Below are 57,298 nucleotides of genomic sequence, written 5' to 3' on the forward strand. Positions count from 1 at the left end.
GACTGACTTGGAGATACAGGCAATGAATTTCGTTTGGATGCATTTTGGTTATTTTCTTTCAAGAGTTCGTTTCGAGGGAAAAATGATTTCTGCTGGTCATGACGATTTTTTGGATGAGAGTACCAGATTAATTGCTAGGGGATTAAGAGCCTAGCAATTCTTTTTCCTCATAAATGCAAGTAAGTACATGCATACATAAATGAATTTAGAGAGGTGACAGTGATTATGAAAGGGTATCTAAAAGAAAAAGCAACATGGGTAGGGATTGCAACAGCATTAGCATTTTTGTTGATTTTCCTATGTGTCTGGCTGACAGCCTATCACGATGTTGAAGATAGAATAGGGAATTTAAGGATAGGGATTGTTGTGCAGGATGAGCAGTTCGAAACAGGCCACGTAGAGAAGTTAAAAGAAGCGATACCATTCCGGGTTGAGCAACTGACAGAAGTAGATGAAGCAAAAAAGGAATTAGAGGGTCATAACCTTGACATGGTCATGATCATACCAAGACATTTTGTCCAGGACAGTATGGCTGAGGGTGCGGAAGTAAGATATATCATCAATCAAGCTGCACCATCTATGACCAAACAAGCGATGGAAAGTGCAGCCAATAATATAACGGATAAGATGGATGAACAATTGCTTTCACAAAGGAATGCTGGCTCCAATCCAGAAGAGATAGAAACATTGAGTACGAAAGGTGAATCAATACATGCAGTACAACCCGTCATTGAGAAGATGCATGAAACGAAAGCTTTTGCTGCGTCAATGATTCCCCTGCTCATAATTTTGGCATCCTATGTCGGCTCGATGCTTTTAAGCTTGAACTTATATAGTTCTGCGTCAAAACTAAGAGAACATTATCCGGCGTGGCGGATTTTCTTGTCTCGCTTTATTCTGCAAGCATTACTATCGATTGTTTTAGCACTCGTAACTATATACTCGATAAGTGGTTTCGGCTTCGTAATCCATGGTAGTTTGTTTCTTGCGATAATTTTTCAAGGGCTTGTTTACTTTACATTCATGAATATTTCAATGATGTTTCTAGTGCTATTCGGACCAGCTGGGATGATTTTTAACATTCTTGTATTATCCGTACAGCTTGTGACAGCTGGTATAATTGTTCCTCGCGAGTTATTGTCCGATTTTTATAAGGAGTTAGGTAGTTATCTACCAGCAACATATGGAACAGAAGGATATTTTTCAATTATTTATGGAGGACTTGGTCTTCAGCGAGAAATCAATATGTTATTGCTTATTCTATCTGTGACACTGTTGATTATGATTTTAAAGCTAGGCGTAGAAATAATCAGGAAACCTAAGAAGGCTTGAATCAATAACCGCTTTCCCCCCTCCTGGTGAAGGCGGCAGTATCGTCAACATTTCCTCTGTGAGCGGCTTTCGTCCGCAGCCGAATAACATGGCGTTGTTGGTATGACGAAAGTTGCTACGCTTGAAAATGGTCCGATGAATATCCGGGCGAACACAGTTGCTCCCGGGGCAATCGATACACCGATGCTCAGAGGTTCCCTGGAAGAAACAGGGCAGACAGAAGAGGAATTTGCACCGATGCTGAGCCTTTTAGGCAGATTCTGTCAGCCGGAAGAGATTGCTCAGGCAAGTCTATGGTTAGCTTCCGATCAATCTTCTTATGTAACTGGCACGACAATTCATGCTGATGCAGGATATACAAGCAGATAACAAGACGAGCATCCATTTTTCACGTGGATGCTTTTTTATTTCGTAACCTTTCTTCTTCCTATAGCTTTAAAGTAGTAAGATAATAGAATAGGTGAACAGAGGGGACGACTTATATGGGGGAACTGCTGAGAAGGCGGCGTTTTGGATTACTAGGTCAGATTGTCTTATTGGTGACAATAGTGCTTGTGATCAGTCTATTATTTGTAAGCGCTCTATTCATGAGGAAGGTGGATGAGATAGTCGAAGAGGATGCTGGAAACACTGCAATGGCTGTCGCTAAACTTGCTGCTAAGGATGAAACGATTCTTGAGCACCTGGAGGAGAGGGATAATGACGATGCCATCCAGCAGGAATCTTTGAAAATCCAGCAAAATAGCGGTGCAGACTATGTTGTCATCGCTGATACGAATGGAATACGTATTTCTCATTCAGACCCAGAGAGAATTGGCAAACCGACAAAGACGAGCAATGAGCCTGTATTAGAAGAAGGAAAGGAAGTCATATACGAAGGTTATGGTATTTCCGGCTATGCGGTAAAAGCGAAATCACCGATAAGAAATGAATCTGGTGATATCATTGGTGTAGCATCAGTCGGATTTCTGAAACAAAACCTAAATGATCAGATACTTTCGTATTTAAAGGAGGTAATTATCTGGTTTCTGCTCATCTTCATTGTTGGTCTAGTTGGTGCTTATCTTGTGGCCAAACGTGTGAAAAAACTGATTTATGGATTAGAGCCTGAGGAGATTTCTTTCTTATTCAAAGAGAAGGAGACGACGCTGGCATCGATCAAAGATGCTACTATCGCCATTGATCGCAAAGGCCATATTACTTCTATCAATCGTAGGGCTCATGAGATATTTAAGCGAAAATCGGTGCTGGAAGATGCAATCGATCAGACGAATCTGCAATCTCTTTATCAAGGAGTTTTGGCAGACGGTCAAGGAAGGTATAACAAGTATACTTTCGTTGCTGGCGATATTTATATAGTGGATGCTTCTCCGATAAAAGAGGCTGAGGAAACATTAGGTGTAGTGTTTACATTGCGTCCCGAAACTGAAGTGATTGATGTTTCAGAGACAATCGCAAAAATGAAGCAGCAAGCTGATCAGATGCGTGCTTCCAATCATGAATTCATGAATAAGCTAAATACATTGTACGGTTTAATTCGCCTGCGGGAATATGACAAGGCACTTGTACTCATCTCAAAGGAGGTAGAGGAACAGCAGAGTGTCGTCAATTTGCTGATGACAAGCATAAAGGAACCGATGATTGCAGCCTGCTTATTAGGAAAATTCAACCGTGCCAAAGAGCTTAAAGTGTCATTAACAATTGATGAAAGCAGCAGCATGAACATTGATCTGCGACCGGAAGCAACGGAGAAAATCGTGACTATCATCGGAAACTTACTAGAGAATGCCATGGAGGCCGCATCCAAGCACCAGGGTACCGAAGGAAAGGTTTTTGTGTCTTTTACAGATTTGGGACAAGAAGTGATAGTTGATATTGAGGACAATGGCAAGCAGCTTTCCGAAAAGGAAAAACAGGCAGTATTGGTCGATGGATTTTCAACCAAAAAGGAAGCTGGCGATGGGCATGGAATTGGCCTGACTATTGTACAGGTAGCACTGGAGAAACTGAATGGAGCTTTGTATTATGGAGACAGTGAAGCAGGAGGAACACTCGCAACGATTGTTCTCCCGAAAGGAAGCGTGGAAAATGGATCGGATGAACGTTCTGATAGTAGAAGATAATGTGGAAGCATCAATGATATTTCAGAATTACTTGAATGAGATGGAAGGATATCGACTGATTGGTGTGGCTGAAAATGGCGAGCAGGCGAAAAGTCTGCTTCAGGCACTGAAGCCGGACTTGGTGCTGCTCGATGTCTATCTTCCTGATATGAGTGGTATTGATATCCTTTGGTTCATCCGCCAGAATTTCCGCAGAACAGATGTCATTTTGCTGACAGCAGCGAATGATACGGAGACAGTAGGTGAGGCCATGCGTGGAGGTGTGTACAGTTATTTGATCAAACCGGTAGATGGTGATCGCTTCCAACGTGTGCTCCAGGAATATAGCATACATAAAAGAGAACTTGAATCTGGCAATAAAATCGGTCAGCAGCAAGTTGACGCATTTTTTCATCCCAACATACATACAGCTGAAGCAGTAGAACAGGAGATTTACCCAAAAGGAGTCGACCGTCACACCTTGGAGACGGTACGACAAGTAATGAAGGAGCAGCAGAACAGCGAAAAGGCAGAGGAAGTAGCAGTGAAAGTAGGAGTAAGTCATTCTACTGTCCGCCGTTACTTGGAATATATGGTGTCGAGAAAAGAAGCAGAGATCGAAGTCACCTATGGAACAATCGGAAGGCCTGTTCGGAAGTATAAATACAGAGATGAAAGTTCGATCTAATATACGTGAAAAAAATGAAAAAAATGCACTTAATGTAAGTAAACTGTGCATTTTGTGAACGTAATGTTACACTTCTTTCAAATGAAAGCGCTAACAGTGGCGCTGTTTGAAGGAGGACTTTCTTTTGTTATCTTTATTGGGCTTCTCCATGGTTGCTGTATTTATGTATTTAATTATGTCCAAAAAACTATCGCCGCTTGTGGCGTTGACGCTTATTCCAATTCTCTTTGGTATAATTGGCGGCTTCACTTCTTCTCTCGGTCCGATGATGCTGGAGGGTGTAGAAGGAATTGCGGCCACGGCTATCATGATTCTTTTTGCTATCCTTTATTTCGGGGTCATGATTGATGCGGGGCTGTTTGATCCCCTGATCAATTTCATTCTGAAGGTGGTAAAAGGAGATCCGCTCAAAATTGTTGTTGGTACGTCAATTCTTTCTATGATGGTAGCACTTGATGGAGATGGCACAACAACGTATATGATCACAGTTTCAGCGTTATTGCCGCTTTATAAACGGCTAGGTATGAATCGCTTGATTTTAGCAACTGTAGCTATGCTTTCCATGGGTGTCATGAACATTACACCTTGGGGAGGAGCTTCGGCCATGGCGATGGCGGCATTGAATCTGGAAGCATCAGAGCTTTTCATTCCGATCATTCCGGTTATGGGAGTGGGTTTGGTTTATGCAATCACAGTAGCATTCATCCTTGGTAAGAGAGAAAGAAAACGTCTAGGTGTTGTGCAGCTGGATAATCAAACGCAAAGAGAAATCAGTGCCGCAGAAGAGATACCAGCTTACCGCCGACCGAAGCTTGTTTGGGTGAACCTCTTGCTTACGATAGCATTGCTCGTCTGCCTTATCCTTGACTTCATCTCGTTGACCATTTTATTCATGGTTGCTTTCGCTGTAGCACTTATGATCAACTATCCGCGTATGGCGGATCAGCAGGAGCGAATGGCAGCGCACGCTAAAAATGGTTTAGCTGTGACAACCATCGTTATCGCCGCAGGTATTTTCACTGGTATCATGTCCGGCACCGAAATGATCGATGCGATGGCGAATACACTTGTATCCATCATCCCGGAATTCATGTCTCCTTACCTCGCTGTCATTGTGGCCATCATCAGTGCACCGTTTACTTTCTTTATGTCCAATAATGCATTTTATTTGGGCGTGCTACCGATTCTCGCCGAAGCCGCTCAGGCTTATGGTGTCAGCAAAGTGGAAATCGGGCGGGCAGCATTGCTGGGACAGCCGGTGCACGTACTGAGTCCGCTAGTAGCCGCAGCCCACCTTTTGATCGGTATGGTAGGTATCCAATTCGGGGAATTGCAGCGTTATGCCATGCTTTGGGCATTCGGCTCGACAATTGTAATGACGGTTGCTGCGCTGTTATTTGGAGTTATCAGTATCGGATAATATGTTGAGCATGATAGTTGAATAAAATTAAATTCATCTGGTAGTCTTGAATCAGAGACGAAAGAGGAGGGACTATATATGAGCAAAAAAATCGCAGTTTTAGTTACAGATGAATTTGAAGATATCGAATATACAAGTCCGGTAAAAGCATACGAAGAAGCTGGCCACAGTGTTGTGACAGTCGAGTTCGAAGCTGGTAAAGAAGTTAACGGCAAGCACGGGGAGAAAGTGAAAATCGACAAAGCGATTTCCGATGTGGATGCAAGTGAATTCGATGCATTATTGATTCCTGGAGGATTTTCTCCTGACTTGCTTCGTGGAGATGACCGTCCTGGTGAATTCGCGAAAGCTTTCGTGGAAAATGAAAAACCTGTATTCGCCATCTGCCACGGCCCGCAAGTACTGATTGATACTGACTTGCTGAAAGGCAAGGATATCACGGGCTATCGCAGTGTCCGCAAAGACTTGATCAATGCTGGTGCAAACTACAAAGATGAAGAAGTAGTCGTCAGCCACAACATCGTAACAAGCAGAACTCCTGATGATTTGGAAGCATTCAACCGCGAATCATTGAATCTGTTGAAATAAGGGAAAAGCGCTGGATCAAAGGATCCAGCGCTTTTCTTTATTTTTCACCTACGACAGAGAAACGTTCATTCGTATGGGCTGGTTTTTCGATTTCGTCCAGCACAGCTATCGCATAGTCGGCGTAGCTGATGTAGCTTTCACCTTGCTTATTGAGGATCATGACATCGCCGCCTTTCTGATAGCTGCCAGTCCGTTTTCCATCCGCGTCGAAGACACCTGCAGGACTGATGAATGTCCATTGAATGCCTTCACTGCTTTCAAGTTCCTTCAGATTCTCTCCCATATTGGTAGCTGTCGGTAAAAAGGCATCCGGGAAGTCAGGAGTTTCGAATACGCGCGTTGTCTTCTGTTCATCTACGAAGAGACTTCCAGCTCCGCCGACAACGACAAGGCGAGTGGAGGGCGCATCTTTCAATGCTTGAATCAAAATGCGCCCAGCTTCGATATGCTGTTCTTCCTCACCGGCTGGAGCGTTAAAAGCATTGACGATTGCGTCAAAGTCTTGGATATCCTCGGCATTGATGTCAAAGATGTCCTTTTGAATCACTTGGACATTGTCTTGTTCTACTTTCGCAGGGTTACGGACAATGGCTGTCACCTCGTGGCCGCGATTTTCCGCTTCCTTTGCAATGAGACGGCCTGCTTTACCTGTTGCAGCAATAATCCCGATTTTCATAGTCATTCTCCTTTATATCTGTAACTGTTTTATTTACATGTAATATAATAAGTTACAGGTGGGGTTCTGTCAACACATTCCTTTTACCTGATGGTTTTTGCGTTATACTATAGATAGGAATTCATTAGAAAGTGAGCTGGAAGTTATGTCGATAAGCAGCCGTTTTGCGGTTGGTATTCATATACTGACACTTTTGGAAGTGAACAAGGACGAGGTGAATTCGTCTGAATTCATCGCCGCCAGTGTCAATACAAACCCCGTAGTAATCAGAAAAATCATGGGGATGCTGAAGAAAGCAGGACTGGTAAAAGTCAGACCTGGGGTGGCAGGAGCGGAACTGGCAGACAAGCTGGACGAAATTACACTGCTTGATGTTTATAAAGCCGTGGATGCAGTTCCGGAAAATGAATTATTCAGTGTCCATGGCAGTCCAAATCCACAATGTTCCGTTGGACGGAATATTCAATCAGCGGTACTTCCGATTTTCGCAGGAGCACAGTCGGCCATGGAAAAAGCATTGGCACATGTAACAATCCAAGATATTGTACGAAGCATCACAGAACAAGAAAATAAGAATTAACAAAAAGCGCACTGCCTTGGCAGTGCGCTTGGTTGTATTATTCAGCTTTTGAAAGATCAGCTGCAGGACCGAAGAATTCAAAGTGAATTTGTTCCTTGCTGAAGCCAGCGTGGTATAGCGTGGTAATGACGAATTCCATGAACCCGGCAGGACCACAGACATATACATCGCTAGTAGAGTTCACATTCTCCTTCAGGACAGTTTCATCAATGCGGTTACCTTCATAATAAGTTTGGTATGTTAATTTAGGCATTCTTTCCTGGAAGCTATGGATCTGCTCAGTGAAGGCAGCATAAGCAGGAGTGCGTGCTGCTTGAAGGAAGACGACTTCCCGATTTGGATCCTTCTCTGCCAATGTTTCGAGCATACTCATGATTGGTGTGATACCTACACCGCCGGCAATGAATGTGATGGCATTATCGGGATCTCCCTCGAGCGTGAAATCACCAGCCGGAGCACTTACCTCTAGTTTGTCTCCTTCTTTTACTTGTTCATGTAAGTATACAGAGACTTTTCCATCCGGATCATTATCATTTTCTTTTTTGACCGAAATGCGGAACATATCTGGTGACGGTGTTTTGGATAGGCTGTACTGACGGATCATCATATATTTTTCGCCAGGGATGGATACCCTGACAGAAATATACTGACCTGGTTGGAAATCAGGTACATGCTCCCCATCAGCGGGCTTCAAGTAGAAGGAAGTGATGACATCACTTTCTGGTACTTTATTTGCGACAGTGAAGTCTTTGAAGAATGCCCAGCCGCCTTCTTTCTTCTCATTTTCTTCATACATATTCGCTTCCACACCGATGAAAGCGTCCGCGATGACGCCATATGCTTCTTCCCATGCTTTTAAAATCTCGGGTGTTGCAGCATCTCCCAGAACCATCTTGATTGCCTTGAGCAAGTATTCGCCTACGACTGGATAATGCTCCGGTTTTACACCGAGGCTGACATGTTTGTGCGCAATCTGTACGACAGTCGGCAGGATGGCTTCCAGCTTATCGATATGTACTGCGGCTGCATAGACAGCATTGGCAAGCGCAGTCTGCTGTTTGCCTCTTGCTTGGTTGGCATGGTTGAAAATATTCAACAGCTCAGGATGGGCTTTGAACAATTCCTCATAAAAGACAGTAGTGATTTGAGTCCCGTGTTCTTCTAAAACTGGTACAGTGCTTTTAATAACGTTAATGGTTTCTTGTGATAGCATTATGGATTCCTTCTTTCTTTGATCTCTCTCTATCATAGAACTAACGATGGATAAAAGATATATTTTAAATACCACTTTAACAAAAGTGTCACATTCTCTATTTGCCCAATCATTTCGTGAGTTATGCTATAATCCTTTGGAAGAGGAGGATACAAAACAAATGCGATTGACGATGTATACCGATTTTTCCCTGCGAATCCTTCTTTATCTGGGGACAAAAGAAAAAGACAAATTGTCGACGATCCAGGAAATCGCGACAGCTTATCATATATCCAAAAATCATCTGATGAAAGTAGCGCATGAACTGCGCCAGGCTGGCTATATAGAAGCTGTCAGGGGCAGATCAGGCGGCATCAGACTGGCACTCGATCCGGAGGACATCAATATCGGGGCCGTCGTTCGGCGGATGGAGGATGATTTTCATCTGGTAGAGTGCTTCAACCGGGAAAATAATACTTGTCCGATTGCGTCCGTCTGTGGATTAAAAGGAATCCTAGGAAAAGCGCTGCATGCGTATTTGCAGGTGTTGGATGCGTATACCCTGCAGGATCTATTGGGGAATCAGGCAGATTTAAGGATGCTGCTTCGGTAAATAGGAAAGCTGCCAAGTTTTTGGCAGCTTTTTTGATTAGTTTTTGTTCTCTTTATGGATCTTTATGGCTTCTTTAAGATAAAGCTGATCTTTCTCGGAAAAAGGAGTGATGATCGGAGGTGCAGTTTGTGGCAGTGGAATGGTCGTTCTATCTCCAGCAGTCCGATCCATCAAAGCCAATAGCTGATTGACAAGTTGCTGTACTTCTGGCGCCCTTGGAGAGATATTCATCCGAATCACTTTTTTCAGATTGGATAAGAGGATGCTCCATTCTTTTTCCAACGTTTCATCGCTATCTGCTCCTGCCTGAATCTGCTCTCCTTGCTGCCATTCCTTGATGGATTCTTTGGCAGTTATGTAATGAAGCATGGAACAAAAAATATCTATATCAACTTCATGATCTGCTTCCGTAATGCGTAGCATATGGTCGACATCGGCTATCATATCCTCGATGGTCTGTTTTTTGGCAGTCAGCATTTTACGTTGGAATTGTAACGATCGATGAACTTCATGTCCCATCAAGTGGCCGGATGTCAGAATGTCTTTGATTTCTTTTAAAGAGAGCCCAATGCCCTTCATGGATTGAATGGCATATAGTCGATTCAAATCTGCATCAGAATATAAGCGATGACCGCCTTCTGTATGGGTTGTTGGCTTTAAGAGATCGATTTGATCATAATAGCGAAGCGTGCGGATACTGACTTGTCCTTTGGTTACCATTTCGCCGATAGTATATGTTGCTCCATCTGTCATCAAAAACTGCCCTCCTTGAAAAATGAGATGCCGTGCTGAACTAACAAGCCGGTACCAATACCCCAAATACCGATGCTCACAAGCTGCCAAAAGTAAATGCTTCGTATACTTGCTCCTAGAAGTACAGCAGCAGCCGCGCTGATATGATTTGCCCCTAATATAGGTCCCATCAAAGCTAAGGCGGGTACCCCGTAACGCGTGCCGAGAACTTTTGCCTTATTCATCCTAATGGATGAATAGTTGTCCTTTTTAGTGCTTTTCATCCATTTTACAGCAAGAACCACCGATAGGAAATTAGCGGTGAGACCGATCAGGCAGCAGACTGGAAACGGCAGACCTAGCATGATCCCTAAAGGGACTGTTATATGGGCTTCCACGAAAGGCACAGCACTTAGTAGAATCAACGATAAATAAAGAAAGAACAGCGGGAGTGATGATAAGTAATCGAGTACATCAGATAACATATGTCGTATCTCCTTTGACTTTGAAAAATCGAATCACAGGATAGGAGAAAGGTCTATCTATCAGTGTACAATACGCAGCCCATATGATGAGTATGGTCTCCAATCCGATTAACAGCATGGATGCCACACCAGCGGGCGGGTAGTGTATGGAAGTAATTCGGAGTAATAGAAAGACTGGGAAAAAAGTGAAATGTAAATTCAACCCTTCCTTTGCGTGCTGACTGAAATAGCTGCTTCGTTTTCGGACAAGGAGCAACACAATAAGTGGCAGGAAGAAAGTCAGGATCAAGGATAACAGATGCATCATACTTGCAGGGATTTTTTGTTTCAATGGCATATCAGGTCCTCCTAATGGTTGTTGATAAATACACCATAAGGGGTGACGCGACTGGAGGTTCAAGTAGTATTTTTATATTAATTTCAAATAAGAACAGCCTCTCCTGTCGAAAGAGAGGCTGTTCTTATTTGAAACGATAATATAGATACCCATCCGTAAAGTAATTTGAATCCGAGTTTTCTTGAGCGTGCGCTGGACTTTGGCTGCAATCATCCGGCGGTCCAATGATGATAGTCTGATTGTTAAGCGGGCGCAGTGCATCCTGCAGCTTTGCTTTATCCAGGCAATATGTTTTGGCCAGCACTTCTGCCGGTGTCTTTGCAAAAATATCCGACCCGAAAATATATTCTGGATACGGTGCATCGAAAATGGCTAGCAGATGAGTTTGATCCTCCCTAGCCGTTTCCCAATGCCACCATCCTTGGGGGACATTTGCAACTTGACCACGTGTGATGTGGATGTGCTCAACTTGATTCGTAAACGGATTGATCAAGGAAACACTTGCAGAGCCGCTGATGCAATAGACAAGTTCCGCTGCATTCTGGTGATAATGCGGTTCGACTGTCTTGTCCTTACTCAAATAGATATCAAGAAGCGACACATCACCAAGTGTATTCAATACATCCCGGCCGAGCCGGTTGATATAATTTTGGCTATTTCGCGTGAATAAACGGTTTTTATTCAAATCGCTAAAATACTGGACATCTCCTTTTGTATAGTCCATGTACGCATTGTCTCTCCCCATACATTCCCCTCTTTTCGGTTAAAATGACTCGAAGATAGCTTATGCTGAAATTGGAATTTTTGATTTTACAGAAAAAGGTTCCTTTCTTATATAAAAGGATGTACGCTGATGGAGGCTGTGTGCGGACACACAGAAAACATATTCTTACTGTACAGTATTACGTACAAATAGCTGTATGACATAAAGGAGATCGACATGAGGAGACGAGGCATCACCTTAAAGCTGTTCACTGTAACAGCTTTGATTTTTGTAGCATTTTACGCCATGATCATGACTTTTCAGCTCGTGTTCTTTGATAGCTTTTACCAGCATTATAAGACGAAAGAAGCTACCAAACAATTGGCTTCATTGGCCCATGCATATGAAACCAATCCCTGGAACGCAGAACAGCTGACAAAGCAGACACTTTCTTATATGAGGGAATCAAAAAGTCCCCTGACGATTGTCGATGCAGAAGGATATCAGCTGGTGCAAGATCCGTTTCACATCATGCTGGAAACTGAAGATGGACAGGTGCTTGAGGTGGCGCTTTCCTTATTCGTGACTGATTATGGTGACGACTTGAAGACGCTTAACATAAAAAAAGGAGATACATTGATGATTGGCGGGGAGAACGATTTGTCGGTTTCTTCGGTCGTATATCCGTCTGTCATCACCAAGGGAGAGCAAAGTGTAGGCGAACACCTGGAAGAGAATGAAGTGACATTCGAAGGTAAGGTGAAAAGCGTTTCGCTGCCCCAGGCAGGTATGTCGAATAGAGGCTTGGGCCTCCTTTATGATGCGCTGCTTGAGTGGTTCCCGCTAGATGAAGGCCTGCTTAAAAAGCTCCAAAATGGTGAGAGCCTGCAGCTGGACTGGATGGAGTCATGGAGTGGAAAGCATAATCTGGTCCTGATTGAGCCAGTAAAAAAAGATGGAGAAATGCAGTACATGTTCTCGGTGACATCCTTACAGGAAACCAAAGATACAAATGAAGCGCTGCGCGTTTTTTATCTATACATGGGCATCGCCGGCTTTGTCCTCATTCTGTTGCTTTCCTTGATTTATTCCCGTCTTGTGAGCAGTCCGTTGATCAAGCTGAATGAGATGGCGAAAAAAATGGTACATCTGGATTTCTCATCGGTGAAGCCGATCAAGCAAAACGATGAACTTGGGAGCCTCTCCAATAACATGCTCATCATGGCCCAGAATTTGGATCACGCATTGGAGGATTTGAAGCAAGCCAATGACAAGCTGAAGCAGGATATGGAAAAACGCAAGCAAATGGAGAAAGCGCAGAGGGAGTTTTTTGAAAATGCCTCCCATGAGCTTAAGACTCCGCTCAGCATCATCAAAAGTTTTGCCGAAGGGCTGCAAGATGGCATCAGTCCTGATAAACAGGATCACTATATGGAGGTCATCATCGAGGAATCTGACAAGATGGAAGTCCTGATCGGGGATATGCTTGATTTGGCAAAGCTTGAAAATGGTGCTATCAAACTGAGAAAAACATCGTTCCTGCTTAGCGAAATGGCAGAAGATTTATCGGATAAACTGTTTTGCATGGCAAAAGAGAAGCATGTTTCGATTGAAGTGATGCCACGGAACGAACTGCCGATTGTGGCAGATTATGAATGGATGGAGCGAGTGATTCGGAATCTGCTAGTCAATGCTGTCCGTCACAGCGACCCAGAATCTGTGATCACCATCCGTATCGAATCGGATTTGGAAGAGGAATGCAGTGTATTCATGGTCGAGAACAAAGGACAGCAGATATCAGAGGAGCAGCTTGTGAATATCTGGACTCGTTTTTATCGAACCGAGTCTTCCCGAAGCAGGATGACCGGCGGTACAGGTCTGGGATTGGCAATCGTACAGCAAATTCTGGAATTGCACGGATTCAGCTATGGTGTGGAAAATATGCCAGAAGGTGTACGTTTCTTTGCTCGCTTTGATAAATGATGGGGAAAATTACTTATTAGGACACATGAAGGACATATGAAATTGTTAATTTATGCATATAAGGTGGAAGGAAGGGTTCGTGATGGGGAAAAAAGTGCTGCTTGTCGAGGATGAATTACGTATCCGGGAAGTAGTGGCGGATTATTTCAAAAAGGATGGCTGGGAAGTGTACGAAACGGATAATGGCAGCAGTGCCATTACCTGGTTTGATGCCGTTTACCCTGATTTGGTCATTCTGGATATCATGATGCCGCAGATGGATGGATTTGCCGTCACCAAGCAAGTCCGCAACAGATCCGGCGTCCCGATCATCCTGTTGACCGCCAAATCCAGTGACGATGATAAAATTCATGGATTTGAGCTTGGGGCAGACGATTATGTAACCAAACCATTCAGTCCGAAAGTACTGGTTGCACGTGCCAACTCTTTGATGAAACGGGCTACAGAACAGTACTTGCCTAATGGTCATATGATCCGTTTCGGTCAAGCTGTAGTCAATACAAAATCACGTAACCTGGAACTAGATAATCAGCAAGTCGAGTTGACGCCGAAGGAATATGATCTTTTGCTGCTGCTGCTCCAGCATAAAAATAACGTTCTTTCACGTGAAACAATTTTGAATCATGTGTGGGGAATGGACTTTGAAGGCGATAATCGAGTCGTGGATACGCATATTAAGAAGCTGCGTGCCAAACTTGGCTGTGAATCGAATCGTATCCGGACCGTCATCGGTACCGGGTATAAATTTGAATAGAAAGCAGAGGGAAATATGAATAAGATTAAGCAACTGTATACACATGCAGGTGTTCGTTTTGTTGCGCAAACTTGTTTCTATTTGGCAATCCTGATCACCTTGTTTATGTTGTATGGCTTCCATACAGCCAATACAGGTAATTACATATATAACGATTTTTAATTGGAGAAGATAATACGATGAAACTATTGACAACCATTGCCCAGCATGCGGCAGTGACCCCGGAGAAGATTGCATTTCGCAATGGGGATGAAAGAATCAGCTATGGAATGCTCTGGGACAGATCCAGCAGATTGGCAGGCCTTATTCGTAATAGCTGTCAGTTGAAACGTCAAACGCCGATTGTTGTTTACGGCCATATGGGGACGGATATGCCGGTATCTTTCCTTGCCTGTGTGAAAGCTGGCTATCCATATATACCGGTCGATACATCCATTCCGATGGAACGGGTGCGTCTTATCGTGGAAAAATCAGGAGCCGGCTTGGTCATTGATACGACGAATACGGTACTTGAATTAGACAATGTTGCAGTCTTACATACAACTGCTTTACAGCTTGATCAGGAAGAAGCGATAGGACAAGATTTGTGGGTTGGGGAAGAAGATGTGTTCTACATCATTTATACATCCGGAAGTACTGGGAATCCGAAAGGCGTACAAGTAACGGCGGAAAATCTGCAATCCTTTACCGATTGGATGACTGGGGACTTTTCATTAGGACAGGGCAAAGTGTTCTTGAATCAGGCGCCTTTTTCATTCGATTTGTCCGTAATGGATTTTTATCCGGCATTACAAAGCGGCGGCACTGTCCATGCTTTGGATAAGGAAGTGATCAATAAGCCGAAGCTGCTTTTTGAGAACCTGGTCCATTCTGACATACAGGTTTGGACCTCGACGCCATCTTTTGTTCAGATGTGCTTTCCGAATCCAGATTTCAATGCGGCAATGCTTCCAGAGCTTGAAACTTTTCTTTTCTGTGGTGAAGTGCTGCCACTGGCGGTGGCCAGGGAGTTGAAGGAGCGATTCCCGAAAGCAACCATTTTCAATACATATGGACCAACAGAAGCAACAGTTGCAGTTACCAGCATGGAAGTTACGGAGGAATTGCTGATAAAGGATGAGGCATTGCCGGTTGGATACCCAAAGCCGGATATGCGTATCTTTGTTGTGGACGAAACGGGTAGCCCGCTGCCAGATGGCGAAAAAGGGGAGCTTATCATTGCAGGACCTAGTGTGACAAAAGGGTATTTAGGAGAGGTGCTTTTAACAGAAAAGGCATATGGCATCATGGAGGGCATGCAGGCTTACCGGACTGGCGATGCCGGTGTGCTAAAAGATGGTTTGGTGTACTGCCAAGGAAGATTGGATTATCAAATCAAACTTCATGGTTACCGGATGGAGCTGGAGGATATTGAATTCCATCTCCATCAATCCGAGTATATCGAGTCTGCCATCATCATTCCCTTTGCACCGAATGAGGAAATCGAATATTTGATTGCAGCGGTCGTTCCTAAGGAACATGACTTTGAAAAAGAGTATCAGCTGACGGCAGCTATTCGTAAGGATCTCGCTTTGCGTCTGCCAGCCTATATGATTCCGCGTAAGTTCACCTATCATGAAGCGATACCGATGACGATGAATGGCAAAGCGGATCGGAAGAAAATGAAAGAAGAGGTATTCGCATGACCCCGTATAGTTCGTTCCTTTTCTTCATTATCCTGGGCATCTTGCTGCTGCCAACGATGATTCTTGGTACGATGGGCAAACCTTTGCGTTATTATAATGTGTTTGTCTCCATTGTCGTATTGGCGATGATCTTTTCTGGCGGAGGTGAAGGGTTTTATTCACTCGTCATCTTTACCATCCTGCAGCTTGTGCTCATCAAAGGTTACATAAGCTATCGGCAAACGAAAAATAGCAGTCTTGTTTTCTATTTGATGAGTTTGTTATCGATTTTGCCTTTGATCTTATCGAAGATCCTGCCGTTTTTGGCAGTGGATAACTGGGCAAGCTTCCTTGGAATCTCTTATCTGACATTCCGTGCTGTCCAGATCATCATCGAAACAAGGGATGGTTTGATCAAACAGCAGCTGTCGATTTATCAGCTGGTCAATTTCATGTTGTTCTACCCGACGATTTCATCCGGCCCGATTGATCGGTTCCGCCGCTTTCAAAAGGATGAAGAGAAAAGATGGACACCAGATGAATATAAGGAACTGCTTTATAAAGGAATCAATAAGATATTTCTAGGTTTCCTGTACAAGTTCATCATTGGCTACGCTATCAATTCTTATTTCATCATGAACCTCGATTATATCGCGGATGGTCGGGTCAGCTATCATTTGCTGTATATGTACAGCTACAGTTTGTATCTATTCTTCGACTTTGCCGGATATACATTGTTTGCCGTCGGGGTGAGCTATATCATGGGCATAAGATCGCCAGAAAACTTCAACAAGCCGTTTATCAGCAGGAATATTAAAGATTTCTGGAATCGCTGGCATATGTCGCTGTCATTCTGGTTCCGTGATTATGTATTCATGCGTTTCGTCTTCCTGATGAAGAAGAAAAAGTGGATACAGAATAAAATGCTTGTTTCGAATCTGGGATATATCCTGCTATTCCTATTAATGGGAGTATGGCATGGATTAGCAATCCAATATATTGTCTACGGTGCGTATCATGCATTGATGATGACAGCCTTCAATTTCTTTGAGAATTGGAACAAAAAACATAAACGCTGGCCGACAGGAAAATTCATGACGGTTGTATCGATTGTCATCACTTTCCATGTCGTCTGTTTCGGATTCTATCTGTTTTCCGGAAGACCATTTCAATAAAAGGGGATTATATTAATGGATTTCAAAGAGAAAGTACTACAAGTTATTGCGGAAGTTTGTGAAGATGATGTCGTGAAGGAGGAGCATGATCTCGATATTTTCGAGGCTGGCTTGCTGGATTCTTTTGCGACGGTCGAACTGCTTGTTCAATTTGAAGAGCAGCTTGGCATCAATGTACCGATTACGGAATTCGACCGGGATACATGGAACACACCAAATGCGATTACCGATCGATTGAATGAGCTGAAATAATGAAGAAGAAGTTTCTATTCGGACCGATCATCCTTGCATTGGTCCTGTTCGCCGGCTTTGTCTTCGTACCGGCTTCCTGGCTGGCAAAACTAGTGCCAGCCGATCGTTTGGAGCAATCGGCCATCAGTCTTGAGCCAAGTATGTTCCAAGGTACCTATTTACAGGGAGAAATGCTGGATGATCCGGATTATGTACCGATTTACGGATCTTCGGAGCTGTCCCGCTGGGATCCTTTCCATCCATCTAATTATTTTGAAGTGAACGGCGCGGATTATACACCATATTTGATCGGAAAAGGCGGTACCACATCGATCATTCATGATTTGAATTTCGCAACACAAGCCGATAAGCTGAAGGGAAAACAGATGGTCATCATTGTATCACCGCAATGGTTCGTCAAGCGAGGCACAGATGAACAGCATTTTGCACCGAATTATTCTGCTTTGCAGGCATATCAGCTGCCATTCAATGAAGAGATAGATGAACAGGTAAAACGAAAATTGATGCAGAGGCTGATGACATACGATGCGGTGAAGAATGACATAATGCTTTATCAGCTGTATGATGCTTACTTGGATGATAAGAAGATGAAGTTTAACATGTTAACCGCGCCAGCTAAAGCTTATATATCAATGCTTGAAAAGAAGGATTTGTATTTCACACTTGTCAATGACAAGCCAACGAATCGCCATCAGTCCGATAAAGTGAAGGACAAGACATGGGAGGATCTGCAAGCACAAGCAGATGCCTATGGCGAAAAGCGGACAAAGAACTCGAAATTCCATATTGCCACGAATGTTTATAAACATAAAAAGAATTACATCAAAGAGATGGAAGGAAAGAACAAAGGACATTCCTATGCGGAATCTCCTGAATACGACGACTTCCAGTTGATGCTGGATATCCTGAAAAAAGCCGATGCTAAGCCATTGTTTGTCATCATTCCTGTAAATGGGGAGTACTACGATTATACTGGCTTTGCGAAACAAGGAAGAGAAGACTATTATAATCGAATCAAAAAACAAATCGATGATAACGGCTTTACCTATGCTGATTATTCCGACCATGAATATGATCCGTATTTCATGCGTGACACCATTCATATCGGCTGGAAGGGCTGGGTCCATCTGGATGAGGATATGGAAAAATTCCTTCAATAAATTTAGACGATTCACCACGACGGTGAATCGTCTTTTTTTGTTTTCGAACTAGAATCCTCTTTATCTGGTTAGACTATGGGAAAAGAGTCTTAGGAGAGATGAGGATTGAAGAAAACGATATACATCTTAAGCTTAATATTCATTTGTTTCATGCTGGTCTCCTTTGTGATAGAACTGAGAAATGGAGATACGAATTCTTGGACCAAAGGTGGCGGCAGGGTAATCATGAGTGCATTGCCGCTAGGTCTGCTATTCTTCCAGCGGACACCATTCCGCATCCCGCATATTCTCGGCTATTATGGTTTGCTTGTCTGCACGTTCATACTGGGAGCCATATTCCACTTTTATGATAAATACAAATGGTGGGACGTGACGCTGCATGTAGTCGGGAGCATGTATATCGCTTGGCTAGCGTTGGCCATTTATCGCTATAAGGTGCTAAGACCAGCGGATATCTATATTTCTCGCTGGATCATATTCCTATTTGTATGCGGTATGGCAACGATCGGCAGTGCAATCTGGGAAAGTATCGAATTCATTGGTGATATGACGGTGACAAGCGTCATGCAGCGGAGTGGTAATACCGACACGATGACGGATTTGATCGCGGGTTTGCTTGGGGGAGTTATTTTGGGTATCTATGCATTGTTCCGGAATAAGCCGCTTGAGGGGAAAAAGATGCGAGGCTAAGAGAGAGCTGCAAAAAAATGCAGCTTTCTTTTTTTATGGAATGATGTATCAGACAGACTGCAATATGTTCTTGTTTATCTGGCGAAGGGGCTAGTGTGGATGACGGCTCTTATAAAACGATGAATAATTATTTGTTTTGGTGTATTATTAATGCTGTCATAAGATCAACAATCAGCAGGGGATGGATCCAACAATGCCTACATACAAAATCATTCAAGACAAACAAGATTTCGAAAAAGCGAAAGCAATGCGTGTGGCAATTTTCGTGGAAGAGCAAGGTGTGCCTTTGGAAGATGAATTCGATCAGTTCGATGTGCTGGGTGGTGCTTGTCAGCATATTCTCGTTTATCATGAAGGGGAAGCTGTCGGCACAGGCAGGCTGCGGTTCATCGGGAATTTCGGAAAGATGGAGCGGATATGTATAACTAAGGGATACCGCAAGTTTGGGCTGGGCAGGGTCATTATTGCAAGTCTGGAGGAAGTCGCACGCCAAGCTGGTAAGACAGCTTTCAAATTGCATGCGCAAGTGCAAGCGAGCGGATTTTACAGGAAACTGGGATATACAGAAGCTTCCGAAATCTTTGATGAGGATGGTATTCCTCATATCATCATGGAAAAGAAGGAAAGTGTGACAGTAGGAATATAGTGGTTTAAAATCGCCAGGTTTCAAAGCCGGGCGATTTTTTAAATTTCTTGTTGAAACGCTTACATTCATCTGTCGCTTTGTTAGAATGAACATATAATGATTGCGCTGCATCAGGGGCGCCAAACGAACCTGGAAAGGGGCAGTTGGGATGAGGACTACAGATGCACAGGAATTGATGCAATTGACAAAAAATTATGGGGCAAATAATTATCATCCGCTTCCGATCGTCATAGCGAAAGCTGAGGGAGTGTGGGTAGAGGATACCGAAGGAAAGCGGTACATGGATATGCTCAGTGCTTATTCGGCTGTGAATCAAGGACATCGGCATCCGAAAATCATCAATGCGCTTATCGAACAGGCCCAGAAAGTTACGCTCACCTCCCGTGCTTTTCATAACGATCAGCTAGGCTTATGGTATGAAAAAGTCGCTGCTTTAACCGGCAAGGAGATGATTCTTCCGATGAATACCGGTGCTGAAGCGGTGGAGACGGCTTTTAAAGCAGCCAGGCGCTGGGGATACGACGTGAAAGGGATTATTGATGACCAAGCAGAGATCATTGTATGCAGCGGAAACTTCCATGGCAGGACAATGACTGCTGTCTCGCTTTCGTCGGAAGCGGAATATCGCCGCGGATTCGGTCCGATGCTGCCAGGTATCAAGATTATTCCTTATGGTGATTTGGAGGCTCTGAAAACCGCAATTACACCGAGTACGGCTGCCTTTCTATTGGAACCGATCCAAGGGGAAGCTGGTATCATCATCCCGCCAGAAGGATATCTGAAAGCAGCTGCTGAATTATGTAAGCAAGAGAATGTCCTATTCATTGCGGATGAAATACAAGTCGGATTAGGGCGTACGGGTAAGCCATTCGCTTGTGACTGGGAAGGTGTAACGCCGGATCTTTATATTTTAGGCAAGGCATTAGGCGGCGGAGTTTTCCCGATTTCTTGTGTTGCAGGCGATAGGGAAATATTGAGCGTTTTCAATCCTGGTTCACATGGCTCCACATTCGGTGGGAATCCATTGGCGTGTGCTGTCTCGATTGCAGCGCTGGAAGTGTTGGAGGAAGAGGATCTAGCGGGAAGGTCCCTTCGTCTTGGAACACATTTATTGAAAGAATTGCAAAAGCTGACCTCCCCTACAATCAAGGAAATCAGGGGAAAGGGGCTGTTTGTCGGCATTGAATTGAACAAAGCTGCAAGGCCATATTGTGAAAAGCTCAAGGAATTGGGCGTGCTTTGCAAAGAAACACACGACACTGTCATCCGGATCGCTCCGCCTTTGATCATCACAGAAGAAGAACTGGAATGGGCATTCGACAAGCTGAAGCAAGTATTACAGTGAAATGAAAAGGAGAGAAAACGAGATGAAGCTAGGTACAAGTGGATTGGAAACAGCTCCTATTGCCCTCGGCTGCATGAGGATGAACGATTTGAACAAGCAGGAAGCTGTCAAAGTCATCGATACAAGCGTTGAAGCTGGCATCAACTTCTTTGATCATGCGGATATATATGGAGCGGGAACATCCGAGGAAGTTTTCGCTGAAGCGTTAAAAGAGAGTACGATGAGGCGGGAAGATATCATTCTTCAATCCAAATGCGGCATTCGCCATGGTTTTTTCGATTTTTCAAAGAAACATATCGTGTCCAGTGTCGAGGGGATACTAAAAAGACTGCAGACTGATTATCTGGATATCCTGCTTTTGCATCGGCCGGATGCGCTGATGGAGCCGGAGGAAGTAGCAGAAGCATTTCGCGAGCTGAAAGAAAGCGGAAAGGTAAGAAACTTCGGCGTCAGCAACCATCACCCTAATCAAATCGAGCTCTTGAAGCAATATGTAAAAGAAGATTTGATCATCAACCAGCTGCAATTCAGTCTGATGCATACGCCACTGATTGATGCTGGATTGAATGTGAATATGCAGAACAGGGAGTCCATTGTACGAGACAGCGGTTTGCTGCCGTATAGTCAGCTGCACAATATGACGGTCCAGGCATGGTCACCTTTCCAATTCGGTATGATGGAAGGAGTATTTATCGATCATCCTGATTTCCCAGAAGTCAATGCGGCTTTGCAGGAATTGGCCGAACGTTATAATGTGAGCAAATCCGCACTTGCGATTGCCTGGATCCTGCGCCATCCTGCCAATATCCAAGCTATCGTCGGTTCCATGAATCCTGAACGGATCCAGTCTATCTGTAAGGCACAAGATATTAAATTGACCAGGGAAGAGTGGTATAGATTATACCGGGCAGCTGGCAACAATATACCTTGATTTCATAAATTTTAGGAAGCGAATTTGTCAAACAGACAATTCGCTTTTTCTATGGAAACAACGAGTAAGATGCGGTTGACATATGACACTGTGTCACATATAATCTATTTATCATGAATGTGACACAGTGTCATATGTTTAGGCAGGAGTGAAGTTATGCCAAAGCAAACCTTTCTTTCTTTGTCCGAGGATAAAAGGAATACATTGATTCAAGCCGCCAAGAAAGAGTTTTCGAGGGTTCCGCTGCATGAGGCGTCCATCGCCAACATCATTAAGGACGCCAGCATTCCAAGGGGCAGCTTTTATCAGTATTTCGAGGACAAAGAGGATTTATACTATTATCTGCTGAATCAGCTCGCGCAGGAGAATAATAAGAAGCTGATAGCCATTCTTCAAGAGAAGGAAGGGAACTTATTTGAATCCTTGGTGGAGCAGTTCCGACATATGATTTCCCTGCGTCATCATGAGGAGCATAAAGATTTCTTCAGATATGCTTTTCTGAATATGAACCATAGGAAAGAAAATACTATGGCTAATAACATATATAAGGAGAGCCTGAAAAACGAGCGTTCCCAAACACTTAAATTGATTGATACTTCTTATCTGAATATCGAAGATAAGCAGGAACTGTCGCATGTTATCAGGATTGTCGGAGCAATCACATTTCATAATCTTGTCCAGGTATTCGTTCACGATCTCACGGATGAAGAAGCCATCTCCAATTATGAAACACAGATTAATTTGGTGAAAAAAGGACTGCAGAAAGAAGGGGTCGACTGATGTACAAATCTGTAATCAAAAAAAGTGATGATTTCATGAAGAAGCTGGTAGAAGCATTGCAAAAGCAAGGAATCAACGCAACTCTGTGTAAACGGCCGCTTCTACAGCATTAAAATTGAATAAAGGGAGATAGAAATTTGAACACGGAAGCAACACAACCTAGAAAAACGCCATATTTGATGTTGGCTATTTTATTTGTCGGAGCATTTGTCTCCTTTTTGAATAACTCGTTGCTGAATGTCGCCTTGCCATCTATCATGGTTGACTTGAAAATCGATGATTATTCAACTGTTCAATGGCTTGCAACAGGCTATATGCTTGTCAGCGGGGTACTGATTCCAGCCTCCGCCTTTTTAGTTACACGGTTTTCAAACCGCATGCTGTTCATCACAGCGATGATCATCTTTACCCTAGGTACTGCTTTGGCAGCTTTTGCTCCGAATTTTGGTCTATTGCTGACTGGTCGCATGGTCCAAGCGGCAGGTTCATCTGTGATGGGACCTTTGCTGATGAACATCATGCTCGTTAGTTTCCCGCGTGAAAAACGTGGTACAGCCATGGGAATCTTCGGGTTGGTAATGATTACGGCACCAGCTATCGGTCCTACATTATCCGGTTACATTGTAGAGTACTATGATTGGCGTTTATTGTTTGAAATGATCCTTCCATTGGCAGTGATCAGTGTGTTGCTGGCTGTCTGGAAGCTTAAGAATGTCATGCAGCAAAATACGGAAGCAACACTTGATTATCTATCCGTTGTACTATCGTCCATCGGATTCGGTGGATTGCTTTATGGATTCAGTTCTGCGAGTTCCGATGGTTGGACAGATTCAATCGTATTGACTACCCTGATTGCCGGAACGATTGCTTTGATTATCTTTGTCGTCCGTCAGTTACGCATGGAGAAACCACTATTGGACTTGCGTGTGTATAAGTATCCAATGTTCGCGCTCGCTTCCATCATCTCCATCGTAAACGCTGTGGCGATGTTCTCAGGTATGATTCTGACACCAGCTTATGTTCAGAATGTACGCGGGATTTCCCCGTTGGATTCCGGCTTGATGATGCTACCAGGTGCCATCATCATGGGTGTCATGTCACCTATCACTGGGCGGCTTTTTGATAAGTTCGGTCCGCGCGTTCTGGCGGCAGTTGGTTTGACGATCACAGCAGTTTCAACTTACATGCTCGCTCATCTGCAGCTGGATTCCAGTTATGCATATATCATTTTCATCTATACATTACGGATGTTCGGTATGTCCATGGTCATGATGCCGATCATGACAAACGGTCTGAACCAATTGCCTACTGTTTTGAACCCGCATGGTACGGCGGTGAATAATACGGCTCAGCAAGTATCTGGTTCCATTGGTACAGCCGTTCTCGTTACAATCATGAACTCTTCCACTAAAAATGAAGCGGAAAGCTTGATGGCAGGAGTGGATCCAACGACATTGACAGAGGCAGCAACTGCGCTGATGACGCAGAAGGCGCTGCTGACCGGGATCCAAACCTCCTTCTATGTAGCTTTGGGAATCAATATTGTAGCGTTGATACTCGCATTGTTTGTGAAACGAGTGGACACAAGCAGTGATGCAGTTAGTAAAATTGAAAAGCAGGATATTGGTCAGGTAAATCCTGAGCCTGCAAAATAAGAGGATGGATCCGGTCTGACCGGGTCCATTCTTTTTTGTGGATATAATCTATTCGATTCCGTGAAAAACCATTAGAAAAGTGCAGCAGCAGATCATCAGTGTCCAGTTGCCAGTGGAAGATGGTGCAAAACCGGTACTGTTGTTGAAAACCACCCTTCTTCATTCTTCTTATGAAAATTTTACCAAAAATTATGTTGATTGCATTTTAGGTGTAGTGTACTATTTCATTAGTACAATTTTTGGAACCTATTGTTATTTGGTTTCGTAAAAGAAGAAGAGAAAGGGGAGAAAACAGATGCAAGCACAAGTAAAAGGACCTCAACATAAATTGCCGAAAGAATCATTGCGTGTTCAAGTGATAGGTGATGTTATTTTTGATGTGGTGGTGCTTTTGATTTTTGCTGTTTTATTTGGCCTGGATTTGTATTTTGACTGGCCATCTTGGATCGGGTTCGTTCTCTTGGTCTTGCTTATCATTTCCATTCCATTTGGGTTCATTGGTTATTTCGCAACTGTTATCAACCATCGTAACTGGCGCTATGACATGGATGAGGAATATGTTCAGCTGAAGCAGGGAGCATGGTTCCAGAAGGATCAACTGATTCCTGTGACGAAGATCCAATCGGTAGAAACGAAACAGGGGCCGCTATTGAGAAAATATAAACTCCGCGAAGTCGAGATTGAGACAATGGCAGGCGATTACAGCATCCCGGGTTTGCCTGAGAAAGATGCTTATGCATTAAGGAATGAAATCGCGGCATATGCCAAGGCAAAGGAAGAGGATGACTGATGGAGACAAGACGTTATCATCCGGCTATTATGCTGTTTGGCATTGCAAAAGCAATCAGGAATTGGATTGTGCCGCTCATAATCGTCACTATCTTCAACAATGCTGATAATTGGTGGGGAACATATGCTAAATACATCGTTCTGGCTATCATGCTGTTATCCATTGTGAGTGATATTCTAACGTGGTTTACAGAAAAATACGCAGCTGATGAGCATGCATTTCATTTATACAGGGGCATTTTCTCAAAAACAAGCCGCACTGTTCCTTTCGAGAAAATTCAAAATATAACGAAACATACGAATCTCCTGCATCGGCTACTTGGACTGACTGCAATAAAATTTGAGACGGGATCAAAGGAAAAAGCTGTGGAATTTAAGGTGCTCACGAAAGAGGAGGCCTCCCGGCTGGAACAGCTGACCATAACAGACAGTCCGGAACAAGCTGACATAGGGCAGCGTGCTACGAGCGAGGAAGATGATTTGATACGGGATGATACTGTATCAGAACAGACTGTCTCTATTGCGCAGGAACGAACTGTTCATTTCAAGCCGACAAAGAAGGAATTGATCAAGGCGTCATTTACTTCCTTGAGCTTTTTGCTCGTTCCGCCACTTTTGGTGTCTTTTGTACTGAAATTTGATATTTTCTTTGATTGGAGCGATGTGCGTCAGTATTTGCCATTATTGAAAATCTGGTGGATTTCGACGCTTGGTCTAATCGGAATCATTGTAGTGTCCCTTTTGTTCGGGATGTGGCGTGTATTGCTAAAGTACAGCAACTATGAGCTGGCTTCAGATGAAGCGAATATTTACATCCAGACAGGGTTGGTGAGCGAATCGTTCTTTTCGATTCGTAAGGACCGTGTGCAAGGTATTGAGATTAGCCAGCCGATTTTGCACCGTCTGCTCGGGTTGGCAAAGGTGAAGCTGATCAGTACAGGTTCACTGGATATTAGCGAGGATACAGAAGAGATCAATTCACTTTATCCATATTTTACACTGAAACAGGCACAGCAACTGATTGCTGCAATACTACCCGAGTATGAAGTGGAGTTCTCCATGCATAAATTGCAGCAGAAAGTATTGTTTTACCGTCTGCTTCAGCCGAGTTTCATCTGGCTGGCGGTGACCATCACTATGTACTTTTGGCGCCCGGAAGTGTTTGGTTATCAGATATCGTGGTGGATGGTGTCCATCATTGCATTGATCCTGATCGAAGGCTATCGCTATTTGAATTTTAAACATTCCGGATACTTGGTCAGCGAGAGATTTTTACAGATGAAGACAGGAGCTTTTACAACAACACTTTTTGTGACAAAAAGAAATAAGATGATTGAGATTTCCAAGACGCAAAATCCGCTACAGCGATGGCTAGGGTTGGCAACAATCGAATCCATCAACCGGGCAAAACCGGTGCTGCATAATGAAATGAAAGATGTCCCGGCCAGGGAAGCAGAGCGTTTTTATATATGGTTTCACCAGCGGGCAAACGATGTCCGAAGGCAATAGAGAAAAGACAGCTCACATAGAGCTGTCTTTTTCTTTCAATACCCTTCGCGGGGAATTTCCCTTCCTTCATCGTTCTTCAAGGACCCATCCTTTTCCACATTATCTATCTTTCCATCTACAGTACCCTCTGTATACGTATCCGTTACTTGCTCATGAGTAATCGAGATTCCCTTATCGACTGGATTTGATGACTTATAATCTTGTGCATCATACATCTTTTCAGCTACTTCATTTGCAGCTTTTTGCTTTGATTTATCCAACTTGTATTCCTCCTTCCAGTTATGCATTAGTTTCCCGAAATCGAAGAAAAATATGTTTGGCCTTTTGAATGGTTATCATTCTTGTTTATATCATGCAAAGTCCCTGTCTGATAGCAGGTATGTTTATTTTCGGATTTTTATGGGAAACCTTGAAGTAAGCGAACGTATAGTGCAGAAATTTGACAAAATAAAACCCTTTACTGTGTAAACGCTTTCATTATAGAATGTATATAAGAAAAAGGAAAGCTGTTCTGCATCCTCATGAAAGAAGGAGTGGACAAGGAATGAAGAAAAATGAAAACAATTTTTTCGTAGGGTTACTATATGGTACAGGTTTAAGTATACCGCTTTGGGTGACATTCTTTGCAGTTGTGAAAGGGATTTCCGAGGCAATAGCTTAACAATAAAGAAGCGTCGGCTATGGCCGGCGCTTTTTTTCGTATATACTAGTAGAAAAAGGACGTTTTAACATGCAGGACTTCGAATCTGTCTTTAAATTGATGGAGTGTTCATTCCCTCCAGAGGAGCATCGTGGATTCACGGAGCAAAAAGAACTTTTGAATAGGGAAGATTATCATATCCATACGTATGAAAAAGACGGTAGACTGGCAGCGTTTTGTGCAATCTATTCACTGCCGGAATTTTCATTCATCGAACATATTGCGGTTGACGAAGCCTTTCAGGGGCGAGGCATGGGCAGTAAAATCATGCGAGAAATCATGACCATTTCAGATAAGCCGATCATACTTGAGGTGGAGCCTCCAGCCGGATCCGAGGTTGCTGCACGTCGCGTGAGCTTTTATGAGAGGCTTGGTTTTCACCTGCACGACTATCCATATGAACAGCCGCCCCTGAGACCGGGAGCGGCACCCCTTGCTTTACAGCTTATGAGCTACCCGCGAGCCTATGATGCCAACGTGTTCGATAGGGTCAAACAGACGATTCTACAGCATGTTTATGGTAAACGCCATGTATCCCGTTAACGATAATCATGCTTGTCTCTCCGATAAGCGCGGAAAGCGGTTCGCAGGGCTGCATAGCTTCCGATGGCTGCATAGCCATAAAAATACCCCATGAAGATTGCTGCAATAAGATTGTGGGGATGGCTGAAAAAAATGGACAGGATCAATCCGCTCAGTAATGCAATCGTAGGTGTATACTTGCCGGGCAGCGGCAGGAGATGCTTCACGATTTGGGTAAAAATAAGAACGATGGGCACACCAAGCACGGCATCCCAGAAGTTCGTCATGATCATAGGAAATTCCAACGTCCTTACCTCCTTTGTATAACGTATGCTGGGCTGTCCAAACTTATTAAGGTTGGAGGGCATTTTCCTTATAAGCAGAAATACCGTTTAGGAAGCGGATAGGCTGGGGAAACAGATTATTAAGAAAACTAGCAATATAGCAGATGTGAATCTTTACGATTGACGTGCATATATAGGATGGTGTATAGTGTACGTACACTAGATATTGTGTTACGGAGGCCGGTAATATGCAAAGATACTTATTCGAATACAAAATCCTGCCAACTGGTGAAACAAGTGAATTCAGCTATGTTGCTGCTTCTGAGGAAGAAGCACGCCAGTCCATCCAGGAACGTGTGGCAGATTTGGAATTCGTGGAACCAGAAGAAGTCGAAATCGGCAGCTTGCTTCGTACATTGGATGCGAGCAAACGCTATTACGAATGTGAAGGCTGTACCTGATAAAAAGCGACCCGGGGCTTATGCTCCTGGGTCGCTTTTTTTCTATAACTTGAATACAGCAATCGATTCATTCAGCTGACGGCTTATATGTGTCAGTTCTTCTGCAGATGTTGCGATATTGGCAACCGCTTGAATTTGATCGGCGATCGAGGCTGCAATCTCTTCGACACTAGCTGCTGTTTCTTCTGACACACTGGATGCGTTCTGAATGCTATCTGTAATATCATTCGTCTGTGCAGTGACCTGCTTTATTTCCTCGATTAATCTGCTGCCAGCGTTTTTCGTAGCTTCGGCAGCTGCTTCGATAGCTGCGAACTCAGCGGCTGTGGCAACGACGGAGTGGTTCAGCTGTTCTGCCTGCCGTTTATTTGATTCAATACGAACGACATTCTCTGCAGCTTCTTTTGTGATGGAGCTGATCATCTGCTGAATTTCCTTGGTGGCAGCATTGGACTGATCAGCTAGCTTCCGAACCTCGCTCGCAACAACGGCAAAGCCTTTGCCGTGTTCTCCAGCTCGTGCTGCCTCAATGCTCGCATTGAGAGCAAGCAAGTTCGTCTCTTCGGTAATATTCTCGATGACATCCGTAATATGGACGATTTGCTGCAAGTTCTTATCCAGTTCCTTCATTCCAACTGATATAGCATCTACCGATTCCATCGCGGCATTATTAGCCGAGGTCAAGTCATGCATCATATCGCTGCCTTTTGTTGTGGCATCACTTGTTTGAAGTGCGGCTTGAGCGATTGCATCACTTTGTACGGTCATTGTCCTGATGGAATCGTTGAATTTACTCAAATGATATGTCGTCGTTTCCAAATCGGACGCTTGAGAGCCTGCACCTGTGGCAATGTCATCCACCGCCACACCGACCTGCTCACTGCTTGCGGATGTTTCTTCACTTACCGCAGAAAGCTCGGATGCCGCATCGGAAACTTTATCGCTGGATTGGATGATGCTTTCAACCAAATGCCGTAACTCTTCAGACATCTTTGTGAAAGCTTTGCTCAGGATACCTATCTCATCTTTTGTTTCTTTTAAATCTTGTTCTCTAAAATCACCGCTAGCAAGCTGCGCTGCAGCATCTGTCACTGCTTTTAACTGTTGCAGCTTCGGACGGATCAAGAAATAGAAGAGAATAAGGGTAAGTAATGTAATACCTGCTGTTATACCGATTATAATCCATTTTACTTTTATCAAATCACCATAGAACAAATCAGTGTACACAGTAATGCCGACAGTCCAATTCCAGGGCTGGAAGTAGTTCACATAAGCCATCTTCTCCCTGACTTCGCCCGTTTTTTCATCGGTATCATCGTAGCTCATAAAGCTCTCATTATCATCCATTGATTGTGCTAATACTATCAAGTTTTCCCGATTTTTCTTTACGCTGTCCTCTCCTGGCGGGGAACCAATCTCCTCGGATGGGTGGAGCACCATATTCGCTTGGTCGTCATAAGCGATGATATAGCCGGCGCCATTTTTATAATTGAAATTTGATTCCGATAAATCATAGGCGCCGTCCACAATTGGACCGTTCAAAATAGTACGGGCTTCTTCCTGTGCTTCTTCCAAAGTCATTTCCCCATTTTCCACACGCTCATTCAACAGCATAAGGACGCTCGTTGCACTGTTTGCCATGTGTTGCAGGTCCATCTTACCAGCATTGATCAGTTCATTTTTAGCTGTCAGATAGCTGATGGTTCCGACAACTGTACCACAGATGATCGTGATCGTTGCAACTATGATCATTAACCTTACTGCTAAACTATTTCTCTTTTTCATAGCAATCCCCCTCTGAACATAGATCTGTTCACCTATATAATCGGTGTTTGAAAACGTTTGTGAAGTGAAAAAGAAGAAGGATATAAAATTTTTGTATATTTTAATCAGGGAGGTAGAGAGAAGATGACAGCTATTACACATATCGGCATGACAGTTTCCAATTTGGATGCTGCAATCAATTGGTATAAGGAAGCACTAGGCTTCCGAATAATTGCCGGCCCCTTTGATGTGAAAACAGAGGAAGGCGATATGACACGCGATTTGCAAGGTAATCAAGTGAAGCATATCCGGAATGTCCATATGAGTGCGGCAAATCAAGTTGGTATTGAATTATTTGAGTTCATCGTTCCGGAAACCAAGGGAGAGACTGTAAAGAAACCGTGGGAACCAGGAGTATTCCACTTATGTGTTGTGGCAGAAGACGGTGATGTGCATGGACTGGCGAAAAAAATCGAAAAAACTGGCGGGAAAATCATCAGCCAAATATGGACGCTGGATGAAGAAAAAGCATATTTCCTTGTCTATTGTCAGGATCCGTTTGGAAACATCTTGGAAGTTTATTCACATAGTACAGAACAGATATATGCGAATCGTTAAGTCTTCCTTGGCAGTTTTGTAATGGGAAGAAGGTTATGCGGCAATGCCCATGTCTGGAAAAACAAGTCTGTTCGCTAGAACGTCTGCACTCTTTACTGGTTTGGGTCTATCTGACACTCATGCATGTCCCCTATAATTGTGACAACATCTGATTATTGTCAGCAAAGGAGGACATGCATGCATAAGAAACGACATTTATTGATAGGAGTCTTGCTCTTTTTCGGCGTATTCATCCTGCTCTATCCTTCGACTGGTTTTGCTCAAAGCGGAACTGTAAATGTCGATACCACCTTGAATGTTCGTGCTGAGCCGTCAACCTCGTCTGCCGTCATCGGCAGTCTTTATCCAGGTGATACTGTTGATCTGGAGGAGGTTGCAGGCAGCTGGGGCAAAATTACATATAAAGGACAGACAGGATATGTAAGCATGACTTACATACAAACCGAAACGGGCGCCCTGGAAGGAAAGACAATTGCGATTGATGCCGGGCATGGCGGCAAGGACAGCGGAGCCGTGGCAAATGGAGTGCTTGAGAAGAATGTTGTTTTGCCTATCGCGCAAAAAACAGAAGCAAAGCTCCAGGCACAAGGCGCTGATGTGATCATGACAAGATCCGCCGATACCTTCATTGAGCTTGAGGATCGTGCTGCCAAGGCGAATGCAGCTGGAGCCGATGTATTCGTCAGTATCCACGCGAATGCTTCCTCGGACACATCCGCAAACGGTACGGAGGTGTACTATTATCCTGGATCATCCAGCGGTCAATCACTGGCTTCCAGTGTTCAAGATAGTCTTGTGAACCAGCTTGGGTCACGTGATCGAGGCATCAAGAGTGCAGATTTCAATGTACTTCGAAACACAAGCATGCCAGCGGTGCTTGCAGAAATCGGATTTGTCACGAATGCTGCTGAAGCAAAGAAGCTGAATTCGAGTGCATATCAAGACAAAGCGGCAACGGGACTTGTGCAAGGAGTAAAAGAATATACGGAATAATGTATTCCTTTACTCCCGAGGTGAGGCAATGAGGCAGTGAATCTAGTATTTGCTGCCTTTTTGTTTCTAAAAACTTGTTCAAGTGGAGAGGGGAAAGGGCAGTATTCTCAAAGATTAGCGGAATTGTTAATTAAATGTTAAGACTATTAGACTATTAATTAGCAACATATTCATCTATAATGGATGCGAATCTACAAAATTCTACAAAAAACGGAAGGGGAATCGTATGCTAGAAAAACATCTGACGCATCGCTCACTGTTGGTCTTCCTTATTGCACTTATAGCAGTTGTTGCATTTTTACCAGCAACGAGCTATGCGGAAAGCGGAACAATCGATGTATCGACATCTCTCAATGTAAGGGCAGAGCCTGCCGATGATGCAGAAGTAATCGGCAAACTCCAAGGCGGGCAAGCTGTGGAAATCAAGAAAGTAAGTCATGACTGGGGTAAAATAGATTATTATGGGCAAGAAGGATACATAAGTATGGTATTTGTCAGCGGCATCCCAGATACAGGAGCAGCAGAAGCTGACGTGGAACAGATTGCCCAGCCTGCCGATACAACAGAAGGCTATGTCCAGGTCGCGACCTCGTTAAATGTGCGCTCGACTCCAGATATGTCAGCTGATGTGGTTGACAGTCTTTATAACGGCGATGCAGTGTCCATTCTTTCGATTGAAAACAACTGGGCGCGGATAGAACATAATGGCATAATTGGTTATGTGAGCATGGATTATATTACGACAACCGAGAGTCAAGCATCTTATAGTCTTTCACCGTTAAAGGGGAAAACAATTGTGATCGATGCAGGTCATGGCGGGAAGGATAGCGGAGCGATTGGAGATTACTTCTATGAAAAATCAGTCGTCCTATCCATTGCATTGAAAGCACAAGCACAGCTTGAGAACTTGGGAGCGAATGTGATCATGACACGTGATGATGACACATTCGTTGCGCTGGAAACTAGGGCGGCTATGTCAAATGCGGCGAATGCTTCCATGTTCGTCAGTATCCACCTGAATGCTACTTCGGAAGAATTCGTCAACGGAACGGAAGTATACTATTATCCTGATGGCGATACGAGTGTCAAGCTTGCTTCGACTGTACAAGAGAACCTGTCATCCCAGCTAGGGTCGGTAGACCGGGGAACGCAGGCTGCTGACTTCAGTGTCCTGCGCAACACCAATTCACCGGCAGTACTAGCCGAGATAGGTTATATCACCAATTCTGCTGAAGCAGCCAACTTGGCGACTGACAGTTATCAGGAACAAGCTGCCTCAGGAATCGTCAAAGGTCTTGAGAAATACTATCAATAACACAATATGAAACGATGCGGAAGTTCACCGCATCGTTTTTTTATTTTGTCCATTCGACATCTGCTACGTAATAGGAAGCATCGTCCATCAGCTCTTTGTACATTTCGATATAGATCTGATTGATCTCCTGACCATTTTTATCGATGATGTTGCGCCAATCCTGTCGAATCAGCCCTTTATTGGCAGAAGAGGTCTTCTTGGAATAGAGTCGATGTGCATCCGGGATCATTTCCTTCACATAATCGGAAATGCTCCGCTCCAGCATATGCCGGACAACTGCTTCCTTACCTGCAGTATATGCGTATCGAAATTGCATCTTGGTGTTCGTCCTCCTACTATCACGCTATCGATTAGAACGTTTGTTCTCATTTATTATAAAGGAATAAAGGCGGGTTGACTAGTGTGAATCGGCAAAATAAACCTCGCTTATTTGTGACAATTTATTGAACAGTAGAATCAGAAAATCAACAAAAATGAAAGCGCAGCCTTTTCATCAATATTGGGTATGTAGTAAAATCAGTTTGTAAGGAAAGTAAAGAAAGTAAGGAAAACTTGAAAGAAGGGCGAAATCATGGAATTAGCAAAGCTTAGTTCAAAAGGGCAGATCACCGTTCCGAAACATATTCGGGATGTACTGGACGTCAAGGAAGGGGAGCATGTCGCATTCGTCGAGGAAGGCGGAATCGTGTTCATGGCGAAGGCGGATCTTGATTCGATCCATGATCTGCAGGAAATACTAAGTGATAGTAAGTTCAAAGAAGTCGTCCGGAAAGCAAAACAATTGAAATAGGAGGCATCACTATGAATATCCGAGAATCAGATCTACCGGGAATCGGCAGAAAGTTCGAACTTATGACGGAAAATGATGATAAAGTTGTCGTAATCATCCACGATGATGGTCGTCGGGAAGTTTATCATTACGATGATGAGGATTTGGATGAGAGCATCTCTGGTGTCACATTCACCGATTCCGAGGCAAGACAGCTCGCTTCCATTATCGGCGGAATGACGTATAAGCCAAAAGCAGTGGAAACAATCGAAGTCGCTTTCGATGACCTTGTGATTGAATGGTATAAGCTTGGCCCGAGTGCGCCGATTATCGGAAAGAGCATTGGCGAAATCGGTATCCGTCAGAACTATAATATCAACATCATCGGGATCATTCGTAAAGATCATTCCAAACAGTTGAATCCTGGTGTCGATTCGATATTCAAAAGTGGTGACACAATCGTCATTTCCGGTGAGCGTGCAGATATAAAACGCGCCAACAGTGAATTATTTTTGAAAGAAAGGGGATAGGGTATGGACCATTTAGTTTTTGAAGTAGGGACTGCGCTTGTCCTGATTGCAATCGCAGCCATTCTTGCCAACAAGTTAAACTTCTCCATCATCCCGTTTCTCATTATCATCGGGATGTTGGTCGGACCGCATGCACCTAGTTTTGGCATCATTAATCTCCAGTTTGTCCACAGTGAAGATATCATTGCCTTCCTGGGACGGATTGGTGTCTTGTTCCTGCTGTTTTATCTGGGTCTCGAATTCTCCATCGGGAAACTCATTAAATCAGGTAAGAACATTGTTGTAGGCGGCAGTATCTATATCGGAATCAACTTTGGACTCGGCTTCCTGTATCCGTTTGTACTAGGTTTTCCGATCAAGGAAACATTGATCATTGCCGGTATCATTACAATCAGTTCCAGTGCGATTGTTGCTAAGGTCCTCGTCGACCTGCGTCGTACCGGTAATACAGAAACAGAACTGATTCTAGGTATCATTATGTTTGAGGACATTTTCCTCGCAGTTTATCTATCCACTGTATCAGGTTTGGTTTTGGGAGATGCCAATTCCTTTGGCGGAATGATCCTTTCCATTCTGATTGCATTAGGTTATATGCTGTTGTTCTTCGTCATCGCACGGAAAGCAGCACCTCTTTTAAGCAAGCTTCTGCGTATCTCCTCTAATGAGATATTTATCATCGTCATTTTCGCATCATTATTCTTTATTGCCGGTTTCTCGGAAACCATTCACGTTGCCGAAGCAATCGGTGCCCTCTTATTAGGACTAGTATTCTCTGAGACCGATCAAGGCGAACGCATCGAGCATATGGTCGTGCCATTCCGCGATTTCTTCGGAGCCATTTTCTTCTTCAGCTTCGGGCTGAGCATCGATCCGACGACACTCGGTGATGCCGTATGGCTTGCACTTGGAGCAGTTGCCATCACGATCATCGGTAACTTCGTCTCTGGTATGATTGCAGGCCGGCGGGCAGGTCTGTCGCATAAAGCATCGACAAACATCGGTCTGACAATCGTCTCCCGGGGAGAGTTCTCCATCATCATGGCCAACCTGGGAATGGCTGGGGGACTGATGGGCGTGCTGCAGCCGTTCTCGGCCTTGTACGTGCTCATCCTTGCCATCCTTGGACCATTGATGACCAAGGAATCCAAACATATCTTCCATTTCCTCAATAAGATATTCAAATGGCAGGAAGTCAAGCCGAAAAAAGTCCGTCAATCCTGACTATCAAGGAAGGTGCACAAATCGTGTACCTTCCTTTTGTCATGCCAATAAATTTACAAGTAAATAGCTTGCGACATGACCTGTGTGGCAGGTAACATAAAAGGAACACTTGTCCAAAATTTTCTGTCGAATCCATTTTGAAGGGAATGCTTGTATGACAAAACTATCAATCTATCATCCTGCGGTATCGCGGATCATAGAGAATATCAATAAAGTGATCATCGGCAAAGAAGAGCCGGTAGTACTTAGCTTGACAGCACTGCTGGCAGGGGGGCATGTCCTATTGGAGGATGTTCCCGGTGTCGGGAAGACGATGCTAGTCCGTTCCCTAGCCCGTTCTGTCGATTGTGATTTCAAGCGTATCCAGTTCACTCCAGATCTCTTGCCGTCGGATGTGACGGGTGTTTCGATATATAATCCGAAAACGCTTGAATTCGAATTCCGTCCTGGGCCGATTTTAGGGAATATCGTACTTGCCGATGAGATCAATCGGACATCTCCGAAGACGCAGTCTGCAATGCTTGAGGCAATGGAGGAGAAGAATATCACAGTGGAAGGTAATGCTCTGCCGCTGGCTGATCCGTTCTTTGTCATGGCGACCCAGAATCCAGTCGACTATGAAGGTACTTATCCGCTGCCGGAAGCCCAATTGGATCGCTTCCTCCTAAAAATCCGGATGGGCTATCCGAATGCCCAAGAAGAAATGCAGATGCTGGATGCAGTCACAGCCAAGCACCCAATCGGCAGTGTTGAACCTGTCATGACAAAATCAGACTTATTAAGCATGCAAGAAGCGGTGGCAAATGTATATGTCGATCCGCAAATACAGCAGTATATTGTGGATTTAGCGCAAATATCGCGCAAACATCCTGATGTTTATTTAGGACTGAGTCCCCGCGGTTCCATCGCCATGATGCGGGCTGCCAAGGCGTATGCATTCATCCATGGCCGCGATTATTGCATACCGGATGATGTGCAGATATTGGCGCCATTTGTGCTAGGACATCGGATTCTGTTGCGTTCAGAGGCACGTTATGATGGTTTGACGCCAGAACGGCTTGTCCAGCGGCTGCTCGAAACAGTGGAGGTACCAGTAGAGAAGGAATCTGTACATGAAAGATAAGCTGCGCTTTGCTTTCAAGCTTGTGAGCATTTTTTTGCTGGCTATCATCCTGTTTTGCTACAGCATGTTTCAAGGTGGTTTTGTCAGTTGGTTCTTGTTTTACGCTTATGTACCAATTTTGTTCTATGTGCTGCTTGTATTGGCATATCCCCTTGGCAAGTGGAAAGTGGAAAGAACACTCTCGAAGTCATCTATCAAAAGCGGCGGAGAAGTGACTGTCGATATCACGCTGACCCGGGGTTTTCCGTTTCCGCTAGTGTATTTGCAGATGGAAGATTTATTTGATAAGACGTTGTTGAAAATGAGCAGATCGGACGGAACATTCCAGCCTGCCGAGTCGAGACGAATAAAGCAGCGTATCCTGTTTCCTTGGTTCCGCAGGCATCTGCATATCCAATATGTTCTGGACAGGCTACCTCGCGGAGAGCACAGCTTCTATCAAATTCGCCTTCGTACTGGCGATCCATTCCAGCTCGTTGAAAAAGAAGCGGTGTTCGATAACAGGCAGCAGCTGCATGTCTATCCAGCTGAAAGGGAGATAATGGTCGGCAATCCGAATAGTGTGTTTGAAGAAGGGGCTGCGATTGCTTATGCTCCGCGATCGAAGCAGACTAGTGTCGTTTCTGGAATCCGTGAGTACACGCCGGGTGATCGATTCAGCTGGATTGACTGGAAAGCATCAGCAAGAAAGCAGGGTATGATGACGAAGGAATTCGAGCAGGAAAAAAGTGCGGATGTGCTTGTTGTATTGGACAGAAGAGTGGCTCAGCTGGCAGATGATCTGTTTGAATATGCAATTATCATTGCCTTTTCTGTCTATCGGAAGCTGAAAAAGAGAAATGAGCAAGTCGGCTTCATGAGTCTCGGCCAAACCGCCAAATGGCTGCCTGCATCAATGGGCAGTGCCCAGCTTCTGCGGGTCCAGCAGTATTTGACTACCGTACGTCAAGAGGTGGACCCGCCGCGTCTTGAAGCATTGGCAGCGGAGCTGTCCCGGCAGCCGAAGGGGGCGACTGTGTATTATGTGACAACCGGCTTGGATGGCGGGGATCTGTCATTGATGCGCAAGTTAAGACAAAACGGCTATGTATTGACTGTGTTATACATCTGCCATGATGCGGAACTTGGTACAAAGGAGAAGAACCTTTTGCAAGGAGTCCGCCAGCTTGGGCATCAGCTGGATATCTACCCGATACAAAAGACTGCCCGAACGGAGGTGCAGCGAAATGCGTAAGAAAGACCAGCAAATGCTGTGGGTCCGCTATGTGATATATGTCTGTGGGTTCCTTTTGTTTTGGGAATGGCTTCGGCCGCTGGATCAGATCAGCGATACAGGCAATTTACCGATTTTCGTAATTTTCACTGCGGTCTGTTTCCTGCTGTCAGCTATCCGAATGCGCTGGTGGCTCAGTTTCGTGCTGAAGCTTGTCGCGTTGATGATCGTGCTGCAAATATTCCTGATGGAAGAAAACCTGGTATCGGGAGGGTTGCTGTCATTCATCCAGACAGAACTGCCAGCAAATCTGCAATTGTTGTTTACTGGCGAATTTGTATCGCTCACTCCATTTTTCAGGACATTGCTGTTTTTGATCCTGCTCTGGCTGATGAGCTATCTGCTTTATTACTGGTTCATTATCGCCAACCGTATTTTCTTTTTCATCATCATGACATTCCTATACATCGGGATACTGGATACATTCACACCGTATGATGGCAGCGGAGCTGTCGTCCGTGTCTTTCTGGTCAGCTTTTTTGCGCTAGGTATCTCTGCTTTTGCAAGACTTTATCAAGGCGGGGAAAAGAGGCTGTTTCCAAAGCAAATACTGCTGTGGACCGTCCCGCTCCTGGTCATTCTTGCTGTATCAGCTGCAGTCGGGTATGCAGCGCCGAAACTGCCGCCGCAATGGGCGGATCCAGTCCCATTCATCCAGACAATGACAAACAGCAATAATGAAGATGAAGGGGAAGGCGGCATCCAAAAAGTCGGATATGGAGAAGATGATTCCCAACTGGGCGGACCTTTTATGCAGGATAACACACTTGCTTTTTGGACATCGACAGAAGCAAGCGGTTACTGGCGAGTCGATAGTAAAGATGTGTATACAGGCAAGGGCTGGGAGCGATCAAGAGAAACAGCACCGCAAAGTTTTCAGAGCGGAGAGCCGGTCGGTATCGAACTTTATAACGAGGATGTGGCGACAGAGGCTCGGGAAGCCATCGTTTATCCAAGTCAAAACCAAGTGCTGGACAGGCTAGTATATCCTTATGGCGTACAGACATTCTTCAGCGAACCGGTAACTGCTGCGGTTGATGCCGATTTCGGTGTCGTGGAGACGTTCAATCGGGCGCAATATCCGGATGAAAACTATACAATAGCTTTTGAGGAACCGCAGTATAACATCGAAGATTTGCGCAATGATTCCGGGATGATTGATGATAATACCCATTACCGCTATACGCAGTTGCCTGACAATCTGCCGGATCGTGTACGTGATTTGGCAGAGGATATCACTGCTTCTGCCGATACACGGTATGATAAAGCAAAAGCCGTCGAACAATATTTCAACCAAAATGGTTTCCAATACCGGACGCAGGATATCCCTGTCCCGGAATCAGAGCAGGATTATGTCGACCAGTTCCTGTTCGAAAGCAAGATCGGATATTGCGATAACTTCTCTTCTTCCATGGTCGTTCTCCTGCGGGCTGCGGATATACCGGCGCGCTGGGTAAAAGGCTTCACAGAAGGTCAGGCGGCAACCAATCCGAATTTTGCCACACCTGATGGCATGACGTCCTATATGGTTACGAATGCCAATGCCCATTCATGGGTGGAAGTGTACTTCCCGGATACAGGCTGGGTCCCATTTGAGCCCACACAAGGTTTCACCAACCCTGCTGATTTCGTTAGTGAGGAAGATACCGAAAGTGAGACTCCGGAAACAGAAACAGAAACTCCTCCTGAACAGGAGGAGCCGGAGCAAGCGCCAGAACAGCCAGAGGAACAAGAAGAAGCGCCGGTACAGGAAAACCAGCCGGCTGCTGCCTCGAGTGTTCATCCACTGTATTGGATCATCCCGTCTGCTTTGCTGCTGCTGCTGCTGGCAATTATCCTGTATCTGACTCGATACAGATGGCTGACAGCTTATTATGTGCGGAAATATCGACAGGAGCAGTCTGAGGAAACGTATGGAAAGGCTTATCATTATTTGCTGCGTCTTTTGGCGCATAAAGGTTTCAAGCGTCATTCGAGCCAGACGCTCAGGGAATATGCCCAGCTTATCGACGAGGAGTTCGGCAATAAGTATATGTCCGAGCTGACCGCCGAATACGAACGAATATTATATCGCAACGAAAAAAGTGCTCCTGCATGGATAAATGCCGTCGAATTGTGGGAAAATTTAATTAAACAAGCGGCATCTTGACCCATTTTAGGCACATTGATAGAATAAGAGGCAATAAGCACCTTCAGAAAGAGGCGGCGACAGCTGCCGATATCCAATGAAGGCTTGAGCCGACTACGTTACTTTGCTGGATTCCGCCTTGAACACGGCGCGGATTCAGCTTCTGTTTTTTCATGACGTGATAAAGGTAAAATGTGGTGCCTGCACCCGACCTGCTTATATCTAGAGAACAAAGAAGGAGTGGACAGACTTTGGATATCGATACAGATATGATATTGGTACTGGACTTTGGCAGCCAGTACAATCAATTGATCACAAGGAGGATCCGGGAGTTCGGTGTATACAGCGAATTGCATTCCCACAAGCTAACAGCAGATGAGATCCGTAAGATGAACCCGAAAGGCATCATCCTTTCCGGCGGACCACACAGTGTGTATGACGAAAACAGCTTCCGCTGTGATGAAGAAATCTTCGAACTTGGCATCCCGGTATTGGGCATCTGTTACGGTATGCAGCTGATGACACAGCATTTTGGCGGAAATGTACAGCGTGCTGACAGCCGCGAATACGGCCGTGCGGAAATCACGCTGACAAACCCTTCTGTCGTGTATAAGGACTCACCGGAAAAACAGCTTGTTTGGATGAGTCATGGCGATAAAGTATTGGACCCAGCACCAGGCTTCAGCGTAGATGCAACAAGCCCGTCCACCCCGGTTGCGGCAATCAGCAATAAAGAGCGCAATCTTTACGGTGTGCAGTACCATCCTGAAGTACGTCATTCGGAGTACGGAAACCATTTGCTCAAGCAGTTCGTTTTTGACGTCTGCCATGCAAAAGCGGAATGGACGATGGAAAACTTCATCGAGATGGAGACGGAAAAAATCCGTCAGCAAGTCGGTGACCGCAATGTACTCTGCGCATTGAGCGGCGGAGTGGACTCCTCTGTAGTTGCAGCCCTTATCCACAAAGCAATCGGCGATCAGCTGACTTGTATTTTTGTCGATCACGGTTTGTTACGTAAAAATGAAGGTGCAATGGTCGAGAAAACATTCCGTGATCAATTCAAGATCAACCTAGTTGCAGTACATGCACAAGATCGTTTCTTGGGCAAGCTGAAAGGTGTGTCAGACCCGGAAGAAAAACGGAAAATCATCGGTAATGAATTCATTTATGTATTCGATGATGAAGCATCCAAGCTTGAGAACATGGACTTCCTTGCACAAGGTACACTGTATACGGACATCGTAGAGAGTGGTACGGAAACGGCTCAAACGATCAAATCCCACCACAATGTTGGCGGACTGCCGGAAGATATGCAGTTTGAATTGATCGAGCCTTTAAAGACATTGTTCAAAGATGAAGTCCGTGAACTGGGAACAGAGCTTGGTTTGCCGGATGCAATCGTACACCGTCAGCCATTCCCAGGTCCAGGTCTGGCAATCCGTGTCATCGGTGAGATTACGGAAGAGAAACTTGAGATTGTCCGTGAATCTGATGCGATCTTGCAAGAGGAAATCGTAAAAGCAGGTCTTGATCGTGACATTTGGCAGTACTTCACCGTGCTTCCAGGCTTCAAGAGTGTCGGCGTAATGGGCGATGCGCGTACGTATGACTACACACTGGGCATTCGTGCGGTAACAAGCATCGACGGCATGACATCCGACTGGGCACGTATCCCGTGGGATGTACTGGAGCGTATTTCAGTACGTTTCGTCAACGAAGTGAATCATGTAAACCGCGTCGTGTATGACGTGACAAGTAAGCCACCAGCAACGATTGAGTGGGAATAAGAAGCTAACTTGATTTGAAGAGAGAACGCCTATTTAACAGTGTTTATCTTAATCTTAAATTGACAAATTGGTATAAAATAATATAGTTCCCTGCCAAAATCCCTGCCAAAAATAAAATTTGGTAGGGATTATTATTATTATTATTTGAAAATTACATGAATTGTGTTTTTAAACATCTCTATTGGAAGGGACACACATTCTGCCTACGCTGGTATAGATTAACGTCAAAAAACCTGAACTTACGCGTATCTTTGTTTCAAGATTCACGTCAATAGTTCGGGTTTTCATTTAGCTAAAACACTTTTGTTTCAGCCTCTCTATTATTTTAAACTTTTAAAAATTTAAAGAAAAAAATTAAAAAATATTGTAACGAATCAACACATTCTTGGATAAATAGATGAGTAAACTTTTTAGACGCTTGCTCAATATATGAAAAGGAGGTAAATGGTGAGCACAGAAGATGTCTATCAAGAATATGCGGACTTTGTCTTTAAATACTTATTAACTCTAACCAATAATGATTATCAATCTGCAGAAGAAATGACACAAGAGACATTTTATCAGGCGATTAAGTCCATCGAAAACTTTCACGATAACGGAAAAGCGAAATTTTCTACATGGCTCTGTTCGATTGCGAAAAATGTGTGGCTACAGGAACTGAATCGTGAAAAGAAAAGACATCAATTGGCGGAATCATTAAGTGATGAAAAAGCGCTATATTATGATTTGGAAGAAGATTACTTTAGAAATGAAGATAAAATACATTTTTTCAAACAAACACACCAGCTTAGTGAGAAAAAGCGGGAAGTTATTTATCTTAGGCTATTAGGAGATTTATCTTTTAAAGAAATCGGCTCTATTTTAGGAGAATCAGAGAATTGGGCGAGAGTAACATTTTACCGGGCAAAACAACTAATAAGAAAGGGTGACAAAGCAGGTGAATCATAATGTTTTTAGAGATTTAGTTCCAAACTATCTCGAAAATTTAACGAGTGAAGACACGAATAGACAAATGGAACAACATATGGAGCAATGTGAGGACTGCCAGGAGTATGTCAATGAAATGCGAGAAGACTTATTCATTGAACGTATAAATGAACGAAAAGAAGAGAAGAAAAAAATCGACTATTTAAAAAAGGTGCGCTCCAAAAGCCAAAAAAAGATTTTTATGATTATAGGGACACTGTTATCTTTTTTTCTTGTCTTATCTATTAGCTATTATTTTCTCTTTGTCCATATGTGGATAGCGGATGAAAATAATGTGCAGACAACTATTCATCAGCAAGATAATATTGTCACAGTCACTTTTCAATCAAAAAAAGATAATCGATATCTTTTAGCTAAGAAAGAATATGGGGATCAAGAGTATGGGAATCAGATTATCGTATACGAAAGTTGGAACATTCTTACAGATACAAAATTGAATCAGTTTTCAGAATTAGCTATTTCCCTCCAAGATGGAACTGACATCACATATACATTTTTGGATGAAAACACCTTATTACTGCCTAATGGAGAGGAAAAAAAACTGACAGATAAAGACAAATTGCAGATTATATATAAAAACAGTACGGAAGAAATTTTATTAAAGGATTTATACAAAAATGTAGAGATTAATTAGAGGAGGTTGGTTTATATGACTTTAGAAATTAATAATAATTTGAAAACATACTAGTATTAAATGATATTACCGTTGTATTTGAATCGGTGTTTATGGTTTGCTTGGTGCAAACCCAAACGGATCAGGTAAAACGACGTTAATGCGTATTATTTGTGGCTTAATTAAGGCAAATGAGGGGGCAGTTATTTATAACGGTGAAGATACGAATGAAAAATCTGATTCATTTCGAACTATATTAGGGTTCTTACCTCAAGATACTATTGAGTGGGAATAAGAAGCTAAAATAATTTATACTAAAATACAGAGTTCTTTTTAAAGGAGAATCTATAAAATAGGCTTGTTTCTTATGGAGGTGGGAGTGTAAGTGCCAAAGCTTTATGCAATGAGTGACATTCATGGATGTTACGAAGCAATGATGGATACATTGCGTTTAGTTGATTTGGATACCAGTGAGGAAAATAAATTGATACTTTTGGGAGATTACGTTGATGGCGGTGCAGACAGCTGCCGGGTGCTTTACCATATCAAACATTTGGAGGAACAGTATCCAAAACAAGTGATCACATTATTGGGTAACCATGAAAAAATGTTCATTGACTGGTATACAACACTAGACGATAAGTCAAGATGGCTTACACACGATTTTAACTTACTTACGATCAAAAGTTTCTTTTCCGGAGAACGGTTTGAAATGATGGAAAAACAGCCAGTGATGACAAAAGGCTCTTACTATGAAATAAGTCATTATATCGTGCGAATGATGAAAGAGAAACATGAAGGGTTATTGAATTGGCTTTCTGAAAAAAATACACGGCTTCCGTATTACGAAACAGAAAATCAAATATATGTTCATGCTGGTATCTGTGAAGAAGATGGAGAGCATTGGAAGCATGCAACGAAGACGAATGATTTCTTTTGGAAATATCCTGCCGAAACAGGTATTTTCATGAAAGATATCATTGCGGGTCATGTATCTACTGCAGAGGTTGCGGATGATAAAAGTTATCTGGGAAGAGCTTTTTGGGATAAAACGAGTCATTTTTATATAGATGGGGAAACCGTGAAAAGTAACATCATTCCATTATTAAGGTATGATGTTTGTAAAAAGTCATACTCCAGCTATGAAAAGGAAAAAAATGGTTATTGGTTGGAGTACCCGATCGTGAAGAGATGATTCATATTAGCATCTAATTAAAATTGCTTGCTATTCAGTTTATATCGATTTCTTGAATCCAAGGGAATACATATTGAAATATCTCAATATATCCAGAGGCCATGCTATCAACCAGATAGCATGGCCTCTTTTTGTACAACCAGATTGAGTTTTTCGGGTTGCTTGGCCTCAATGAGCTGATGGATGGATAGCAATTCATACAAGTAAATACTTTCAATCGGAAAGTAGCCATCTTCCGTATTTTTCGGCATGTCAATGCTCCAGAACAGCTGGAACAATTCCCGAAACGGCCTTTCGTCTGTTGGACTGTCATGATTCATCCAATGGTCCAGATTCACTTGGACAGCTTCCGCAGCTTCGATGAAGCGATGACGCTGTGTCGCATTCCAATGCAGCGGTTTGCCGCTCCGGCCAGCATGGATCAAATTCCAAAGATGATAATGGATGAGCTTCAACTTTTCGGTTAGAGCTGATTCTTTATCCAACAGCGCTTTTGCTTTTGAATTCGGGAAATGATAACGCATTTCCAGCTGCTGCTGCTGTATGTACTGCTCCAGCAATAATCGTTCTTTGGTCAGTTGGTGAAAGGATCCTGTCAAACTTTGAACCGGCTGATCTCCTTCAGCTTGCTTGATTCTGAAGTCTACAAATGTTTGTAACAGCTGATTTGTATGTGCAATGACCAACTCCAGCTGATTGCGAGATTTCTTCAGATAATCAGGAGGCAAGATGAGCATGTTCACGATCGTGGAAATGATGATTCCGATAATGCTCCCGCCGAGACGGGCCCAAAAGTCCGCCCAAAGACTCGTGTGCTCCACGTCGATCATGGCCACTGCTGTAATCGTCGCGACAATCAATCCAGCATGCAGCTTCAGTTTATAGCAGACTAAAATTGTCAAAAAAGCCGCTGCCGTGTAGGTCAGCGGGGAAGCACCGAATAAGAAGATCGAAAGGACAGCGAAACCTGCTCCGACCATACTGGCGGGCAGTCGTATCAAACCTTTTTGGATGGAGGCATGTATCGTCGGTTCGATTGTGACGATGGCGGCAATGACCGCAAATGCTGGTGTTATGTTAACTAGTTCACAAACTAGTGCGGTAAAAAATACAGCAATCCCTGTTTTCAGGACACGGCTGCCGATAAAAGACTTCTTCACTTATGTCAACACCTTTGATGTAGCATGTTTACATTATAAAGTGGATAAAGCAGGTAATCAATGGTTGAATCTGGAATAGCCTAGTTCCAGATTCATGATTCCCCCCAAGGATTGTATAACCGCTGCAGGTTCCGGGCAAAAGAAGAAAACACTTGGACCGGAATTACAGGGGGTAGCCATGATGATCAATTTGATGAAACAGCATAAAGTCGAATTTAAGCGGATTTACGGTGCTTCTAGTACGATCGCCAATGATGTCCGATTTGATTCGCGTCATGTGAAAAAGAATGACGTATTTGTTTGTATAAAGGGAGAAAATCATGATGGGCATACCTTTATTGAGGATGCCATTGCAAAAGGTGCTTCCATCATCGTCGGCACAGATGAAGATTTGCTGAAATCTTTTTATAGCGAATATGAGGATCGTACCTTCCTTATCGTGGAGGATGCCCGACTGGCAATGGCGCAGATGGCAGTGCTGTTATCAGGGGAAGTTTGGAAAAAAATTGTGACCATTGCTGTGACCGGCACCAATGGGAAGACGACCGTGGCTGCGTATGTCCGTTCGCTGCTGAATCAGCTTCAGTTGCGGACCGCTTCGATTGGCACATGCGGTATCATCACATCCAAAGAAAAACTGGACTTCCACAAAAGCACTCCTACTACGCCGGAATCCGCAGATTTGCATATGCTGTTCAAACAACTGGAAGCAGAAGGTGAGAAAGCAGTTGTCATGGAGGCGACATCGATTGCGCTGGAACAAAAACGTACGGCAGCGATGACATTCGATGTTGCTATTCATACTAATTTATCGCCGGAGCATCTGGAATATCATAAAACGATGGATAATTACAAGCACGCGAAATTGAAACTTTTCAAGCAAGCAATTTGTGCAATCGTGAATGTCGATGACGAAGGGATGTCCCGTGCTATCCTTGATATGTATAAGGGGAAGATAGTGACATATAGCCTCAAGGAGCAGAGCGGTGCCGATTTAATCGCATTGAATCGGCAGACGGACATGCATGGTACGCGATTCGATCTTCATGCTGAGGGGGAGCTTTACGCCGTTCAGGCACCGATTTTTGGTGACTATAATGTGGCTAATCTGCTTGCTGCAATCGGAACAGCAATGCATCTCGAATTTGATTTGAAAGCGATTGTGGATGTTTTGAGTGCAATGGAGAGTCCTGAAGGGCGTTTTGAAGTGATGGAACAGTATGGCAATCGGAAAATCATTCTTGATTATGCCCATACACCGGCCGCATTGGATCAGCTGTTGGTCGCTGTGAACGCGATTCCGTATCGGCGTTTAATCGTGATGATCTTGGGAGTTGGTATCCGTGATTTCGGGAAGATGCCCCAAATGGCACAGACGATCGAGGGGCGGGCAGATGAGATTGTCGTGTCCGTAGATCATCCCGGGTTTAATGAGCCCAAAGCCATCATTGATGCGGTCTGTAAAGGTTTTTCTGATAGCGTCCAGAATGTGTCAACAGCCCAGACGAGAACAGAAGGTATCCGACTAGCGCTCGATCTCAGTCAAGAAGGTGATATTGTCCTGCTCACCGGCGGACAGATCAATGGCGCCCAGATTGTCAGAGGAGAGGCAGTACTGCATTCCGATCATGCTGTCATTCAATCCTATTTCGAAGAACAACATGCAAAAAAGATACGGTCCACCATCAGTTGAATAAAATGGAAACGATTACTAATACTATTATTGGGTCTATTTACCGAAAAAACATTGACGAAGCAGGTAAGATGCTTTTATAGTGAAAGAGTACTGATACTATATATTTTCGTCTTCGTATAATTTTGGGAATATGGCCCATAAGTTTCTACCAGGTTACCGTCATTAACCTGACTACGCTGACATTTCATTCTGAGTTACATACGCAGATGTGGTGTAGATAGGAACGCTTCTTGCTTTTAAAGCAGAAGTGTTTTTTATTTGAAAGCTTATCCTGCCCAATCGAAGCAACAGGAGGAGTAACAAGTTATGAAACGTTTTTTCCGTTTTGACGAATTGAACACATCTTACCGCACCGAGATAATTGCCGGTATCACGACATTCTTGTCGATGGCATACATCCTGTTCGTCAATCCGAATGTGCTGACTTTGCAAGGTGTGCCTGACAGCGCAATAAATGGCGGCCGTATGGACGCCGGTGCAATCTTTACTGCTACAGCAATCGCATCTGCAATTGGTACCCTGATCATGGGTGTTTTCGCTAAATTGCCGATAGCGCTTGCTCCTGGTATGGGATTGAATGCATTCTTTGCTTTCACCGTTGTCCTGACTTACGGAATTCCATGGCAAACTGCATTGGCAGGCGTGTTTGCTTCTGGTGTGATTTTCATGATTCTTTCTCTTTCTGGTTTACGTGAACTTTTGATCAACGCAATTCCGCCGACTTTGAAGCTGGCAGTCGGTGCAGGTATTGGACTTTTCATTGCTTTCATCGGTTTGAAGAACGCCAATCTCATTGTTATGAGTGAGGATACAGTCGTGGCTTTAGGAAATATCCACAGCGGTCCGGCACTGTTAGCTATCTTTGGTATCTTTGTTACAGCAATTCTCTTGGTTATTGGATTCCGCGCAGCGATCTTCATTGGGATGATCATTACGGCAGCTGCAGGTATGATTGTCGGTTTGATCGATCCGCCCACTGCAATTGGTGACGTTGTCGGAAGTGTACCAAGTCTTGCTCCTACGTTTGGCGCAGCATTTGCACATTTTGGTGATATCTTCACTATTCAAATGCTGACTGTCATCTTGACTTTCCTATTCGTCGATTTCTTTGACACAGCTGGAACATTGGTTGCTGTTGCTACGAAAGCCGGTTTGATGAAAGACGGCAAGCTTCCGAATCCAGGTCAGGCTTTGCTTGCGGATTCTGGTGCTACTGTGGCAGGCGCAGTGCTTGGTACTTCCAATACGACTGCATATGTCGAATCAACAACTGGTGTAGGCGCAGGCGGCAGATCAGGCTTTACAGCAGTCGTCACTGCGATTTGTTTCCTTTTGGCATTATTCTTCAGCCCGCTGTTATCAGTCATAACCAATGAAGTAACAGCACCAGCTTTGATTGTGGTTGGTGTACTGATGGCCACTTCCTTGAAGGAAATCGAATGGGATAAAACGGAGCTTGCTGTACCAGCTTTCTTCACGATTCTCATGATGCCGCTGACAGGAAGCATTGCTACAGGTATTGCGGTTGGATTCATCTTCTACCCGCTTACCTTGCTTGTTAAAGGACGCGTGAAGGACATTCACCCTGTCATGTGGTTCTTGTTCGTCATCTTCCTGTTATACTTCATCTATTTGGCATAAACGAAGGCCGCTCCGATTGGGGCGGCTTTTTTATGGGCGAAAAATGACAGTTTTATGGTCGGATTTTACCTTTGTGCGTTGATTGCGGCGGTGGCGGGTATAATTGTATTATACTTACGAGAGATTATGATCGTCTGTCAGTGGGCGAGGAGGAGGAATTTACATGAGTAATCGTTCAGTGAAGCTGGCTTGGTTCAGCTTGCTGGCTTATATCGCAGCAATCGCCGTCAATTATCTGTCCAATGCCTTGCCTCTTGGAGGGAAGACTATGCAGCAATTATCCGACCAGCTTGGCGTATTGTTCCAGCCAGCAGGATATGCGTTCAGTATTTGGGGAGTCATCTATTTATTCGTTCTGATATGGGTAATCCGATTATTTTTGCGGTCTACACGTGAATTGGAATGGTACGCAAAGGCTGCAGGAGCATTCATTGCCAGCTGCATTTTTAATATTGCCTGGCTATTCAGCTTCCATTATGAGTTATTCAGCATCTCTATCATCCCGATGGTGGCGCTGCTCATCTCCTTGATCATCTTGTACCAAACCGTCTCGACCTCATCAGATCGTCGGAAATTTGATTTGTTTCCGTTCTCTATCTATATTGGCTGGGTATCCGTCGCTACTATTTTGAATGTCGGTATTTTATTTGTGTCGCTTGGTGTAGATAATATAGAAGGATGGCTTTTGTCAGGGGAAGTGTGGACCATCATCCTGCTGATTGTCGGAACAATCCTGGCAATTGGCTTTATGCATATATTCCGTGATAGCATTTACTCGCTGGTATTCGTTTGGGCGTATTTTGCAATCGCTGCTGCCAGGGCAGAGGATTTCCCGGCAATAACAGCAGTAGCCAGTATTATGGCGGTGATCATCCTGATTGCGATACCGATTCATTTATTCCGGAGAAAAAAACGTAAGCAGTATGGTTATTGATGCAGCGAAAACAGCAATTTTAAAGTATTAAGGAGGAAGTGAGTTGCTGGAAATACCGATCGTCATGTTACTGATCATATTTGTCGTCAACATTGTTTATGTGAGCCTTAATACCTTGCGAGTCATCCTGACATTAAAAGGGAGACGCTATATAGCAGCATCCGTCAGTGTTTTCGAGGTTTCGATCTATACGATTGGTCTGGGGTTGGTGTTGGACAACTTGGACCAAATTCAGAACCTGATCGCTTATGCAATTGGCTTTGGAATCGGGGTCATCCTCGGTTCAAAGATAGAGGAAAAGCTGGCACTTGGCTATATCACCGTCAATGTCATCTCTTCTGATCCAAGTATTGAATTTACGAGAAAACTTCGCGAAAAAGGTTATGGTGTCACGAGCTGGTTTGCCTATGGGATGGATGGGGACCGCCTTGCGATGCAGATTCTGACACCGCGTAAATATGAATTGAAGCTATATGAAGATATAAAGGAAATCGATCCGAAAGCCTTTATCATTGCCTATGAGCCGCGGCAAATTTTCGGCGGTTTCTGGGTGAAAAGTGTAAAAAGGGAGCGTATCCGCAATGCCAAAAGAAAAGAAGCCGACCAAGAAACGTTTTGAACTCGGGGAGAACGAGACCATCGATGCTTTACTTGCTCGTATCAAAGCAGAGGGCTATATGCCAGTGCGAAAAGTAGAAGAACCCATCTTCCGGGAAATGAACGAGAATGGGGATAAGAAGGTGGAACCGGTAGGAAAGAAAGTCAGTTTTGATACAAAACTGTTAAAAACCGAACATTGAATATAACAAAATAATCATTGTTCGATTTTTTCATTGACGATGTGTATCAGAATTGTTATCATAAACATGCATGAAAGACACGGCTAGTTTTGACAACATAGCACATAGCTGTGCTTATAGATCGTACCTCATATATTTCCGGAAATACGGTCCGGAAGTCTCTACCTGCTACCGTAAATGGCGGACTATGAGGGAAGATGGACTGCATGATCATGAGCCTACGATATCCGTATGCCTATTCGTCTTCTCTCAGTTAGCGGGAGGGCGAATAGGCTTTTTTTACGGCAAAAAAGAGGAAAGAGGGATAAGATGGCGGAGATTGGTATCATCATGGGCAGCATCTCTGATTGGGAGACGATGGAGCATGCATGCAAGCTATTGGAAGAGCTGGACATCCCTTATGAAAAAGAAGTGATTTCAGCCCACCGGACACCGGAGGATATGTTTGAATATGCGTCGAGTGCAAGGGATAGAGGATTGAAGGTGATCATTGCCGGAGCGGGCGGTGCAGCACATCTGCCTGGAATGGTTGCGAGCAAGACGACCTTGCCGGTGATCGGCGTCCCGGTCCAGACGAAGGCACTGGACGGGATGGATTCTTTATTATCAATCGTTCAAATGCCAGGTGGTGTTCCGGTAGCTACGGTGGCAATCGGGAAAGCAGGAGCTAAAAATGCCGGTATCTTGGCAGTGCAAATCCTCGGCATCCACGATAGCTTGATCGCTGGGCGGCTGAAAGCTTATCAGCAAGGGATGAAAGAACAAGTAGCAGAAATGAGGAATCAGCTTGCGACCAAATAATATCATCACCATCGGCATCCTTGGCGGCGGGCAGCTTGGCCGCATGATGGCAACAGCAGCCAAGCATATGGGATACCGCATCATCGTCCTTGATCCAACGCCTGATTGTCCTGCTGCACAAGTGGCGGACTTGCATATCGAAGCGGCCTATGATGATATGGACGCTATCCGAAAACTAGAGAGCTTAAGTGATGTCGTCACTTATGAATTCGAAAATGTCGATTTGAATGCAGCGAAATTGCTGGAGGAAAAAGGGAAACTTCCACAGGGCTCCCTTCTATTGGAAATCAGCCGGGATCGAGCGAATGAAAAGAATCTCATGAGAGAGCTGGATCTGCCAGTAGCGCCGTTTGCGATTGTGACAGACGAGAAGGAATTGCTGACAGGAGTTAGAGAAATCGGTTTTCCAGCGGTCGTAAAAACTTGCCGCGGCGGATACGATGGCAAAGGTCAGCTAAAACTGGAATCTAAGGATGATTTGCAAGAAGCTGCTGCCTTTGTCGGCCAAAATGGACGCTGCATTGTAGAATCATGGCTAACATTCGATAAGGAGATATCGATAGTGCTGACAAGAGGACAGGATGGAGAAATCACGTATTTTCCGGCAGCAGAAAATGAACACCGAGATCACATCCTTTATCGGACTATCGCACCTGCCGGCATCACGAACGAAGTAGCCGAGCAAGCGCGTCATGCTGCTGGCAAGCTGGCAAAAGCAGCTGGAGTTGTCGGTACCTTTACCGTCGAGATGTTCGTCTCAGGCAATGAGCTTTATATGAATGAAGTGGCACCGCGACCGCATAATTCCGGTCATTATACAATTGAAGCTTGTACGGTTTCGCAATTCGAGCAGCATATCCGCGCCATCTGCGCACTGCCGCTTTTGCCGGTCCATTTTATCGGGGCCGCCGTTATGATAAATTTATTAGGAGAAGAGCTGGACCAGTATTGGCAGCAGCCTGACAGACCACTCGCCCACATCCATGATTACGGCAAGCAAGAAGCTAAGCCAAAACGGAAAATGGGGCATTTCACAATGGTTGGAACGTCACGTGAGACTTTACTGGATACAACCGATGCTTTTACACGATCACTAGGAGGAAACAAAGCATGATTGAACGTTATACAAGAGAAGAGATGGGTAACATCTGGACGGATGAAAACAAATACAAGGCGTGGCTTGAGGTTGAGATCTTAGCATGCGAAGCGTGGAGTGACCTAGGCATCATCCCGGAAGCCGATGTAAAAGCATTGCGCGAAAATGCATCCTTTGATATCAATCGTATTTTGGAAATCGAGCAGGAAACACGTCATGATGTGGTTGCCTTCACTCGCGCTGTTTCCGAAACATTGGGCGAAGAGCGGAAATGGGTGCATTACGGACTGACATCCACAGATGTAGTCGATACTGCTTTATCTTATCTTTTGCTGCAGGCAAACCAAATCATCCGTAAAGGCATCGTCAACTTCATCGAGATCTTGGAAGCGAAAGCGAAGGAACATAAGCACACTGTCATGATGGGGCGCACACATGGCGTGCACGCTGAGCCAACTACTTTCGGTTTGAAAATGGCGTTATGGTATGAAGAAATGAAACGTAATCTGGAGCGTTTTGACGCTGCTGCTGACACGATTCAATACGGCAAGCTTTCCGGTGCGGTCGGTACATATGCAAATATCGATCCGTATGTAGAGAAATACGTTACGAAGAAACTTGGTTTGAAGCCGGCACCAGTATCCACGCAAACATTGCAGCGTGACCGCCACGCACAATACATGGGCACGTTGGCATTGATCGCAACTAGCATCGAGAAGTTCGCAACGGAAATCCGCGGTCTTCAGAAAACGGAAACGCGTGAAGTGGAAGAGTTCTTCGCAAAAGGTCAAAAAGGTTCTTCTGCAATGCCGCATAAACGTAACCCGATCGGATCTGAAAACATGGTCGGCATGTCCCGTCTGATCCGCGGTCACATGGTCACAGCTTACGAGAACGTTGCCCTTTGGCATGAACGCGATATCTCCCATTCATCTGCAGAGCGCGTCATCTTACCGGATGCGACAATCGCACTGGACTATATGCTGAGCCGATTCTCTAACATCGTGAAGAATTTGACAGTATTCCCTGAGAACATGAAGCGCAATATCGACCGCACATACGGCGTCATTTTCTCCCAGCGTGTATTGCTTGCGCTGATCGATAAAGGCATGAGCCGTGAGCAAGCATACGATATCGTGCAGCCGAAAGCGATGGAAGCGTGGGAAACAGAAACACAATTCAAACAGCTTATTGAAGCAGAAACATCAATCTCGGCCTTCCTGAGCCAGGAAGAAATCGATGACTGCTTCGACTATACGTACCACTTGAAAAATGTAGACCAGATTTTCCATAAGATCGGACTAGAATAATATACTGACAAACGGGGTGGAGAACGTGAGAGGAAAATTGCTGTACGAAGGAAAAGCCAAGCAAGTGTTTCAATCAGCCGAAAATGAGCAAGAGCTCGTGCTGTCTTATAAAAATGATGCCACAGCATTCAATGGGAAGAAAAAAGCAAGCTTTGAAGGTAAAGGCCGCTACAACAACCTTATCTCGACCCATATTTTCGAATACCTGCAGGAGCAGGGCATCTCGTCGCACTTCATCAAGCCGCTCAGCGAAACAGAGCAGCTTGTGAAGAAGACGACGATCGTACCGCTTGAAGTGGTCGTTCGGAATGTTGCAGCAGGAAGCATTACGAGAAGACTTGGTATTCCGGAAAAGACCGTTTTCCAACCCGTTTTAACAGAACTTTACTATAAAGATGACAGCTTGGATGATCCGATCATTAATGATGCCCATGCATTATTGCTGACGGATGTGAATGAAGAAGAGCTTGCCTTTATTAAGCAAGCTGCATTGGAAGTCAACCAGCATCTGCAGACGTTCTTTGACAGAGTAGGTCTGCAGCTGGTCGATTTTAAACTGGAATTCGGCCGTGACCAAGACGGCTCCATTCTTCTCTCTGATGAAATTTCTCCGGATACATGCCGGCTTTGGGACAAAGAGAATGGCGGCAAGATGGACAAGGATGTATTCCGTGAAGACCTTGGTAGCTTGATCGACGTATATGATGCAATCTTAAATCGACTGGAGGCAGCAAAATGAAAAAGGTAAAAATCTTTATCACGCTGAAAGAAGGGGTTTTAGACCCACAAGGTAAGGCTGTACAGGAAGCATTGCAGGCGAATGGATTCCCGGATGTAGCAGACACACGTGTCGGGAAGTACATCGAAATGACACTGCCGGATGATGCTGATGTAGCACTGGAAGTACAGCGTATGTGTGATAAGCTGCTTGCCAACCCTGTCATGGAAGAATACAGCTATACAGTCGAGGAGGGTGTACGCTCGTGAGATTTGCTGTCATTGTTTTTCCAGGCTCCAACTGTGACCGCGATATGTACCATGCAGTCAAGGACGGTTTAGGTGAAGAAGCGGATCTAGTATGGTATGAAAATGCGAATCTGGCAGACTATGATGCTATCTTGCTTCCGGGCGGATTCAGCTACGGTGATTATCTTCGCTCCGGTGCAATCGCATCTGTATCGGATGTCCTGAACCAAATCAAGCAAAAGGCAGAAGCCGGCACACCTGTCCTTGGTGTGTGTAATGGCTTCCAGATTCTTTTGGAAACAGGCTTGCTGCCGGGTGCAATGCTGCGAAATGAAAAGCTGAAGTTCATGTGCCATTATGAAACACTGGTGGTGGAAAGAGACGACACGATTTTCACAAGCGGCTATGAAAAAGGCCAGCAAATTCAAATTCCGATCGCTCATGGTGAGGGAAATTATTATTGCGACGATAGAACGCTGGAAGAGCTCAAGAAAAATAATCAGATTGTTTTTACTTACAAGAACAATCCGAATGGTTCCCGGGATGATATTGCCGGAATCGTCAATGAGACTGGTAATGTGCTAGGTATGATGCCGCATCCAGAGCGAGCTGTCGAGGATCTGCTCGGTTCAAGCGATGGGCTGGCGATGTTCCAATCCGTACTACAACACTGGAGGGAAATGTATGTTACAACAAGCTGAAATCAGTCCGGAAAAAATAGAACAAGATCGTTTGTATCGGGATATGGGTTTGACAGATGAGGAATTTCAATCCGTCAAGAATATCCTTGGCAGACAGCCGAATTTCACGGAAACAGGCATTTTCTCCGTTATGTGGTCCGAACATTGCAGCTACAAAACATCCAAGCCATTATTGCGTAAATTCCCGACAGAAGGACCGCATGTCCTGCAAGGACCTGGTGAAGGCGCGGGCATCGTTGATATCGGGGATGACAAAGCGGTTGTATTCAAAATCGAGAGTCATAATCACCCATCTGCTGTCGAGCCTTACCAAGGTGCAGCTACAGGTGTCGGCGGTATCATTCGTGACGTATTCTCTATGGGCGCGCGGCCAATCGCGCTTTTAAACAGCTTGCGTTTCGGTAACCTGACGACACCACGTGTGAAATATTTGCTGGAGGAAGTTGTCCACGGTATTGCTGGTTATGGAAATTGTGTCGGTGTACCGACTGTTGGCGGTGAGATCCAGTTCGATGCAAGCTACGAAGGCAACCCGCTTGTCAATGCGATGTGTGTCGGTTTGATCGACCAAAAGGATATCCAAAAAGGGATTGCAGCTGGTGTCGGTAATACAGTTATCTACGCAGGTGCTCCAACTGGCCGCGATGGTATCCATGGTGCAACGTTTGCATCAGAAGACTTGAGCGAAGAATCTGAATCGAAGCGTCCTTCTGTTCAGGTTGGTGATCCATTCATGGAAAAACTTTTGATCGAAGCATGCTTGGAAGTGATTCAGCACGAAGCACTTGTTGGTATTCAAGATATGGGCGCAGCTGGTTTGACATCAAGTGCAAGTGAAATGGCCAGCAAAGCTGGTATGGGCATGGAAATGAATCTTGATCTTGTACCGCAGCGCGAACAGCATATGACCCCATATGAACTGATGCTGTCTGAATCCCAGGAGCGTATGCTGCTTGTCGTGAAGAAGGGCGAGGAGCAGGGAATTATCGAAGTATTCGAAAAATACGGACTTCAAGCTGTTGCTGTAGGTACTGTAACGGATGACAAACAGTTCCGTCTTTTGCATCATGGTGAAGTTGCAGCAGAAATTCCTGTTGACAGCCTGGCTGAAGATGCACCGGTTTAT

63 protein-coding genes and 2 riboswitches (2 of these 65 cut by a window edge) are annotated in these 57,298 nt (G+C 44.3%); of the genes, 52 read left to right on the top strand and 11 right to left on the bottom strand.

The features are described from left to right. From BLQ53_RS10560 to BLQ53_RS10590, 7 genes are all read left to right on the top strand, one after another. Positions 1-154: the end of a TetR/AcrR family transcriptional regulator gene (locus tag BLQ53_RS10560; protein WP_093727278.1), read on the top strand. Its footprint begins 428 nt before the window's first position; only the last 154 of its 582 coding nucleotides appear in the window; the start codon falls outside the window, past its left edge; it ends in the stop codon at positions 152-154. 71 nt (positions 155-225) lie between these two features. Continuing rightward, the gene (locus BLQ53_RS10565) at positions 226-1,332 is read left to right on the top strand and encodes a YhgE/Pip domain-containing protein (RefSeq protein WP_093727279.1); all 1,107 of its coding nucleotides are present in this window, start codon (positions 226-228) and stop codon (positions 1,330-1,332) included. A gap of 102 nt (positions 1,333-1,434) precedes the next feature. Then, a complete protein-coding gene (locus BLQ53_RS10570) occupies positions 1,435-1,701 on the top strand; it encodes an SDR family oxidoreductase (RefSeq protein ID WP_244499325.1) in 267 nt (88 codons plus the stop codon). A 113-nt stretch (positions 1,702-1,814) separates the two neighbouring features. After that, complete coding sequence (locus tag BLQ53_RS10575) at positions 1,815-3,455, top strand: ATP-binding protein (protein ID WP_093727280.1); 1,641 nt, start codon at positions 1,815-1,817, stop codon at positions 3,453-3,455. After that, positions 3,421-4,122: a response regulator gene (locus BLQ53_RS10580; RefSeq protein WP_170829658.1), complete on the top strand. Its 702-nt coding sequence runs from the start codon at positions 3,421-3,423 to the stop codon at positions 4,120-4,122. The genes BLQ53_RS10575 and BLQ53_RS10580 overlap by 35 nt, the downstream gene beginning before the upstream one ends. A 124-nt stretch (positions 4,123-4,246) precedes the next feature. Beyond that, the gene (locus tag BLQ53_RS10585) at positions 4,247-5,542 is read left to right on the top strand and encodes a CitMHS family transporter (protein ID WP_093727282.1); all 1,296 of its coding nucleotides are present in this window, start codon (positions 4,247-4,249) and stop codon (positions 5,540-5,542) included. 78 nt (positions 5,543-5,620) lie between these two features. Beyond that, on the top strand, positions 5,621-6,130 hold the full coding sequence (locus tag BLQ53_RS10590) for a type 1 glutamine amidotransferase domain-containing protein (protein ID WP_093727283.1): 510 nt from the start codon (positions 5,621-5,623) through the stop codon (positions 6,128-6,130). A 37-nt stretch (positions 6,131-6,167) separates the two neighbouring features. Here BLQ53_RS10590 and BLQ53_RS10595 read toward each other — a convergent pair whose 3' ends face one another. After that, positions 6,168-6,806, bottom strand: a complete 639-nt coding sequence (locus BLQ53_RS10595) for an NAD(P)-dependent oxidoreductase (protein ID WP_093727284.1) — start codon at positions 6,804-6,806, stop codon at positions 6,168-6,170. A gap of 145 nt (positions 6,807-6,951) precedes the next feature. Between BLQ53_RS10595 and BLQ53_RS10600 the strand changes: the two genes are divergently transcribed. Next, complete coding sequence (locus BLQ53_RS10600; RefSeq protein WP_093727285.1) at positions 6,952-7,386, top strand: Rrf2 family transcriptional regulator; 435 nt, start codon at positions 6,952-6,954, stop codon at positions 7,384-7,386. 37 nt (positions 7,387-7,423) lie between these two features. Here the strand turns inward: BLQ53_RS10600 and hmpA are convergent, their stop codons facing one another. Continuing rightward, positions 7,424-8,635, bottom strand: coding sequence for an NO-inducible flavohemoprotein (hmpA, locus tag BLQ53_RS10605; protein WP_342005165.1), 1,212 nt, complete (start codon positions 8,633-8,635; stop codon positions 7,424-7,426). Positions 8,636-8,759: 124 nt separating this feature from the next. Here hmpA and BLQ53_RS10610 point away from each other — a divergent pair, with 124 nt between their 5' ends. Then, the gene (locus BLQ53_RS10610; protein ID WP_093727287.1) at positions 8,760-9,191 is read left to right on the top strand and encodes an RrF2 family transcriptional regulator; all 432 of its coding nucleotides are present in this window, start codon (positions 8,760-8,762) and stop codon (positions 9,189-9,191) included. Between the two features lie 36 nt (positions 9,192-9,227). Here BLQ53_RS10610 and BLQ53_RS10615 read toward each other — a convergent pair whose 3' ends face one another. The 4 genes from BLQ53_RS10615 to BLQ53_RS10630 all read right to left on the bottom strand — a co-directional run bounded on the left by BLQ53_RS10615 (position 9,228) and on the right by BLQ53_RS10630 (position 11,490). Beyond that, the gene (locus BLQ53_RS10615; protein ID WP_093727288.1) at positions 9,228-9,944 is read right to left on the bottom strand and encodes a MerR family transcriptional regulator; all 717 of its coding nucleotides are present in this window, start codon (positions 9,942-9,944) and stop codon (positions 9,228-9,230) included. After that, entirely contained in the window at positions 9,944-10,408 is a 465-nt protein-coding gene (locus tag BLQ53_RS10620; RefSeq protein WP_093727289.1) for a hypothetical protein, read from the bottom strand. Before BLQ53_RS10620 ends, BLQ53_RS10615 begins: the two co-directional genes overlap by 1 nt. Beyond that, on the bottom strand, positions 10,398-10,745 hold the full coding sequence (locus tag BLQ53_RS10625; protein ID WP_093727290.1) for a magnetosome magnetite crystal formation protein family: 348 nt from the start codon (positions 10,743-10,745) through the stop codon (positions 10,398-10,400). Before BLQ53_RS10625 ends, BLQ53_RS10620 begins: the two co-directional genes overlap by 11 nt. Before the next feature lie 124 nt (positions 10,746-10,869). Further along, positions 10,870-11,490, bottom strand: coding sequence for a cupin domain-containing protein (locus BLQ53_RS10630; RefSeq protein ID WP_093727291.1), 621 nt, complete (start codon positions 11,488-11,490; stop codon positions 10,870-10,872). 195 nt (positions 11,491-11,685) lie between these two features. Between BLQ53_RS10630 and BLQ53_RS10635 the strand changes: the two genes are divergently transcribed. The 15 genes from BLQ53_RS10635 to BLQ53_RS10705 all read left to right on the top strand — a co-directional run bounded on the left by BLQ53_RS10635 (position 11,686) and on the right by BLQ53_RS10705 (position 26,781). Further along, a complete protein-coding gene (locus BLQ53_RS10635) occupies positions 11,686-13,431 on the top strand; it encodes a HAMP domain-containing sensor histidine kinase (RefSeq protein ID WP_093727292.1) in 1,746 nt (581 codons plus the stop codon). 82 nt (positions 13,432-13,513) lie between these two features. Next, positions 13,514-14,185: a response regulator transcription factor gene (locus BLQ53_RS10640; protein ID WP_093727293.1), complete on the top strand. Its 672-nt coding sequence runs from the start codon at positions 13,514-13,516 to the stop codon at positions 14,183-14,185. 15 nt (positions 14,186-14,200) lie between these two features. Beyond that, positions 14,201-14,347, top strand: a complete 147-nt coding sequence (locus BLQ53_RS10645) for a teichoic acid D-Ala incorporation-associated protein DltX (RefSeq protein WP_093727294.1) — start codon at positions 14,201-14,203, stop codon at positions 14,345-14,347. A gap of 17 nt (positions 14,348-14,364) precedes the next feature. Beyond that, a complete protein-coding gene (gene dltA, locus BLQ53_RS10650; protein ID WP_093727295.1) occupies positions 14,365-15,870 on the top strand; it encodes a D-alanine--poly(phosphoribitol) ligase subunit DltA in 1,506 nt (501 codons plus the stop codon). Then, complete coding sequence (gene dltB / locus BLQ53_RS10655; protein WP_093727296.1) at positions 15,867-17,024, top strand: D-alanyl-lipoteichoic acid biosynthesis protein DltB; 1,158 nt, start codon at positions 15,867-15,869, stop codon at positions 17,022-17,024. Before dltA ends, dltB begins: the two co-directional genes overlap by 4 nt. A 15-nt stretch (positions 17,025-17,039) precedes the next feature. Next, complete coding sequence (gene dltC, locus BLQ53_RS10660) at positions 17,040-17,276, top strand: D-alanine--poly(phosphoribitol) ligase subunit DltC (protein ID WP_093727297.1); 237 nt, start codon at positions 17,040-17,042, stop codon at positions 17,274-17,276. Then, positions 17,276-18,436 (top strand): D-alanyl-lipoteichoic acid biosynthesis protein DltD, encoded by a 1,161-nt coding sequence (gene dltD / locus BLQ53_RS10665; RefSeq protein WP_093727298.1) that lies wholly within the window; start codon positions 17,276-17,278, stop codon positions 18,434-18,436. The genes dltC and dltD overlap by 1 nt, the downstream gene beginning before the upstream one ends. Before the next feature lie 105 nt (positions 18,437-18,541). After that, on the top strand, positions 18,542-19,126 hold the full coding sequence (locus BLQ53_RS10670) for a DUF2238 domain-containing protein (RefSeq protein WP_093727299.1): 585 nt from the start codon (positions 18,542-18,544) through the stop codon (positions 19,124-19,126). A gap of 193 nt (positions 19,127-19,319) precedes the next feature. Beyond that, a complete protein-coding gene (locus BLQ53_RS10675; protein WP_093727300.1) occupies positions 19,320-19,772 on the top strand; it encodes a GNAT family N-acetyltransferase in 453 nt (150 codons plus the stop codon). 148 nt (positions 19,773-19,920) lie between these two features. Further along, entirely contained in the window at positions 19,921-21,117 is a 1,197-nt protein-coding gene (locus BLQ53_RS10680; protein WP_093727301.1) for an ornithine--oxo-acid transaminase, read from the top strand. A gap of 22 nt (positions 21,118-21,139) precedes the next feature. Further along, positions 21,140-22,048: an aldo/keto reductase gene (locus BLQ53_RS10685; RefSeq protein WP_244499326.1), complete on the top strand. Its 909-nt coding sequence runs from the start codon at positions 21,140-21,142 to the stop codon at positions 22,046-22,048. 156 nt (positions 22,049-22,204) lie between these two features. Then, positions 22,205-22,828: a TetR/AcrR family transcriptional regulator gene (locus BLQ53_RS10690; protein ID WP_093727303.1), complete on the top strand. Its 624-nt coding sequence runs from the start codon at positions 22,205-22,207 to the stop codon at positions 22,826-22,828. Positions 22,829-23,007: 179 nt separating this feature from the next. Continuing rightward, complete coding sequence (locus BLQ53_RS10695) at positions 23,008-24,483, top strand: DHA2 family efflux MFS transporter permease subunit (protein WP_093727385.1); 1,476 nt, start codon at positions 23,008-23,010, stop codon at positions 24,481-24,483. A gap of 295 nt (positions 24,484-24,778) precedes the next feature. Continuing rightward, the gene (locus BLQ53_RS10700) at positions 24,779-25,273 is read left to right on the top strand and encodes a PH domain-containing protein (RefSeq protein WP_093727304.1); all 495 of its coding nucleotides are present in this window, start codon (positions 24,779-24,781) and stop codon (positions 25,271-25,273) included. Continuing rightward, positions 25,273-26,781, top strand: coding sequence for a PH domain-containing protein (locus tag BLQ53_RS10705; protein WP_093727305.1), 1,509 nt, complete (start codon positions 25,273-25,275; stop codon positions 26,779-26,781). The genes BLQ53_RS10700 and BLQ53_RS10705 overlap by 1 nt, the downstream gene beginning before the upstream one ends. Positions 26,782-26,816: 35 nt before the next feature. On the opposite strand, the gene BLQ53_RS10710 is transcribed toward BLQ53_RS10705, so the two are convergent. Further along, positions 26,817-27,041, bottom strand: a complete 225-nt coding sequence (locus tag BLQ53_RS10710; protein WP_244499327.1) for a YozQ family protein — start codon at positions 27,039-27,041, stop codon at positions 26,817-26,819. Between the two features lie 470 nt (positions 27,042-27,511). On the opposite strand from BLQ53_RS10710, the gene BLQ53_RS10715 reads away from it, so the two are divergent. Continuing rightward, positions 27,512-28,024, top strand: coding sequence for a GNAT family N-acetyltransferase (locus BLQ53_RS10715; RefSeq protein ID WP_093727307.1), 513 nt, complete (start codon positions 27,512-27,514; stop codon positions 28,022-28,024). On the opposite strand, the gene BLQ53_RS10720 is transcribed toward BLQ53_RS10715, so the two are convergent. Then, positions 28,021-28,308 carry a hypothetical protein gene (locus BLQ53_RS10720; protein ID WP_093727308.1) on the bottom strand — a complete coding sequence of 96 codons (288 nt, stop codon included), beginning with the start codon at positions 28,306-28,308 and terminating at the stop codon, positions 28,021-28,023. The two genes, BLQ53_RS10715 and BLQ53_RS10720, sit on opposite strands and share 4 nt — an antisense overlap. A gap of 227 nt (positions 28,309-28,535) precedes the next feature. Here BLQ53_RS10720 and BLQ53_RS10725 point away from each other — a divergent pair, with 227 nt between their 5' ends. Beyond that, positions 28,536-28,748 (top strand): hypothetical protein, encoded by a 213-nt coding sequence (locus BLQ53_RS10725; protein ID WP_093727309.1) that lies wholly within the window; start codon positions 28,536-28,538, stop codon positions 28,746-28,748. A 42-nt stretch (positions 28,749-28,790) separates the two neighbouring features. Here BLQ53_RS10725 and BLQ53_RS10730 read toward each other — a convergent pair whose 3' ends face one another. Beyond that, the gene (locus BLQ53_RS10730) at positions 28,791-30,533 is read right to left on the bottom strand and encodes a methyl-accepting chemotaxis protein (RefSeq protein WP_170829659.1); all 1,743 of its coding nucleotides are present in this window, start codon (positions 30,531-30,533) and stop codon (positions 28,791-28,793) included. A 123-nt stretch (positions 30,534-30,656) separates the two neighbouring features. Between BLQ53_RS10730 and BLQ53_RS10735 the strand changes: the two genes are divergently transcribed. The 3 genes from BLQ53_RS10735 (at position 30,657) to BLQ53_RS10745 (ending at position 33,438) form a co-directional block, all read left to right on the top strand. Then, complete coding sequence (locus BLQ53_RS10735; RefSeq protein WP_093727311.1) at positions 30,657-31,130, top strand: VOC family protein; 474 nt, start codon at positions 30,657-30,659, stop codon at positions 31,128-31,130. A 177-nt stretch (positions 31,131-31,307) separates the two neighbouring features. After that, positions 31,308-32,123: an N-acetylmuramoyl-L-alanine amidase gene (locus BLQ53_RS10740; protein ID WP_170829660.1), complete on the top strand. Its 816-nt coding sequence runs from the start codon at positions 31,308-31,310 to the stop codon at positions 32,121-32,123. Between the two features lie 226 nt (positions 32,124-32,349). Then, positions 32,350-33,438 (top strand): N-acetylmuramoyl-L-alanine amidase family protein, encoded by a 1,089-nt coding sequence (locus BLQ53_RS10745; RefSeq protein ID WP_093727313.1) that lies wholly within the window; start codon positions 32,350-32,352, stop codon positions 33,436-33,438. A 40-nt stretch (positions 33,439-33,478) separates the two neighbouring features. On the opposite strand, the gene BLQ53_RS10750 is transcribed toward BLQ53_RS10745, so the two are convergent. Continuing rightward, complete coding sequence (locus BLQ53_RS10750; protein WP_093727314.1) at positions 33,479-33,754, bottom strand: hypothetical protein; 276 nt, start codon at positions 33,752-33,754, stop codon at positions 33,479-33,481. A gap of 255 nt (positions 33,755-34,009) precedes the next feature. Between BLQ53_RS10750 and BLQ53_RS10755 the strand changes: the two genes are divergently transcribed. The 11 genes from BLQ53_RS10755 (at position 34,010) to BLQ53_RS10805 (ending at position 45,067) form a co-directional block, all read left to right on the top strand. Continuing rightward, complete coding sequence (locus tag BLQ53_RS10755) at positions 34,010-34,228, top strand: AbrB/MazE/SpoVT family DNA-binding domain-containing protein (protein ID WP_093727315.1); 219 nt, start codon at positions 34,010-34,012, stop codon at positions 34,226-34,228. An 11-nt stretch (positions 34,229-34,239) separates the two neighbouring features. Beyond that, positions 34,240-34,737, top strand: coding sequence for a cation:proton antiporter regulatory subunit (locus tag BLQ53_RS10760; protein ID WP_093727316.1), 498 nt, complete (start codon positions 34,240-34,242; stop codon positions 34,735-34,737). Between the two features lie 3 nt (positions 34,738-34,740). Then, the gene (locus BLQ53_RS10765; protein WP_093727317.1) at positions 34,741-35,958 is read left to right on the top strand and encodes a cation:proton antiporter; all 1,218 of its coding nucleotides are present in this window, start codon (positions 34,741-34,743) and stop codon (positions 35,956-35,958) included. Between the two features lie 154 nt (positions 35,959-36,112). Beyond that, entirely contained in the window at positions 36,113-37,081 is a 969-nt protein-coding gene (locus BLQ53_RS10770) for an AAA family ATPase (protein WP_093727318.1), read from the top strand. Continuing rightward, positions 37,071-38,315: a DUF58 domain-containing protein gene (locus tag BLQ53_RS10775; RefSeq protein WP_093727319.1), complete on the top strand. Its 1,245-nt coding sequence runs from the start codon at positions 37,071-37,073 to the stop codon at positions 38,313-38,315. Before BLQ53_RS10770 ends, BLQ53_RS10775 begins: the two co-directional genes overlap by 11 nt. After that, positions 38,308-40,503 (top strand): DUF4129 domain-containing transglutaminase family protein, encoded by a 2,196-nt coding sequence (locus BLQ53_RS10780; protein WP_170829661.1) that lies wholly within the window; start codon positions 38,308-38,310, stop codon positions 40,501-40,503. Before BLQ53_RS10775 ends, BLQ53_RS10780 begins: the two co-directional genes overlap by 8 nt. A 248-nt stretch (positions 40,504-40,751) precedes the next feature. Next, positions 40,752-42,272 carry a glutamine-hydrolyzing GMP synthase gene (gene guaA, locus BLQ53_RS10785; protein ID WP_093727386.1) on the top strand — a complete coding sequence of 507 codons (1,521 nt, stop codon included), beginning with the start codon at positions 40,752-40,754 and terminating at the stop codon, positions 42,270-42,272. A 447-nt stretch (positions 42,273-42,719) separates the two neighbouring features. After that, positions 42,720-43,220, top strand: a complete 501-nt coding sequence (locus tag BLQ53_RS10790; RefSeq protein ID WP_093727321.1) for an RNA polymerase sigma factor — start codon at positions 42,720-42,722, stop codon at positions 43,218-43,220. Next, positions 43,210-43,893, top strand: coding sequence for an anti-sigma factor family protein (locus tag BLQ53_RS10795; protein WP_093727322.1), 684 nt, complete (start codon positions 43,210-43,212; stop codon positions 43,891-43,893). Before BLQ53_RS10790 ends, BLQ53_RS10795 begins: the two co-directional genes overlap by 11 nt. Positions 43,894-43,990: 97 nt before the next feature. Next, positions 43,991-44,167: an ATP-binding cassette domain-containing protein gene (locus BLQ53_RS19445; RefSeq protein WP_212733364.1), complete on the top strand. Its 177-nt coding sequence runs from the start codon at positions 43,991-43,993 to the stop codon at positions 44,165-44,167. 90 nt (positions 44,168-44,257) lie between these two features. Beyond that, positions 44,258-45,067: a metallophosphoesterase gene (locus tag BLQ53_RS10805; protein WP_093727323.1), complete on the top strand. Its 810-nt coding sequence runs from the start codon at positions 44,258-44,260 to the stop codon at positions 45,065-45,067. A gap of 107 nt (positions 45,068-45,174) precedes the next feature. Here the strand turns inward: BLQ53_RS10805 and BLQ53_RS10810 are convergent, their stop codons facing one another. Then, positions 45,175-46,227 (bottom strand): FUSC family protein, encoded by a 1,053-nt coding sequence (locus BLQ53_RS10810; protein WP_093727324.1) that lies wholly within the window; start codon positions 46,225-46,227, stop codon positions 45,175-45,177. 181 nt (positions 46,228-46,408) lie between these two features. On the opposite strand from BLQ53_RS10810, the gene BLQ53_RS10815 reads away from it, so the two are divergent. The 12 genes from BLQ53_RS10815 to purL all read left to right on the top strand — a co-directional run. Beyond that, positions 46,409-47,920, top strand: coding sequence for a UDP-N-acetylmuramoyl-L-alanyl-D-glutamate--2,6-diaminopimelate ligase (locus tag BLQ53_RS10815; protein ID WP_244499328.1), 1,512 nt, complete (start codon positions 46,409-46,411; stop codon positions 47,918-47,920). A 95-nt stretch (positions 47,921-48,015) separates the two neighbouring features. After that, a riboswitch (purine riboswitch) is annotated at positions 48,016-48,117 on the top strand. Between the two features lie 112 nt (positions 48,118-48,229). Continuing rightward, on the top strand, positions 48,230-49,564 hold the full coding sequence (locus tag BLQ53_RS10820; protein ID WP_093727326.1) for an NCS2 family permease: 1,335 nt from the start codon (positions 48,230-48,232) through the stop codon (positions 49,562-49,564). A 163-nt stretch (positions 49,565-49,727) separates the two neighbouring features. Continuing rightward, on the top strand, positions 49,728-50,498 hold the full coding sequence (locus BLQ53_RS10825) for a tryptophan-rich sensory protein (protein ID WP_093727327.1): 771 nt from the start codon (positions 49,728-49,730) through the stop codon (positions 50,496-50,498). 43 nt (positions 50,499-50,541) lie between these two features. After that, positions 50,542-51,117 carry a DUF2179 domain-containing protein gene (locus BLQ53_RS10830; protein WP_093727328.1) on the top strand — a complete coding sequence of 192 codons (576 nt, stop codon included), beginning with the start codon at positions 50,542-50,544 and terminating at the stop codon, positions 51,115-51,117. Further along, the gene (locus BLQ53_RS10835; RefSeq protein WP_093727329.1) at positions 51,080-51,298 is read left to right on the top strand and encodes an NETI motif-containing protein; all 219 of its coding nucleotides are present in this window, start codon (positions 51,080-51,082) and stop codon (positions 51,296-51,298) included. Before BLQ53_RS10830 ends, BLQ53_RS10835 begins: the two co-directional genes overlap by 38 nt. A gap of 108 nt (positions 51,299-51,406) precedes the next feature. Continuing rightward, positions 51,407-51,506: riboswitch (purine riboswitch) on the top strand. A gap of 101 nt (positions 51,507-51,607) precedes the next feature. After that, on the top strand, positions 51,608-52,099 hold the full coding sequence (gene purE / locus BLQ53_RS10840) for a 5-(carboxyamino)imidazole ribonucleotide mutase (protein ID WP_093727330.1): 492 nt from the start codon (positions 51,608-51,610) through the stop codon (positions 52,097-52,099). Then, positions 52,086-53,213 (top strand): 5-(carboxyamino)imidazole ribonucleotide synthase, encoded by a 1,128-nt coding sequence (gene purK, locus BLQ53_RS10845; RefSeq protein WP_093727331.1) that lies wholly within the window; start codon positions 52,086-52,088, stop codon positions 53,211-53,213. The genes purE and purK overlap by 14 nt, the downstream gene beginning before the upstream one ends. Continuing rightward, positions 53,210-54,505 carry an adenylosuccinate lyase gene (gene purB, locus BLQ53_RS10850; protein ID WP_093727332.1) on the top strand — a complete coding sequence of 432 codons (1,296 nt, stop codon included), beginning with the start codon at positions 53,210-53,212 and terminating at the stop codon, positions 54,503-54,505. The genes purK and purB overlap by 4 nt, the downstream gene beginning before the upstream one ends. 25 nt (positions 54,506-54,530) lie before the next feature. After that, the gene (purC, locus tag BLQ53_RS10855) at positions 54,531-55,244 is read left to right on the top strand and encodes a phosphoribosylaminoimidazolesuccinocarboxamide synthase (RefSeq protein ID WP_093727333.1); all 714 of its coding nucleotides are present in this window, start codon (positions 54,531-54,533) and stop codon (positions 55,242-55,244) included. Beyond that, on the top strand, positions 55,241-55,492 hold the full coding sequence (purS, locus tag BLQ53_RS10860; RefSeq protein ID WP_093727334.1) for a phosphoribosylformylglycinamidine synthase subunit PurS: 252 nt from the start codon (positions 55,241-55,243) through the stop codon (positions 55,490-55,492). The genes purC and purS overlap by 4 nt, the downstream gene beginning before the upstream one ends. Next, positions 55,489-56,172 (top strand): phosphoribosylformylglycinamidine synthase subunit PurQ, encoded by a 684-nt coding sequence (gene purQ, locus BLQ53_RS10865; protein ID WP_093727335.1) that lies wholly within the window; start codon positions 55,489-55,491, stop codon positions 56,170-56,172. The genes purS and purQ overlap by 4 nt, the downstream gene beginning before the upstream one ends. Then, positions 56,156-57,298 carry the 5' portion of a phosphoribosylformylglycinamidine synthase subunit PurL gene (purL, locus tag BLQ53_RS10870; protein WP_093727336.1) on the top strand. Its footprint extends 1,080 nt past the window's final position, so the window shows 1,143 of its 2,223 coding nt (coding positions 1-1,143); the start codon lies at positions 56,156-56,158; its stop codon lies off the right edge, out of view. Before purQ ends, purL begins: the two co-directional genes overlap by 17 nt.

The organism is Terribacillus halophilus (assembly GCF_900101385.1).
GTDB lineage: Bacteria > Bacillota > Bacilli > Bacillales > Amphibacillaceae > Terribacillus > Terribacillus halophilus.

Excerpts from the sequence above, each read along its gene's own strand:
- purE (WP_093727330.1), top strand. The coding sequence starts at position 51,608 with ATGGCGGAGATTGGTATCATCATGGGCAGCATCTCTGATTGGGAGACG.
- BLQ53_RS10615 (WP_093727288.1), bottom strand. The coding sequence starts at position 9,944 with ATGACAGATGGAGCAACATATACTATCGGCGAAATGGTAACCAAAGGA.
- BLQ53_RS10690 (WP_093727303.1), top strand. The coding sequence starts at position 22,205 with ATGCCAAAGCAAACCTTTCTTTCTTTGTCCGAGGATAAAAGGAATACA.
- BLQ53_RS10725 (WP_093727309.1), top strand. The coding sequence starts at position 28,536 with ATGCAAAGATACTTATTCGAATACAAAATCCTGCCAACTGGTGAAACA.
- BLQ53_RS10740 (WP_170829660.1), top strand. The coding sequence starts at position 31,308 with ATGCATAAGAAACGACATTTATTGATAGGAGTCTTGCTCTTTTTCGGC.
- BLQ53_RS10715 (WP_093727307.1), top strand. The coding sequence starts at position 27,512 with ATGCAGGACTTCGAATCTGTCTTTAAATTGATGGAGTGTTCATTCCCT.
- BLQ53_RS10625 (WP_093727290.1), bottom strand. The coding sequence starts at position 10,745 with ATGCCATTGAAACAAAAAATCCCTGCAAGTATGATGCATCTGTTATCC.
- dltC (WP_093727297.1), top strand. The coding sequence starts at position 17,040 with ATGGATTTCAAAGAGAAAGTACTACAAGTTATTGCGGAAGTTTGTGAA.
- BLQ53_RS10705 (WP_093727305.1), top strand. The coding sequence starts at position 25,273 with ATGGAGACAAGACGTTATCATCCGGCTATTATGCTGTTTGGCATTGCA.
- BLQ53_RS10825 (WP_093727327.1), top strand. The coding sequence starts at position 49,728 with ATGAGTAATCGTTCAGTGAAGCTGGCTTGGTTCAGCTTGCTGGCTTAT.
- BLQ53_RS10620 (WP_093727289.1), bottom strand. The coding sequence starts at position 10,408 with ATGTTATCTGATGTACTCGATTACTTATCATCACTCCCGCTGTTCTTT.
- purB (WP_093727332.1), top strand. The coding sequence starts at position 53,210 with ATGATTGAACGTTATACAAGAGAAGAGATGGGTAACATCTGGACGGAT.
- BLQ53_RS10590 (WP_093727283.1), top strand. The coding sequence starts at position 5,621 with ATGAGCAAAAAAATCGCAGTTTTAGTTACAGATGAATTTGAAGATATC.
- BLQ53_RS10640 (WP_093727293.1), top strand. The coding sequence starts at position 13,514 with ATGGGGAAAAAAGTGCTGCTTGTCGAGGATGAATTACGTATCCGGGAA.
- BLQ53_RS10695 (WP_093727385.1), top strand. The coding sequence starts at position 23,008 with ATGTTGGCTATTTTATTTGTCGGAGCATTTGTCTCCTTTTTGAATAAC.
- BLQ53_RS10730 (WP_170829659.1), bottom strand. The coding sequence starts at position 30,533 with ATGAAAAAGAGAAATAGTTTAGCAGTAAGGTTAATGATCATAGTTGCA.
- BLQ53_RS10570 (WP_244499325.1), top strand. The coding sequence starts at position 1,435 with ATGACGAAAGTTGCTACGCTTGAAAATGGTCCGATGAATATCCGGGCG.
- BLQ53_RS10645 (WP_093727294.1), top strand. The coding sequence starts at position 14,201 with ATGAATAAGATTAAGCAACTGTATACACATGCAGGTGTTCGTTTTGTT.
- purS (WP_093727334.1), top strand. The coding sequence starts at position 55,241 with ATGAAAAAGGTAAAAATCTTTATCACGCTGAAAGAAGGGGTTTTAGAC.
- hmpA (WP_342005165.1), bottom strand. The coding sequence starts at position 8,635 with ATGATAGAGAGAGATCAAAGAAAGAAGGAATCCATAATGCTATCACAA.
- BLQ53_RS10780 (WP_170829661.1), top strand. The coding sequence starts at position 38,308 with ATGCGTAAGAAAGACCAGCAAATGCTGTGGGTCCGCTATGTGATATAT.
- guaA (WP_093727386.1), top strand. The coding sequence starts at position 40,752 with ATGATATTGGTACTGGACTTTGGCAGCCAGTACAATCAATTGATCACA.
- BLQ53_RS10635 (WP_093727292.1), top strand. The coding sequence starts at position 11,686 with ATGAGGAGACGAGGCATCACCTTAAAGCTGTTCACTGTAACAGCTTTG.
- BLQ53_RS10760 (WP_093727316.1), top strand. The coding sequence starts at position 34,240 with ATGAATATCCGAGAATCAGATCTACCGGGAATCGGCAGAAAGTTCGAA.
- BLQ53_RS10580 (WP_170829658.1), top strand. The coding sequence starts at position 3,421 with ATGGATCGGATGAACGTTCTGATAGTAGAAGATAATGTGGAAGCATCA.
- BLQ53_RS10595 (WP_093727284.1), bottom strand. The coding sequence starts at position 6,806 with ATGAAAATCGGGATTATTGCTGCAACAGGTAAAGCAGGCCGTCTCATT.
- BLQ53_RS10575 (WP_093727280.1), top strand. The coding sequence starts at position 1,815 with ATGGGGGAACTGCTGAGAAGGCGGCGTTTTGGATTACTAGGTCAGATT.
- BLQ53_RS10735 (WP_093727311.1), top strand. The coding sequence starts at position 30,657 with ATGACAGCTATTACACATATCGGCATGACAGTTTCCAATTTGGATGCT.
- BLQ53_RS10770 (WP_093727318.1), top strand. The coding sequence starts at position 36,113 with ATGACAAAACTATCAATCTATCATCCTGCGGTATCGCGGATCATAGAG.
- BLQ53_RS10755 (WP_093727315.1), top strand. The coding sequence starts at position 34,010 with ATGGAATTAGCAAAGCTTAGTTCAAAAGGGCAGATCACCGTTCCGAAA.
- BLQ53_RS10600 (WP_093727285.1), top strand. The coding sequence starts at position 6,952 with ATGTCGATAAGCAGCCGTTTTGCGGTTGGTATTCATATACTGACACTT.
- dltA (WP_093727295.1), top strand. The coding sequence starts at position 14,365 with ATGAAACTATTGACAACCATTGCCCAGCATGCGGCAGTGACCCCGGAG.
- dltB (WP_093727296.1), top strand. The coding sequence starts at position 15,867 with ATGACCCCGTATAGTTCGTTCCTTTTCTTCATTATCCTGGGCATCTTG.
- BLQ53_RS10675 (WP_093727300.1), top strand. The coding sequence starts at position 19,320 with ATGCCTACATACAAAATCATTCAAGACAAACAAGATTTCGAAAAAGCG.
- BLQ53_RS10815 (WP_244499328.1), top strand. The coding sequence starts at position 46,409 with ATGATCAATTTGATGAAACAGCATAAAGTCGAATTTAAGCGGATTTAC.
- BLQ53_RS10700 (WP_093727304.1), top strand. The coding sequence starts at position 24,779 with ATGCAAGCACAAGTAAAAGGACCTCAACATAAATTGCCGAAAGAATCA.
- dltD (WP_093727298.1), top strand. The coding sequence starts at position 17,276 with ATGAAGAAGAAGTTTCTATTCGGACCGATCATCCTTGCATTGGTCCTG.
- BLQ53_RS10745 (WP_093727313.1), top strand. The coding sequence starts at position 32,350 with ATGCTAGAAAAACATCTGACGCATCGCTCACTGTTGGTCTTCCTTATT.
- BLQ53_RS10630 (WP_093727291.1), bottom strand. The coding sequence starts at position 11,490 with ATGGGGAGAGACAATGCGTACATGGACTATACAAAAGGAGATGTCCAG.
- BLQ53_RS10750 (WP_093727314.1), bottom strand. The coding sequence starts at position 33,754 with ATGCAATTTCGATACGCATATACTGCAGGTAAGGAAGCAGTTGTCCGG.
- BLQ53_RS10775 (WP_093727319.1), top strand. The coding sequence starts at position 37,071 with ATGAAAGATAAGCTGCGCTTTGCTTTCAAGCTTGTGAGCATTTTTTTG.
- BLQ53_RS10565 (WP_093727279.1), top strand. The coding sequence starts at position 226 with ATGAAAGGGTATCTAAAAGAAAAAGCAACATGGGTAGGGATTGCAACA.
- BLQ53_RS10610 (WP_093727287.1), top strand. The coding sequence starts at position 8,760 with ATGCGATTGACGATGTATACCGATTTTTCCCTGCGAATCCTTCTTTAT.
- BLQ53_RS10685 (WP_244499326.1), top strand. The coding sequence starts at position 21,140 with ATGAAGCTAGGTACAAGTGGATTGGAAACAGCTCCTATTGCCCTCGGC.
- BLQ53_RS10680 (WP_093727301.1), top strand. The coding sequence starts at position 19,921 with ATGAGGACTACAGATGCACAGGAATTGATGCAATTGACAAAAAATTAT.
- BLQ53_RS10820 (WP_093727326.1), top strand. The coding sequence starts at position 48,230 with ATGAAACGTTTTTTCCGTTTTGACGAATTGAACACATCTTACCGCACC.
- BLQ53_RS10765 (WP_093727317.1), top strand. The coding sequence starts at position 34,741 with ATGGACCATTTAGTTTTTGAAGTAGGGACTGCGCTTGTCCTGATTGCA.
- BLQ53_RS10835 (WP_093727329.1), top strand. The coding sequence starts at position 51,080 with ATGCCAAAAGAAAAGAAGCCGACCAAGAAACGTTTTGAACTCGGGGAG.